We start from the raw sequence: 47,457 nt of genomic DNA, 5'->3' as shown, positions 1-47,457 counted from the left end.
GTCTGGGGCGGAGCCCCAGGAACAAGGGACGGGTAGGGGCGGAGGGGGCGAAAAACCACCCCCACCCCCCGCCCCCCGTCAGTCGACCTCGGCCACCGCCTGCGCGAACTGCGCCTTGTACAGCCGCGCATACGCCCCGTCGGACGCGAGCAGCTCCGCATGAGCGCCCTGCTCGACGATCGCCCCGTTCTCCATCACCAGAATGGTGTCCGCGTCCCGGATCGTCGACAGCCGGTGCGCGATCACGAACGACGTACGCCCATGCGCGAGCTTCGCCATCGCCTTCTGGATCAGAACCTCGGTCCGGGTGTCGACCGACGACGTCGCCTCGTCAAGCACCAGGATCACCGGATCCGACAGGAACGCCCGGGCGATGGTGATGAGCTGCTTCTCACCCGCGCTCACCCCCGTCCCCTCGTCGTCGATGACGGTGTCGTACCCGTCGGGCAGCGTACGGATGAACCGGTCGGCGTGCGCGGCCCGCGCGGCCTCCTCGATCTCCCCGCGAGTGACGGCCCGCGAGGCCCCGTACGCGATGTTCTCCGCGATGGTCCCCCCGAACAGCCAGGTGTCCTGGAGCACCATGCCGATACCGGCCCGGAGTTCGTCCCGGGACATGGCGGCGATGTCGACCCCGTCGAGGGTGATCCGCCCCCCGGTGACCTCGTAGAACCGCATGAGCAGGTTGACCAGCGTGGTCTTGCCGGCGCCCGTCGGTCCCACGATCGCGACCGTGTGACCGGGCTCCACCTTCAGCGACAGATCCTCGATGAGCGGCTTCTCGGGGTCGTAGCGGAAGGACACGTTCTCCAACGCGACCCGGCCCCGCAGCTCGGCGGGACGGATCGCAGGCACCGGATCGGCCTCCTGCTCGTCCGCGTCGAGCAGTTCGAAGATCCGCTCGGCGGAGGCGACGCCGGACTGCACCAGGTTGGCCATCGAGGCGACCTGGGTCAGCGGCATCGAGAACTGCCGGGAGTACTGGATGAAGGCCTGCACGTCACCGATGGACAGCGAGCCGGAAGCGACCCGCAGACCGCCGACCACGGCCACCAGCACATAGTTCAGGTTCGACACGAACATCATCAGCGGCTGCATGACGCCGCTGTTGAACTGCGCCTTGAACCCGGCCTCGTACAGCTTCTCGTTCTGCTCGGCGAACTGCGCCGCCGACTCCTCCTGCCGCCCGAACACCTTCACCAGGTTGTGCCCGGTGTACATCTCCTCGATGTGCGCGTTGAGCTTGCCGGTGGTCCGCCACTGCTGGACGAAGTGCGGCTGCGAGCGCTTACCGACACGGGTGGCGATGTAGAAGGACAGCGGCACGGTGACCAGCGCCACCAGGGCCAGCAGCGGCGAGACCCAGAACATCATCGCCAGTACACCGATGATGGTCAGCAGCGAGTTGATGAGCTGCCCCATCGACTGCTGGAGCGTCTGCCCGAGGTTGTCGAGGTCGTTGGTCGCCCGGCTGAGCACCTCACCGCGCTGCCGCTTGTCGAAGTACGACAGCGGAAGCCGCGACAGTTTCGCCTGCAGGTCCTCGCGCATCCGGTACACGGTCCGGTTGACCGACCGGTTGACCAGCCGCGTCGCCACCGCCATCAGCAGACCCGCCAGCAGGAACACGACGAGTGCGAGCCCGAGCACCTCGCCGACCGCGTTGAAGTCGATGCCCTTGCCGGGGGTGAAGTCGGTCCCCGAGAGCATGTCGGCCGTACCGCCGTCGCCGCGTGCCCGCATGGCCGCGAGGACCTCGGCCTTCGTTTCGCCGGCCGGGAACTCCCGTCCGATGATGCCGGAGAAGACCAGGTCGGTGGCCCGGCCCAGGATCTTCGGGCCCACCACCGTGAAGCCCACGCTCAGCACCACGGCGACGAGCATCCCGTACATGGTGGCGCGCTCGGGCTTGAACTGTGCCAGGAGCCGTTTGCCCGACCCCTTGAAATCCATCGAGCGTTGATCGGGGCCGCCCCCGGCCATCATCCGCCCCATAGGCCCGGCCATCAGGCAGCCTCCGCTTCCGTGAGCTGGGAGAGGACGATCTCCCGGTAGGTCTCGTTGCCTGCCATCAGTTCACGATGCCGCCCGGTGCCGACGACCCGGCCCTCGTCGAGGACCACGATCCGGTCGGCGTCCCGGATGGTCGACACCCGCTGGGCGACGATCACCACGGTCGCCTCGGCGGTCTCGTGGGCGAGCGCCGCGCGCAGCATGGCGTCGGTCTTGTAGTCGAGCGCCGAGAACGAGTCGTCGAAGAGGTAGATCTCCGGCCGCTGCACGAGGGTGCGGGCGATCGCGAGACGCTGGCGCTGACCCCCCGACACATTGGTGCCGCCCTGGGCGATGGGGGAGTCGAGCCCGTTCTCCAGACCCTCCACGAAGCCCTTGGCCTGCGCCACCTCCAGCGCGTGCCACAGCTCCTCGTCGGTCGCGTCCGGATTGCCGTACCGCAGGTTCGTCGCCACCGTGCCCGCGAAGAGGTACGGCTTCTGCGGCACGAGGCCGACCGTCTTGGCCAGCAGTTTCGGCTCGATGGTGGACACGTCCACGCCGTCGACGAGGACCTCGCCGTCGGTGGCGTCGAACAGCCGGGGGACGAGGCCGAGAAGCGTCGACTTGCCGCTGCCCGTCGACCCGATCACCGCGGTCGTCTCGCCCGGCCGTGCCACCAGGTCGACGGATCTCAGCACCGGCTCCTCGGCACCCGGGTAGTGGAACCCGCCGCCACGGATCTCCAGGTGGCCGTGGCGCCGCAGCTCCACGACGGGCGAGGTCGGCGGCACCACACTGCTCGCGGTGTCCAGTACCTCTTCGATGCGCTCGGCGCAGACCTCCGCGCGCGGCACCATCATGAACATGAAGGTGGCCATCATCACGGACATCACGATCTGCATGAGGTAGGCGAGGAACGCGGTCAGATCACCGATCTGCATGCCGCCGCTGTCGATCCGGTGCGCGCCGAACCACACCACGGCGATCGACGACAGGTTCACCACGGTCATGACGATCGGGAACATCAGTGCCAGCAGCCGTCCGGTGCCCAGCGACACCTCGGTCAGATCGGCGTTCGCCTTCTGGAAACGCTCCTTCTCGTAGTCGTCCCGTACGAAGGCGCGGATCACCCGGTTGCCGGTGATCTGCTCGCGCAGCACCCGGTTCACGGTGTCCAGGCGGACCTGCATGGTGCGGAACAGCGGCCGCAGCCGCCGGATGATCAGAGTCACGGAGATGCCGAGGACCGGCACCACGGCGACCAGCACCCCGGACAGCGGCACGTCCAGGCCGAGGGCCAGGATGATGCCGCCCACACACATGATCGGCGCCGACACCAGCATGGTGAACGTCATCAGGGTGAGCATCTGCACCTGTTGGACGTCATTGGTGGTGCGGGTGATCAGCGAGGGCGCCCCGAAGTGGCCGACCTCGCGCGCCGAGAAGGACTGGACGCGGTCGAAGACGGCGGCCCGGATGTCCCGGCCGACTGCCGACGCCGTACGGGCTCCGTAGTAGACGGCCCCGATGTTGCAGACGACCTGTGCCAGCGATATGGCGATCATCACGGCACCGAGGGACAGAATGTAGCCCGTGTCGCCCTTCACGACACCGTTGTCGATGATGTGCGCGTTGAGGGTGGGCAGGTAGAGCGTGGCGCAGGTCTGCAGGAACTGCAGCAGCACCAGCAGGGCGATGGGTTTCTTGTACGGACGGAGGTACGTCCGAAGCAGTCGTATGAGCACGCGGGTCTCTCGGGTCGTCGGCGGCAGGAGGATCGGCGGGCGGTCGATGGGGCGACCACTGGGCGGTCGGTGGGTGACCATAAGGACGGGCGGTGGGTGACCAGTGCGCGGTCGGTGGGTGACCAAAAGGACGGGCGGTGGTGCCCCACCCCCTATCGTCGAACACTCCCCCCGTGTTACCTCAACCGATTAACCCAAGTGCAGGCCAAAAACCGACCCAGCCTCAGACTCCGGACCTACGTCCGTGCCGCATCAGCCGGTTGTCAGGCAGGTCCTAGCCCCGGAATGCCCCCGGATGCGCCTGTTCCCGTACGGCCACGTACTGCTGTCGTACGGCCTGCCCCATGGCCAGTTCCTCGCCGGGCTCCAGCACCTGCGCGACCGGGCCCTGCCAGGCGGGCGGAGTGCGCGGGTCGAGGGTGCCCTGCGAGACGCCGAGCGCCCAGGCCGCCTGCCGGGCCGCGCCGAAGGCCGCGTAGTCCGCGGGCTGCGGCACCACGACCTGCACGCCGAACAGCGCGGGCGCCACGGCCTGTACGGCGGTGAGCTCGGCGGCCTTTCCCAGCAGGAAGATCCGGCGTACGTCGACACCCCGGCCGCGCAGCACGTCGAGCGCGTCCGCGAGCCCGCACAGCATGCCCTCGAACGCGGCCCGCGCCAGATGCTCGGGCCGCATCGACTCCCGCCGCAGCCCGGCCAGCATCCCCGCCGTGTGCGGCAGGTTCGGCGTCCGCTCGCCCTCCAGATAGGGCAGCATCACGAGCCCGTGGGAACCGGGCGTCGACTTCATCGCCAGGTCGGACAGGCTCTCCAGATCGGGCAGCCCGAGGAGTTCGGCGGCGCCGCGCAGGGCCCGTACGGCATTGAGCGTGCTGACGACCGGCAGATGCATCCCGGTCGCGTCGGCCAGCGAGGTGATCATGCCGGAGGAGTCGATCAGCGCCTCGCGGTGTACGGCCATCACGGACCCGGAGGCTCCCAGTGACACGACCGCGTCGCCGAGCCCGACGCCGAGCCCGAACGCCGCCGCCATGGTCTCTCCGGTCCCGGCGGAGATGAGGAGCCCCTCCGGGGTGGTACCCGCCGCGTCGGACGGGCCGAGCACCTCGGGCAGCCCGACCTGGTGCCCGAGCGCCAGTTCGACGAGATCCGGCCGGTAGCCGCCGGTAGCCGCCGACCAGTACCCGGTTCCGGAGGCGCCGCCCCGGTCGGTGGTCCTGCGGGCCGGCCGCCCGAGCAGCTGCCACACCAGCCAGTCGTGCGCCTGCATCAGGAACGCGGTGCGGCGCGCGGCGTCGGGTTCGGTCCTGTTCAGCCAGCGGAGCTTGGTCACCGGCTGGCCGGCCTGCGGCACACAGCCCACCGCCTGGGCCCAGGCCTCGCGCCCGCCGAGCGCGTCGACGATGTCGGCGGCCGCGACCTGCGCCCGCTTGTCACTGCCGACGAGCGCCGGCCGCACCGTGTTCCCCTGCGCGTCCAGCGGAACGAGTCCGTTCTGCTGCGCGGACACGCCGATGGCCTGCACACCTTCGAGCAGCCCGCCGCCGGCCGCCTCTCCCAGGGACAGCAGCCAGGCCTGTGGATCGACATCGGAAGGCCGCCCGCCACCCTCGGCCGGCTCGACCGGATGCGGTGCATAGCCCTGTTTGAGCACGGTGCCCGTATCCGCGTCACAGACGACGATACGAGTGAAATCGGGCGAACTGTCCAACCCGGCGACTATCCCCATGGCGCAAATTCTGCCGTACTACGAGAGAAGAGCGCGCCGGACCGGCTACGTCCGTACCCGATCGCTACGTGTTGGAGCTGCCCCAGTCGTCCTCGCCGCGGCCGTTCGTGTTCCGCTCGCGCAGGGAGCGCACCCGGTCGGTGACGGAGGTGGGGACACGGTCGCCCACCTTCTCGCTCACCGTGTGGTACGCCTTGCCGGCGAACACGCGGCCCTGCTGGGCGGCGGTCTCGGCGGTGTTGCGCACCGCCGCGTTCTGCGAGATCTGGCGGGCGGACTTCTTCAACTGCTCGTAGCGTTCGCGCCCGGCGCGTGTGCCCAGCACGTAACCTAGAGCCAGTCCGGCGACGAATGTGAGCCGGTAGCGCATGACGGCCACCCTTCCCTTGCGTCGGCATCGGTGTGGGGGCGGAACCGATTGGCGGAGCACCCCCCTGCTTGCGCTAATGTATGTGTCGCAGCGAGCGCACGCTGCCTGGCGAATACCCAGGCAGGTGCGTTCGATGCAACGAAGCGATCCCCTGTAGCTCAATTGGCAGAGCAGCCGGCTGTTAACCGGCAGGTTACTGGTTCGAGTCCAGTCGGGAGAGCAGCGGAAAAGGACCCCTCAGGGGTCCTTTTTCATGTCCGCCGGAACCGCGCGCAGCGCGCCGAAGTCCTCATGGTCATGCGTTGCCGACCATCCGAAGCAGGAGATCGTATGAGCGGCTATGCTGCGGCAGACGGCGCGCACAAATGTGCGCGACGCGCCGTAGATGGGGCGGTAGCTCAGCCGGTTAGAGCAGCGGACTCATAATCCGTCGGCCGTGGGTTCGAGTCCCACCCGCCCCACCTGTGCAGGCTTCTGACCTGCGGGAACGTTCTTTTTTGGGTGTCGGGGCGTCAACTTTGCCTGAACGGACGGAATCCGCTGCTCGTGGGTTTGGGGCCGGGGTGGTCTGTGGCGGTTGCTACTCCGCTGACCTGCATGGTTGCAACGACCGGTTGCTGGCGTGAGTCACCGCGGCTGGCCGGTCCGATGGCCGGAACGGTGAATTCGGGACGCCGGCAGGACGCGGGAACCGCGAAAGGTCGAGGACGGCCTGCCGCTGGGCCCCGCCGCGGAGTGCGCGGGTACGAAGTGAGGGCATCAGTTCCGGTCCCAGCCAGTCCCGGCGCTTCGGTGTCGTCCGTGCCATCCAGCGGTGGTGCCGTGGCGTGGGCCGTTCCGACGCCATGGCTTCTGGTTTGAGCAGTGACGAGCCGGTCCGGCGCTCTGAAGGCCCGGTCTGGGATGCGTCGGCCTGGTCACTGTCGAGGCCAGGTCCACCGGTGCGTGGCGGTAGCTGGCGGGCCGCCGCTCCACGAGCCCACATACGAGATGGCGGTCATCGTGTCAGGGGCAGAGCTTGGAGTGATCCTTGAGGTTCCTTGGAGTCGCTGTGACGGAGCGGGGAGGCGTCTGCGTTGATGTAGGTCTTGATGGCGTGGGCGACGAAGTGGCGGGTGCTGCCCGGATCGAGGGCCAGTGTCCTCAGGTGGGCGTAGGTGGTGCGGTAGTGCTCCAGGTCGGATCGTTTCTCCAGGTAGAGGTGGCTGGTGGATCCTTCCACGTACACCACTCCCGCCTCAGGACTGTCGGCGAACCTCAGGATGGAGAACTGCCCTGAAAGGCCAGGGTGGGCCCCCACGTCGTAGGGGAGGACCTGCACGGTGATGTGTGGCTCGGCGCCCAGTGCGTTCAGGTGCTCCAGTTGCTCGCGCATGATGTCGGGACCGCCCACGACGCGATGCAGTACCGATTCGTCCAGGACGACCCACAGACGCAACGGGCGGGCTGGGTGGTAGATCCGGTGCTGACGGCGCAACCGCACCCTGAGGCGCGTGGTGGCCTGGTCGACAGTTGCCGGCGGAATCGTGTTCTGGATGACCGCATGGGCGTAGGCGGGTGTCTGCAGCAGGCCCGGGATCACCGTGGGCTCGTAGGCGTGGATGCAGACGGCGTCCGTCTCCAGGCCGATATAGGTGCTGTAGGGGATGTCGCCGTAGGCGTTCCACCAGCCTTGCTGCCCGGATTCCTTGGCCATCCGCATCAGTGAGTCGACGACCTGCTGGTCCGTCACTCCGTAGATCGTGCAGAGGTCCCGCACATCACGGGGGCTGATCGCGCGCTGGCCGTTCTCCAGCCGGCTGATCTTGGGCTGGGAGACCAGGAGTCGCTCTGCCACTTGTGTACTCGTCAGGCCGCTGGCTTTCCGCAGCAGGCGGAGCTCGGCTCCCAGACGGCGTTTTCTGACGGTGGGATTGATGTTCGCCGTCACGGGCTGCGTGCCTCCGGCTTCCAGGGCCCTCTGCTGGAGGGCAGCCTGCCAAGATCAGATTGACTGAGCGCATTGTGTACTGCCCCGCCGAGGCCGTGCGCGATCGGCTGCCGGAGTTCACCTGTCCGGCCCAATTGGGGGGATGAACTCGGCTCCGCGACGGGGGTGTTGGTGGGCCAGGTCCGTTGACTGCGGTTTCTCACTCGGGCAGGTGGCCTTCTGGTGTGGCAGTCGGGCGCGTGACCGTGATGCGGGCGACCGGCCCCTCTGCCTGCACGGCATGCCCGAGGCGGAGTTCGACGCCCTGTTCACCGCCGACAGGCCCACTGTCTTCGCCTGCCACAGCGATCCGTGGCTCATCCATCTCTCACCTATCGCGGCCATGACCACGTGCATCCGCATGTGCGCGGACATATGGAGGAAGCGACCACCACGCCCTTCGGCATGGTCGTGCGCAACGGCCTCGACAGATACCGCCTCGTCATGGAGTCATGCAACGTGCACCCGGCCCCTCGTGCGTGAGGCCACCGTCCGGCAGCGGACGGACGCGGAGGAGTCCTGGGGCACGGCTTGTCGCACGACGCCTCCACAGGCGGACCGCGGTCGTGGTTCTGCTCATCACCGCGTGGCCCACGCGAAACACGCACGGCACAGCTCACGGCTGTTCCCGAGGGCACAGGTTGTCGGCCGCCATTGGAGCCCGGTCGGCAGGCCGTGCCGTAGTACTCGAAGACCGCTGGTTCCCGCTCGGTGGGCAGGAGGGTCGGCCGTGCCGATTGAAGGAGCCTTTCCCTCCTGATTTCCTGGCGTAGGAGACCTTGAGGTAGCCCGGGCCGGCGATGACTCCGGCATAAACACGCCGGAGTGACCCGTCGGGGTGAACGCGCGCGAGAGTGAATCAGCCCGAAATTCAATATTACTGGGGCGAGTTCGGCTTGGGCTTGCTCGCGCAGGGCGTTAACCCGCTTGTTTTCTGCGCCGTCCATATGCCGAATGCTTTGGCGTGACGGCGTGATCATGGCAGGTGAAGTTGTCCTGCAGCAGTCGGCCGTGCTCAAGCCACTCACGAGATCACCAAGCGGTTCACTCCTGGTGGCAGCTATGAGGCGGTCGCCCCCGCCGCCCTCGTGCAGGAGGGTTGCGTGACCTTCTTGCGGTATGCCCTCCCTTCCGTCGGCGGTGACCCGCCGACTCGCGGGGAGAGTTGCTCTCCGGCGAATTCCCAGGTGCCTGTCCGGGGCAGCGGATCGACACCATCCGGCCCATTAGGTATTCCTATGAACTTCGCCGTTGGCTCGTCTATTCCGGCGGAGTCGCTTGAGTGGATCCCGCTCCGATTTCTTTCCTGCGTAATATGCCAACGACACGAAACAGGCGATTCCCTGCGACCGAGAACCGCCGCCAATGCACTGCCCCCTCACAGGAGTTGGCCCCTCGATGACGCTGAATATTCCTGATGCGCCTCTGCGGCGCACCATGTCGGTTTGGTTCGCGGCGGTTACGGCCGTGGTGATCGCCGCCGTCGTACTCGCGATGACGCCGACACGCGCCAACGCCGTTGCCACACCCGTACCTCTGGGTACGGCGGGCAGCTTCGCCGTACTGGCCGGTTCACAAGTCACCAACACCGGGCCCTCGTCGATCACCGGGGACCTCGGAGTGCATCCGGGAACGGCCATCATCGGATTCCCGCCCGGCACGGTGTTCGGGGCCCAGCACTCCGCGGACGCTGTGGCGCTCCAGGCCAAGCGTGACCTGGTCACGGCGTACAACAACGCCGCCGGACAGGCACCGGACGTCACGTATCCCACCGCTCCCGATCCCGTGGAGCTCGGTGGCAGGACGCTGGATCCCGGTGTCTACAAGGCGCCGATCTCCGCGGGCATCACCGGCACGCTGACTCTCGACGCGTACGGCGACCCCAATGCCGTATGGGTCTTCCAGATCGGTTCGACTCTGACGACGGCATCCGGCAGCAACGTGTCTTTCGTCAACGGCGCCTCGCCGTGCAACGTGTACTGGCAGATCGGCAGCTCGGCCACCCTCGGCACCAACTCCGCTTTCGTGGGCACCATCATGGCCCAGGAGTCGATCACCGTCACCACGGGAACGACCATCGCCGGCCGGGCGCTGGCCCGCACCGGCGCCGTGACGCTCGACAACAACACGATCAACCGGGGTACATGTGCCACCGGCTCCACCGGTGGTTTGATCACGGGCGGTGTGATCGCCGGTGCCACGTCAGGTGGCACGACAGAGGGCACCACGGGCAGCACCACGGTTGGCGTCATCGGCGGTGTGCCGACAGGTGGCGGCACGGGCGGCCTTCTCGGCGGCGTCCTGACGTCGGGTGGATCCACCGGTGGTGCCCTTGGCGGCCTCGTCGCGGGGGCCACCACGAGCGGCGCCACGGGTGCCGCCACCGGCGGTGTCAACGGTGGCGGCACCAGTGGTAGCACCAGTGGTAGCACCAGTGGTAGCACCAGTGGTAGCACCGGTGGTTCGACAGGTGGAAACGGTCATGACGACCACGGTGAGAAGCCCGATGACCACAACCATGGCGGCAAGCCCGAAGAGCATGGCGAACATGACGGGTATGGCGGGCATCAAGGGAAGCCCGACAAGCCGGAGGGTCACGGCAGCGATCACGAAGGTGACCACAAGAAGTCTGCCTAGCTCCATCTGAGCGAGCAGGACGAGCGGCGCGCGACGGATCGTTGTCGATTCCGTCGCGCGCTGTTGGCGAAGTCTCAGGAGACACGGAGAGAGAAGCCAGGATGGAAAAGCCAGGTGGGGCCGTGCCCGGTGGCGTCGAAACGGTGGATGTCGACGAACCGGACCGGGTCGGCGCTGAGCCGACAGGGCAGGGGGACGGGGGTGGGAAGCCCTTGGTGTTCCAAGGGGCTTCGAAGCCTTCGCTCATCCTCCTGAAGGCGGGAGTGCGGGCCACTGTGGTCGTGTGTCTGGCGACGGCCCTGGTCCATGTGCTTCTGGTGTTTCTGCACGTGGCGCCCCCGAACCCCCTTTCTCGGCAGTACGGCCGACAAGTCAACGCATGGGTCTTCCCGCTGTTCGAGCAGAACTGGCGGCTCTTCGCGCCGGATCCCGAGTCGGTCAACCGGCAGATTTCGGCGAGGACCCTGCACACCGCCCGGGACGGCAGCACCCAGGTGAGCGGTTGGTTCGATCTGACCGCCGTCGACAACTCCGCGGTGAAGCACAACGTCTTCCCGAGTCACACAGCTCAGAACATGCTGCGGAGGGCCTGGAGTTCCTACCTCGAAACCCACGTGGGTGACGACCGGCCGCGCTCGCAGCGGGCGCTGATGATGCAGCAGTACCTGACCAACATCGCGGCGGATCGCCTTGCTGCCCGCCGGGGCGGCACCTTTGAGTCCGTCCAGCTGCGGGTGATCACAGTGCCCATCGCCGCGCCCGCCGCGGCGAACGGCGCCAACCCGGCAGCAGCCGTACCGAAGCCCGCGGATACGCGGTATCTGCCCTGGTGGAAGGTGGACTCCTATGGAAACTGAGCAGCCACTCGCACTGCGGCGGCGTACTCCCGAAGGGGTGAACGCAGGAGTGCCGCACGGGGTGCCGGAGCGGAACGGTGCGGTTCTCACCATCTTGTCCGAGCGGCCGATCTCCCTCTACGCCGCGGCGGTCCTGCGTATCGGATACGGATTCCTCTATCTCGTCTTTCTGCTGCGCGAGTTTCCGCACCGCGACGAGATCTGGGGTCCTGGTTCACCGTGGACGCCCGAGCTGGCGAGGCAACTGTTCGACCAGACGGGATGGGTCAGCATCCTGACCCTGTCCGACAACAGGGCCTATTTCGAGGCCTGTTACGCGCTGGCCCTCGTCACGTCCGTGCTGTTCCTGCTGGGCTGGCGGACCAGAGCGGTGTCCGTGCTGTTCGCGGTGGTGGTCGCGTCATTCCACGCCAGGGCGATCTTCATGACCGATGGAGGAGACAACCTCATCCTCCTCATGGCCGTGTACCTCGTGTTCACCGCATCCGGCCGCCGCTGGTCCCTGGACGCCCGCAGAGCCCGTCTCCGGGCCTCCGAGGGGAAAGCGCGGAGGCCGGTGGGTCAGGGCGCGGCCGAGCTCCGCCATTCCCGCCACATGCTGACTGCGGTACTGCACAACTGCGGCATGTTCGTCATCGCGGCCCAGGTCTGCTTCCTCTACGGATCCGCGGGTCTCTACAAGGTGCAGGGCGGCTCCTGGGGCAACGGGACCGCCCTCCACTACATCCTGAATCTCGACCTGTTCCGGCCCTGGCCCGCGCTCTCCCTCATGGCGGACGAGCACGACCTGCTGATCACCCTCGCGTGCTATCTGACGGTGCTGCTGCAGGTCGCGTTCCCCTTCGTCCTGTTCGGACGGCTCAAATACCCTGTCCTGACCATGCTGCTGGGCATGCATCTGGGCATCGCCGTACTCATGGGACTCCCGCTGTTCTCCGGCGCGATGATCATCGCGGACGCCGTGTTCCTGCCGGACCGCTTCTACCAGTCCTTGGGACGATTGTGGCGGCGCACCGGCCGAGCGACAGACGGCGGGAGGATGCGGCTTTCGACGCGCGGAGAGCCGGCACTCGTGCCACCGCAGCTCACACCGTCGAGCCGCTGAGGGGCCCTGTGGTCTGTGCGGCGGCAGCACGAGGCGGACTTTGCGGCCGGTGGTGCGGAAAGTGCCGCGTGCGCAGCAGCCGCTCCGAGGCGGAGCCTCTGCGCATGGGAAGGAGAATCCGCTGCGGGTGGGTTCGAGACCCGTTCCTGAGCTGGCGCAACCGGTTCTGCGTCGGCCAAGCCTGTCCATCCGGGACGCAAGGACAGGAAAAGGCCGACAAGGACAGAGGAGCACCAACATGGATCCTCCCTTCTGACCAGCCAAAACGTCATGGATGAGCAGTGATCGGCAAGGACCGCCAAGATCCCCAAGGGACTCATACTCCGTCGGCCGTGGGTTCGAGTCCCACCCGCCCCACCTGTACAGGCCTCTGACCTGCGGAAACCTTCTTTTTTGGGTGTCGGGGCGTCAACTTTGCCTGAACGGACTGAATCCGCTGCTTGTGGGTTTGGAGTCCGGCGGTGCTCGGGGGAGTTTTAACCCATCTGACCTGCGGCGGAGTAGGTGATCGGGGTTGTCCCTCGTCGTCTGGGCGACTGTCCTGAGGGCCGATGCCAAGACTCAGGGGCCGTACAGGGGCCGGGGTGGCGCGGCTGTGTCCAGGCGATGGTGTCTCCGGGTCGATTCGTTGTCCCATTTGCTTGTGGTGCGGGCATGGGGCTGCCATCCACAGCGCGGCCAGTCGAGTACCGGGTCGGCAGCGGAGGCGGCGCAGATGCCGGTACGTCTGGTGCGCAGGCCGGGGTAGAGCGACGCCGGCTGCTGCCTGTGCTGTGGAGGGGCTGTCGGCTTCTTGCCGTCCCGATCCTCGATCTCGTCCGGGGTTGGCGTCCTGTGTGCCGATAGCGGACCTTGAGTTGCGTGGTAGTAGGTGGCCGTTGAGAGGGCGTCCTGGCGATGGTCGGGGGCAAGGAAACGGCCCGAAGAGGAAACGGTCCTACAGGGCACACCGCCTCTTGCCTAGTTCCCCACGGTTCGGTTGGTCAGATTTCCGGGCGGTCGTCGAGGGCTGCCCGGCCGGTCATGGGCGGGGCCGGATGATGACGGCACTCCCCGGCACGACGATGCTGGGGTGACCATCTGTGCAGCCGCCTGTTGTCGGCGTGTCCGGCCCGTGCGGCAAGGCCGGGTAGTTAGGGCTTGCCGATCAATAACTCGCCGTCTTGCTCCGATTTGGGGATGCCGAGGTGTGTGGTGAAATCGTCGAGGGTGGCCAGATGCGTCTCGGCAGGTTCGAGTTGTTGTTCACGGACGTCGTACTTGCTGCCGGCTTCAGACCGATGTCACGGTCAGCCGGTCCGGGGCGCCGGACTTGGCCTGGGCGATGAGGTCCGCGAACTGCTCCTCGCTCATCTGCACCTGCTGTCCGAAGTCGTCGGTGATGCGCACCCGCTTGTCCTCGGGAGCGTCCGGGTCCACGAAGAGCCGGGGACAACCGCAGTCGCAGTCACCGCAGGTTGCCGCAGCCATGGGTGTCACCCAGGCACGCGTCTCGCGCATCGAGAAGGGCCAGCTGGAGCGCAGCGAGGTCGAGACCCTCGCTGCCTATGTCAAGGCACTCGGCGGCAAGTTGAAGATCGTCGCTGACTTCGGTGACGAGACCTACGTCCTCGGCTGACCCGATCGGCAGGCTGCTGCAGGGGTCAACGCGCACTCTGGTCGACAAGTGGTCGACAAGTGGTCGAGGTGCTGAGGGGCCGCCGTCCGAGGTCGTGAAGCCGGTGCCGGGCGCGGTGGCGGGATCGGTGGTGCCGGAGCGGGCCGAGGGCGTGGCGGCGTCGGCCCTGGCGCCGGAGTACCAGCGGATCGTGTCCGTGCTGGAGTCGGAAGTGGGCCGGGAAGGCATGCGCTGTCAGCAACTGACCGTGGCCCTGGGGCTGGAGGCGGTCCCGGCGAAGGTCGAGGGGCTGCGGTCGAAGGCGAGACGCCTGGTGGAACGGGGACGAGTGCTGCAGGTGCGGCCGGGGGTGATCACCGCGCTCGGTGTCGGCCGTCTGAAGGCACCTGAGCGGCGTCGGGTCAGGCTCATGACCATGCTCATGGGACGCCGCCTCGCCCGGCACAGCCACGCTCACGCTCACGCAGCGTCCACGCTGACCAGCCGGTCGCGGTGAACATCCCCGGTGCCGGCTAAGTCGCCCAGCGCGTTCCACCAGACGCTTCAGCTTCGAACGCAGCCCTACCACCTTCGCCTGCACCATCTCGAGCCCCAGCACGGAAGCCAGTCCATCGGCCCGCATCCCGCCGGTGTCCGCCTGCGAGGTCAGTACAGCCATGCAGCATCGCCGTCCTGATGGACGTCGAGCGTCCGTTTCCCATGGCGCAACAAACCTTGACGCGGGACACCGGCCACTGAAAACGTGAACGCATGTCGCGTTCACATTTGCAGCACGCGAGCGAGCCGGCCTGGGGCGAGATGGTCTGGCCGGTACCCGAAGGCACCGAACTGCCGGGCAGGCACGTACGACTGACTCCAGTCGACCCGGCAGTGCATGCCGGGGGGCTGTTCGCGGCGCTCGACCATCGCCAGGTGTGGCAGCACTTCGGCACACCGAGGCCATCCGACGCAGCCCAACTGGCCGCCGGGCTGGCGCACTTCGGGCAGTCGCCCGATCTGCGGCAGTGGGCGGTCGTCGCCTTACGGCCGGTTGGCGATTTCGCGTCGGGGGACGTGATCGGGGTGTCCTCGTACCTGGACGCCTCCCCGCACAACGCGCGGGTGGAGATCGGGGCCACCGCGTACAGCCCGTCGGTCTGGTCGACCGCGGTCAACCCGGAGGCCAAACTCCTGCTACTGCGGTACGCGTTCGAGACGCTGAACTGCGCGCGCGTGCAGTTCAGGACCGATGTGAGGAACGAGCGGTCGCGGCGCGCGATCCTCGGCATCGGCGCCGTTCACGAGGGAACGCTGCTGCGCTACGAGCGGCGGATCGACGGCACGATCCGCGACACCGCTCTCTACTCCGTCACGGCGGACCGCTGGCCTGACGTCGCGGACCTGCTCGCCAAACGGGTCGAGGTGTTCGGGTGACCCCGTCGGCAGCCCCACTCGCGTTCGTAGCGGTGGGCGCGGGTCCGTCGAACCTCAGTCTCGCGGCACTCGCCAAATCCCACCCGGACATCGACTTCCGGGTATTCGAGCGCAACTCCGCGATCAGCTGGCACCCGGGAATGATGGTTCGCGGCGCCCGCCTCCAGGTGGCCCCCGTCAAAGACCTGGTGACGCTGGTCGACCCTGGCAGCCCGTTCTCGTTCAATGCCTTCCTGAAGGCGAAGAACCGCTTGTACCGAGCCCTGGTCGCCCATCGCTCCGGCGTCAGCCGCCAGGAGTACGAGCAGTACTACGAGTGGGTCGCCGGGCAGATCGAGGAAATCGCACTTGGCGAAGAAGTGCACGAAATAGACTTCCGGTCCGGCGAATTCCGGATCGAGACCGCGAACGGCACCGCCTGTCAGGCCCGTAACGTCGTGGTGGGAGTGGGCCGCACACCGCATGTCCCGGAATTCGCGAAACCGCTGCTGGGCGACGGGGTTTTCCACTCGTCACGCTATCTGGACCGAAGAGCAGTCCTGCCCGGGGGGACGTCCTAGTCGTCGGGGGCGGCCAGAGCGCCGCCGAGATCGTGCTGGATCTGCTCCATTCCCCCGCCCCGCCACGCTCCCTGTCCTGGGCGACCGGCCGGTCCGGGCTCGTCCCGCTGGACGACTCACCCTTCGCCAACGAGTGGTTCAACCCGGCCTACGCCGGTCACTTCTTCACTCTGGCTGCACACCGGCGCGCCCAACTCCTGGACAGCCAGGCGTACTCCAGTGACGGCGTGACCGAACAACTGCTCCAGCAGATCTACACCCGCCTCTACGAGATCGACTACATCGAGCCCAGCGCCCCCCGGCACCGTGTGCTGCCGGGGCACCGGCTGGTCGATCTCAAGCCGATGTCCGGCGGCTACCGGGCCACGCTCTCCTGCTCGGAGTCCGGGACCACGAAGGACGACTTCCTCGACCATGTGATCCTGGCGACCGGCTACGAGAACGCCCTTCCTGAATTCCTCGGCCCCCTCACGGGCCGGCTCGGCATCGGCCGCGACGGACCCGACGTCCAGCGTGACTACGGGATCCGCTGGGACGGTCCCGCCGACCGCCGGATCTTCGTGCAGAACGCCGCCCGCAGCACACACGGTGTCGCCGACCCCAATCTGGCACTCATCTCCTGGCGCAGCGCGGAAATTCTCAACGCGATGGGCGATGACACACGCTACGAACTCCCGGTACCGGACCTCACGATTTCGATCGACTGAAGGATCACATCATGGTGGCGAGCATCACCACGCCTTGCCCGGAACGCGGTGGCGGTAGCCCCTCCGCCGGAATTCTTGAGGGAAAGCTGCTCATTCAGGACTACGAGGGGAAGTCGGCGCTGGAATACCTGCTGCCCAAGGCCCCGTTCGAGGCTTCCTGGTGGGCCGTCGAGCCGGGCTGCACCTCCTTCCCCGATCAGCACGCGGTCCAGGAGATCTGGCTGATCGCCCAGGGCGCGGGCCGCATGACGCTCGGTGAGCGGGACTTCGACGTCACGAGGGGGCAGATCGTCTTCATCCCCTCCCAGGAACCCCACCAGGTCACGGCGACCGGCGACCGGGCCCTGGTCGCGTACTCCGTGTGGTGGTGAGACCGATCGCCGTGGTGACCGATCTCGCCGTCGTGGGCGCCGGGGTGCTCGGGCTGACGGCCGCTTTGTGGGCGCGGCACCGTCATCCGGCGTGGACGGTCCTCGTGCTGGACCGGCAGCAGGTCCTGCACGGTGCGAGCGGACACTCCCTGGCCATCGCCGCACCGAGCGGCCACACCCCACGGGTACGTGAACTCGCCTTGCGCAGTGGACAGTTGTATCGCTCGGGGGTGTTCAGGGAAGCTGTACGGGACCGGGCGGGGCTGGTGGTCTGCCGGGCAGCCACCGCGAGGGCTCTGAGTCACCACCTGACGGCCCCGGTGCGCCGGCTGCCGGCCATCGAGCCGTACGAGGCCGGGCTACTCGGCGAGCTGCGGACCGACGCCGGAGACGAGGTGTACGCGGTCGGCCGTGGGTTCCTGCACGTCGAAGTGGCCGCGCTGGCGGCATGGGTCGACATCGTGCCGGACTGGCCGGTTGTTTCCTGCATACGGACGAGGAGCTGCTGGGAGCTTCGGGGCCCGGGCGGTGCCGTCCATCGCGCCCGGCGCGTGGTGGTCGCTGTCGGCCCGTGGGCCGCGCCCGAGGTCGGCGACCGCAGCGGGGCGGCGTGGGGAGCCGGGGGCGGTCGGGTCAAGCGGGTCGCCGTACTGCGCGTCCCGGCGGCCCGGGCGACCGCTTCCGACCCCCTGGTGGTGTTCCCGGAGGAGAACCTCCTCCTCGCTCCGGCGGACGGCTACGTCGAGGTCAGCTTCCTGCGCACCCGGTGGCGCGACGTTCCGCTGTCCGGCGACGGGCAGCCCGGTGCCGACCCGGCCGATCAGGGCTTGACCGACGAGGACCTGGCCGAGGGCCGGTCCGCCCTCGCCGCCCGCGGTCCGTCCCTGGCCGCCCGGGCGACGGTCGGCCGTGCCTTCTGGGACACGTACTACCCCGACGCGGAACCCCGCGTCACGTCACCGCCTGGGGACCGCTCGCTCGTCCGGCTCGACGGCGGGGCGGGCACCGGGGTCCGGCTCGCGCCCGCGCTGGCCGAAGCAGCGATCGGCGCGGTCGAGTGACCGCCCGTGAGGAGGCTCATCCCTTGAGACACACCGCACACACCGCACACACCGGCAAGAACCTGTTGGTGATCGGCGGCATCGGCTTCGGTGATCCGGGGCGCCAACTGCTGGGGCGGTTCCTCGCACAAGCCCGCGCCCGTGACTGCCGGATCCACATGACGGACCAGGAGATGTTCGTCCATACCTGTCCCGAGGAGGCGAAGCCGCACTTCACATCGCTGGACGTGCTGGACTTCACCGACCCCGCGGCGTGCGTGGCGTGGGCGCTGGCCAGGGTCGCGGACGGCACGCGGTTCGACCTGGTGGTCACCGCGAGGGACGACGCGCAGCCGGCGGCGGCGGCGGTCGCGGACGCACTGGGGCTGCCGTACAACTCCCTCCGGTCGATAGAGGTCACGCGGAACAAGGACCTGTGCCGCGCGGTACTGGCCGAGGCCGGGCTGCTTCAGCCGCAGTGGCGGCTGTGCGAAGGGGCGGAGGACGCGGGGGAGTTCACGGCCGCGACCACCGGTCCGTGGGTGGTCAAGCCCCGCGACGGCACGGGCAGCCGGGCGGTGCGGCTGATGAAGGACGCGGGCGGGCTCGCCGAGGCGATGCGTGAACTGACGGCATCGGACCGGCCGTTCGTGATCGAGGAGTTCGTGGACGGCGCCGAGTACAGCGCTGAGGGTCTGTTCCTGCACGGACAGCCGAAGGTCGTGGCACTCACCGCCAAGGAGACCACGTCGGCGCCGGCGTTCGTGGAGCTGGGCCATGTCGTCCCAGCGCCGCTGGGGCCACGGCAGGCGGCCGAGGCCCGGAAGGCCGTTGAACGGGCGGTGGCCGCGGTGGGGCTGACGTTCGGGCCGTTCCATGCCGAGTTCTGGCTGACCAGCGACGGGATCGTGCTCGGGGAGCTGCACTGTCGGCCAGGCGGCGACTACATCACGCTCCTGGTCGAGCGGGTCCATCCGGGCCTGGAGTACTTCGGCGCCTTCTTCGACGCCCTCTTCGACCCGGATTTCTCCCCCGACCTGACCGCACGCGGCGCGGCCGCGGTGTCCTTCCTCACCGCCGCGCCCGGCAAGGTCACAGAGGTCACCGGCTGGGCCGCCGCGAGCTCCGGTGTGGACGTGGTCCACGCGCACCTACTGCTCGGGCCCGGCGACACCGTGCCCGAGCTGCGCAGTTCCCTGGACCGGTGCGGGGCGGTCGTCGTCGCCGCAGACACCCCGGCGGCGGCCCGGTCCGCCGCCCATGGCCGCGCCAGGTCCGTAGGCATCGTGACCACCGGCCCTACGCGATAGGAGCACGTACGGATGCGCCTCCACGAGGAGCCTCAGCGGCGGTATCTGATCTCGGCGGGTTATCACACACCGAACGGGCCGCTGCATCTCGGCCATCTTGGTGGCCCGTTCCTGCACGGCAACGTGCTGGCCCGGCATTTGGAGAGCCTGGGCCACGAAGTGTGGCAGATCACCGGGACGGACGCTCATGAGTCGTACGTCCTGCTCAGCGCCGTCGTCGAGGGCACTGACCCGCGCAGCGTGTCGGGCCCCAACCACGCGAGCGCCGAGCAGACCCTGAACGGCTTCGGCATGGGCCAGACCGCTTTCGCCGACACCGGTGGGCAGCGGCTCGCGGCCGACTACGCCCGGCACAGCCACGACATCGCACGGTTCCTGGTCGAGCGCGGCCGGGTCGAGGTCCGGGACGTGGACATGCTGCGGTCCCGGAGCACGGGCCGGGTTGTCGTCGGGCCGTTCGCGGTCGGCGACTGCCCGGCGTGCGGCGCGGGGGCCGCCGGGACGTGCTGCGAGGAGTGCGGTGTGTGGTTCGGGCCCGAGCGGCTGCGCAACACCCGGCCCAGGCTGCCGGTGGACGACGACCTTGAGCCGATCGTTGTGCCGACGGCCTATCTGCGGCTCTCCGAGTCCTTCAACGCCAAGGAACTGGCCGGGCGCTTCCCCGAGCGCTATCTGCACCTGGCCGACGACTACCTCGCGCTCAACGGCCCCTGGGTCGCGCTCTCCCACCCGCTCGGCTGGGGCGTCCCCTGGGAGGAACTGCCCGGCCCGCCCGCCCCGGAGGCCGTGCACACCAGCTACGCGCTGGGCACCTACGCCTCCAACCGCATTTTGCGCGACCTCTTCGGCGCCGCGACAGGCCTCGGCGACCCCTTCGCCCACAACTCCGGGATCACCACCGTTCTCACCTCCGGCCTCGACGCCGTGCTGCCCTGCATGTTCCTGCACGGCCTGGCCGACCCGGACCTCGACTGGCACCCGTACGAACGGCACGTGCTCAACGAGTTCATGCTGCTGGACGGCGAGAAGTTCTCCACGACGAGGCAGCACGTCATCACCGGCGGGCACTATCTGGCGGCCGGTCTCGACCCCGGACTCTTCCGCTTCTACGCCGCCCTCGTGACCGACCCGGACCGGCCTGCGGACTTCCGGGTCGCCGACTTCGCCGCGTTCTGCCAGGAGACGGTCGTGGGGCGGCTCGATCCGCTCGTCGCGCAGTGTCTGGACCGCGATCCCGAGAACACCGGCATCGCCGACGCGGCGGCGCCCTTCGTACGGGCCCGGGCGACGGCGCTGTCGGTGGACGACCCGGACATCCGGGCCGGGGCGGAAGGAGTGCTGGGTTGGCTGCGCGCGGGTGAGGCCGGGCTCGCCGCGGAGCGGCCGTACGGGTGGCTGCGGGTGCTGGCATGGTTGGCCTGGCCGTACCTGCCCGGCCGGGCCGAAGAGCTGTGGGGCGCCTTGGGGCTGACCGGGGCGCCCAGGCTGTCCGAGCTGGAACCGGTCGGCGGGGCGGGCCCGGTGACCAGGGCGGTCCCGGGCCGCTACCGGCCGCCCGCCGTTCCGACCCAGCAGCGGATCGCGGCCCTGCTGCGGCCTGCCGATCACCTGTCATGACGCGCCGGGTCCGGCCGGCCGAGGCCATCAGCCTGCTCACCGCCGGGAACCTCGCGATCTGGGTCGCCGGCGGCGCCCGGTTCGCCCTCGGGTCGTGGCTGGCGCTGAAACTGACCGGCGAGCCCGCCGCCCCGGTGTGGTTGCTCCTCGCGGAACTGACGCCGACCCTGTGCCTGGCGCCGGTGTTCGGGCTGCTGATCGACCGGCTCGACCGCAGACGGCTGGCGTTCTGCGTCGATGTAGTGCGGGCGCTGGCGGCGGCGGGCGTGGCGGTCGCGGCGGCGGCTGGCGGGCTGGACTTCTGGATGCTGGTCGGGCTGGCGACGGTGATGGGGGCGGGCGATCAGCTCTCCACGCCGTCCCGGACCGCGCTGGTACGGCAGCTCTCCTCCGAAGGGCGGCTGCTGTCGGCCAACGCCCGGATCAGCGTCACGACGCAGCTGGGCAGCATGACCGGCGTCGCGGCGGGGGGCGTGGCGGCCGACGGGGTACCGGCGGCCGTCGCCTTCGCGGCGATCGCGGCGTGCTATCTGCTCTCCGCCTGCCTGCTGCTGGCCGTCCGCACCGGCAGCCGGGCGGCCGCCGCACAGCCGGTCGCCGTGGGCGGTTCGGTCCTGGCCGGGCTCCGGACGGTCACGGGCTATGTCCGGGCGGCGGGAGGCTGGTCGAGCCCGTTCCTGGTCGTGGTCGTGCTCGCCGCGTTCATCAAGACGTACAACTCCCTGCTCCCGGCGTTCTCACACGAGGTCATGCACTTCGGCTCGGCCCAGTTCGGCGCCCTGGACGCGGCGTACGCGGTCGGCGGCCTCGCGGCCGGGCTGGCCCTGGTCCGGCTGACGGCGGCACGCTCGGGGGCGGGGTCGGAGATGCTCCAACGCCGGGCGCACGTGGGGCTTTTGGTGTTGGCGGTGCTCACGGGGGCGTTCGCGTTCAGTGGCGGGTTCGGCACGGCCCTCGCGCTGTACTGCGGGATCGGGACGGCCTTCCAGACACTGACGGTCTACATGGTCGCCTGCCAGACCCTGGTGCCGCTCGGGGTGTACGGGCGGGTGTTCTCCGGGTTCAACTTCGTCGGAACGGTGCTGGTGCTGGTGCTGTACGGCACGGTCGCGGCCGCCCTGCACGTCGTCAGCCCAGCGCTGATCTATCTGCTGCTCGCCGCCGTCCTCGCCTGCCTGGGGATCGTCCAGGCCCGGGCGGCGGTGGCAAACGGGGGAACCAGAGTGCCGGCCCCGGTCGGCCGGCCCACGAGTGAACGTCCCACGAGCGGAGAGATGACCCCATGACATCGTCCACCCCGGCCCTGGCCGCGACTCCTGTCACGTCCACGCAGCAGTTGCAGACCCTGCTCAACTCCATTCGGGAAAGCCTTGGTTCACCGCCCTACGGCGTGCTCGACCTGGCGGCGGTGCGGGCGAACGCGCGCTATCTGGCCGAGCTGGCCAAGGGCAAGCCCATCCGGATCGCGACAAAGTCCGTCCGCTGCACCCGGGTCCTCGACGAACTCCTCCGGCTTCCGGGCTATCAGGGCCTACTGACCCTTACCCTCCCGGAGGCCCTGCGGCTGCAGGAACTGGGCTACCGGGACATCGTCGTCGGCTACCCGACCACCGACGCGGCGGCACTGCGACGGCTTGCCGCGAACGAACAGGCCTGCTCCGACATCACGACGTTGTTGTTCGACTCCGCCGAGCAGCTGGACTTCACCGACTCGGTGATCCCGCCCGGCCGCCGCCCGGTGCTGCGGGCCTGTCTGGAACTCGACGTGAGTCTGCGCGTCGGTCGCGCCGTGCACATCGGCTCGTACCGCTCCCCGCTCTTCTCCCCGCACGAGTTGCGGGACTTCGCTGCGCGGGTGGCCGCGCGGCCCGGCTACACGCCGGCGGGCATTCTCGCGTACGAGGGGCAGCTGGCGGGGGTGCACGACGGCGGCAACTCGCCGCGGGCGTGCGCCGTCCGGCTGATGAAGCAGACGTCCCGGCAGGAGCTGCTGCCCCGGCGCACGGCTGCCATCCGTGCCGCCCGCGAGATTTTCGAACCGGAGTTCGTCAACGGCGGTGGTACCGGCAGCATCCCGTACACCGTCGCGGACCCCTCGGTCACCGAGGTCGGGGCGGGGTCGGGGATCTATGCTCCCGGGCTGTTCAGCCGCTACCGGGGGCTACGGCTGCGGCCCGCCGCATACTACGCCTGCCCGGTCGTCCGCAGGCCCTGGCCGGACATCGTCACGGTGGCCGGGGCGGGCTGGGTGGCCTCCGGCGTCCCGGGCACCGACCGGCTGCCCACGGTGGCGTACCCGACCGGCCTCGACTACCTGCCGCAGGAGATGGCCGGCGAGGCCCAGACGCCGCTGAGAGGAGCCGCGACGGCCTGTCTGGCGATCGGGGACCTGGTGCTGTTCCGACACGCGAAGGCTGGCGAACTCTGCGAACGGATCAACGAGTTCGTGGTGGTCGACGGCGGTGAAGTGGTCGACCGCTGGCCCACTTACCGGGGTGAGGGAATCGTCCTGCAGTAACCGCGCAACCGAAGCGCAACGAGCCGTCACGGGGGGAATCCGATGATCGAGGACACACTGCTCGCGCTGTTCACGCCCGAGGGCCGGGAGGATCCTTATCCGCACTACGCGGCGCTGCACGCGACCGGCCCGGTGGCACCGGTCGACGGCGGGCTCGTGGTGGTGTCCGGGTACGAGGAGCTGCAACAGACCCTGCGTGAGCCGGCGTTGGAGGTGCACGACGCGACCTTTAATGCCCGCAACAGGAAGGAGATCGCCGGACTGCCGTCGATCACGGTGTTCGCGGACTCTATGCTGATGGGCCGGGCCCCCGGACACCTGCGGGTACGGCGGCTGATGGCGCAGGCCTTTACCGCCCGGCAGATGGCGAGCCTGGCCCCGACCGTGCACCGGCTGGCAGCGGACCTCGTGGAGCGGCTGGCCGGGCTGTGCGCGGACGGCGGAAGTGCGGACTTCATGGCCGAACTGGCCTACCCGCTGCCGGTTCGGGTCATCGGCGAACTACTGGGCATTCCGTCGGCGGACCTCGGGCGCTTCCCGCCCCTGGTCCACGACCTGGGCAAGGTGATGGACCCGCTGCTCACGCCGGACGCCCTCACCGCCGCGGACCGGGCTGCCGACGAACTCCTGGCGTACTTCGCCGACTTGGTCGCCGAGCGACGACGCCGCCCGCAGGACGACCTGGTCAGCGCCCTCGTGCGGGTCCGGGACGCCGACAACGGCAGGCTCAGCGACCGCGAGTTGCACGCCAACCTGATCCTGTTGTTCGTCGCCGGGTTCGAGACGACCGCGAATCTGCTCGGCAACAGCGTGGCCCTGCTGCTGGACCGGCCCGATCTGCAAGACGCGCTACGCCATGAGCCCCGTACCGCCGAAGGCTATGTCGAGGAGGTGCTGCGTTACGACTCTCCCATCCAGCTCACCGGCCGCTGGGCCGTCGGCGACGTCGTGATCGGCGGCACTGCCGTTCCCAAGGACAGCAACCTGCTGCTGCTCCTGGGCGCGGGCAACCGCGACGCCCGGCGCTACGAACGCCCTGGTGACTTCGACCCCGCCCGGCCCGGCATCAAGCCCCTCAGCTTTGGCGGCGGGCCCCACTACTGCCTCGGGGCACCGCTGGCCCGGCTGGAGGCCCGGACCACCCTGCCACTGCTGCTGGACCGCATCCCGAGGCTGCGCGCCGCCGGGGCGGCCGTCCGGGGCGACTGGATCACCGTCCGGGGGTTCGCCAGGCTGCCGGTCACCGGGGCCGCCCGCTGAACCTCCGGGGGGCGCCGGGCCACGTAAACTCTGGGCGGAGGCCATCACACATGACGCCAGCCAAGACGATCGCCGGCCTGCGCAAGGCACCGCAACAGGCCCGCAGCAAGGCCCGGGCGGAGGCGATCTTCGCAGCAGCCCGGCGGATTCTGGACGCCGAGGGGGTCGAGGCGCTCACCATGCGCCGGATCTCCACGGAGAGCGAGGTGTCGACGGGCAGCCTCTACCAGTTCTTCGAGGATAAGTCCGCCGTGCTGACCGCGGTGACGGGCCATTACATGGACACCTTCTCCGCGGCCATCGCCGGACTGGTGGAGCGCGCGAGTGAGGAGCCCTGGCCGGAGCTGATCGGCAGCGTCTTCGACGGCTATGTCGAGCTCTACCGGCAGCACCCCGGTTACCTCGCCATTCGGATCGGCCGCCACCTCACGCCTGAACTGCTGCTCGCCGACGCCGCCAACAACAACAGGGTCGCCGACGGAGTGCGCCGCATCCTGGTCGCCCGCGAGGACCTGACGGATGGCCCGGCCCTGGCCACAGCCTGCCGCGCCGGGGTGTGCGCCGCGGACGCGCTGCTTCAGCTCGCCTTCCGCACGGCCCCCGAAGGCGACCCGGCGATGCTGGCGGAGGCCAAGCGGATCGTCGGGCTCTACCTCACGGACATCGTGGCCGACCCGCGCTACCGGACCGGGTGAGCCGGGGGCGTACCGGCCTGCCACCCTCACGCATCGGCTTCCCGGATGTGCTTTGTGGTACCGGTGTGACCGGCACCACCAGCAGCGCGCCGATCTGGTTGCGGCGCCCGGCGACGGTCTCCGCCGTGAGCCGCAGCCTGTCGGGCGGGTAGGGGTACGAGGGGTCCTCGGGGAGCGGTACCACGGCCGAGGCGCCGGGGACGCGGTCGAGGATCTTGGCCGGCAGGCCGCCGACGGTCCCGACGTCCTCGTCGTCCATGTCGATGGCGTACAGCTCGCCGACGTCGCCGAGGTCGAGTTCCCCCGTTGACTTGGACAGCTTGATGCTGGGACGGATTGGTCCCGGAGGAAGCAGTCCAGACATCCGATGCGGTTGATCTGTCCAGGGTTGTGGTCCAGCCCCGGATGAGCGGCTGTTCAGCTCCGGCGGTGGTGGTCCGGCTCCGGGCCGCGGCGGTACTTCTGCGACGGGAGGAATTGTCTCGCCGGGCGCTGCGCCAGGGTCGGTGACGGACGCAACTCGCCTGGTGTAGTCCGTCACCTGTCAGTAGCCTGTCGTAGATGTCCTGGCCTGCGGCCACGGCCAAAAGGCTTCGCCCGACCAGAGGGGCGGAGCCGCTGCTCGTTGGAAGGGAAATCCGCTGTGCGAAGGCAATATCCCCTTGGCCGAACTGGGCGGACCCGGACTGCTGCGGTTGTAAGCGCCCCCTCGAACTCAAGCACGCTCAGGGGCCATTGAGGGGCCACAAGGACAGGAACAGACCGACAAGCACTGCACAGGGCTGACCCTGATCAGCACGTCTGACCTGCAAGAATGGCGTGAATCGGCAATGATCGGCAAGGGCGCCAAGATCCCCAAGGGACTCATAATCGGTCGGCCGTGGGTTCAAGTCCCACCCGCCCCACTCTCCGCTACGCGGGAAGAAACGATCTGACCAGCAACTTCGGTGGGGGTCGGGCGACTTGAAGGATCTTGGCGGTCATGCTCAATCATGGGTTGGCTACGTTGAGGCCGAAATTGAGGCCCGCGAATTCCCAGAACCGGACATGTCAGGCCATGTTGAGATTGACCCCAGGCCCGGTGCCTGTTGAGAGTGCTCCGCACGCAGTGCCTCGGTGGTGATCCTCTGGTGGATGTCGAGTGGTCGAGCCGTGCCATTTGGCGGCTATTGGGCAACGGCCTGTGCAGGGTGCGCCTGGACCTCGTCCGGTCATCTTCGGTGGGTGACCTCAACTAGTGGTGCGGTCGAATGTTGGTGATGTATCTTGATGGCATACATCATGGATGCTGGAGGTGCTCGATGTCCGTCACGCAGATTGATCTCGATGACGAAGCACTCGCCGAGGCCATGCGGCTGATGGGTGTCACGACGAAGAAGGAGACGGTCAACGCAGCCCTGCGGGACTACGTGGCACGGATCAAGCGTCTCGATGCTGCCGAAAAGCTGGCCGCGCGAGGTGCGCGTGGCGAGTTCGAGCGGGCCGCGGCGGCGCATGACGCGGGCAAGCGTGCCCGGCGCGAGGCCTTCGAGTGATCACATACCTGCTCGACACCTCCGCCCTGTGGTACTTGTTCCGCACTCCCGGTGCCTTGCCGCCGTGGGAGGGACACATCGCCGCCGGGGTGTTCCACCTCTGCGAGCCGACACGTGCCGAATTTCTCTACTCGGCAACCAGTCCGTCTCATCGGGACGAGCTCGCGGAGGAGCTGGACGCACTCTGCTTGCTCTCTCCTGTGCCGAAGAGTGCCTGGCGTTGGGTCGACACCGCCCAGTACAAGCTGACCCAGCTGGGCCAGCACCGCGCGGCAGGAGCGATCGATCTGTTGGTGTGTGCGACCGCGGTCCACCACGGTCATACCGTCCTCCACGTGGACAACGACTTCGCGACGGTGGCCGGAGTACTCAAGGAAGTTCAGCAGCGAGATGTGCGAGCCTGATCTCCTCGAGCCGGTCCATGTTTCGGCCCGTTAGCCTGTCATGGATCGACGCCCACATTACTGTCCTAGAACCATGAACCTGGTCGGTCCTCTGAGCGTATCCGTCGCACCGACCAGATCCGCGAGTCGAGCGGCAAGGGTGGCCTCCGCGAGCCGGGTTGGCAGCGCGGCGCTGAACTTGAGGCCGTTCAGCGCACGCGCATCCACTGCGGGAAGGCACAGTTGATCGGCGCCCTCCGAGACGGCCTTGCTCCATTTGGCGGGTGTCACTTCCTCGCGAAGCCGGATGCAGGTGTCTGTCGGCCTCTGGAGGGGATCGGCGATCGTGGTGAGGGTGGCGGCCAGGGTGGCGCTGGCCCGGTAGCCGGCCCAGGTCCACCAGCGCACGTTGGTGTCGCGGCTACCCCTTACGCCCTGTCCGACCGCTACGCCTCCGGCCCGGTCTGGTCCCCCGACGGGCAATGGCTCGCCGTCGTCGCCGACTCCGCCCTGTGGCTCCTGCCGGTCGCCGCGGACGGCACCCCCACCGGCGAGGCGCGCCAACTCACCACGGAAGCGGCCGACCACCCCAGCTGGTCCGGCGACTCCCGCAAGATCCTCTACCTGTCCGCCGGCACACCCCGCACGATCCCGGTCGACGGCGGCCGTCCCCACACCGTTTCCGTCTCCCTCGGCTACCGCCGCCCGCGCGCGCAGGACACCGTGCTCCACGCCGGGCGCCTCTGGGACGGCACCGGCGACACCGTGCGCGACGACGTCGACATCCTCATCCGCGACGGTCGTATCACCGCCGTCGAACCCCACCGCGCGGGCCGCCCGGCCGCCCGCCGTGTCGACGCCGCCGACAAGACCGTGATTCCGGGGCTGTGGGACTGCCACACGCACGTCACGACCAAGTACGGCGGACGCCAGGCGGCCCTCTACCTCGCCTACGGCATCGCCACCGCCGTATCCATGGGCAGCTTCGCCTACGAACAGGCGGGCGTCCGCGAGTCCATCGCCTCCGGCAACCTCACCGGCCCCCGCATACTCAGCTCCGGGGAAGTCCTCGAAGGCTCCCGCACCTACTACACCGTGAACCGCACCCACAGCACCCGGGAGGGTCTGCGGCGTTCCCTGGCTCGCGCCGAGGCGCTGGACTGGGACTTCGTCAAGACCTACGTCCGCGCCCCCAGTTGGATCATGCAGGAGGCCGCGGCCTTCGCCCGGGAGCGCCTGGGCGTCCGCAGCGGTGGTCATCTGTGCGTCCCGGGCATCCGCGTCGGCCAGGACCTGACCATCCACCTCCAGGCCACCCAGCGCCTGGAGTACGGCCACGCCACCTCGGCCACCGGCCGCGCCTATCAGGACCTCATCGAGCTGTACACCGCCGCCGGGGCGGACTTCCACATGATCGCCACCCCCTTCACCGCGGAGCCGCTCGTCGGCGAGCAGCCCTCTCTCGCGGACGATCCGCGCGTCACCACCCTCATGCCCCCATGGGATATCACCACCGTCCAGGAGTTGGCCGCGAAGCCGCCCACCGCCGACCAACTGGGCGCCCTGGACCGGGAAACGGCGGTCTACCGCCGCATCCTCGACGCCGGCGGCCTGGTCGTCCTCGGCACCGACCAGCCGGTCACCGTCACCGGCCTTCACCTCCACATGGCCCTGCGGGCCTCCATCGCGCGGGCTTGTCGGTGGCCGACACCCTCCGCTTGGCAACAGTCCTGCCGGCCCGCGTCTTCGGTGCCGACGACCTCGGCACCCTCACGGAGGGCAAGCTCGCGGACGCGGTGATCGTGGACGGCGACCCCTTCACCGGCTTCGACACCCTCGTCCGTACGGACTCCGTCCTGCGCGGCGGCGTGCCCTTCGACCAGTCCGACCTGATCCACGCCTTCGATGGGGAGGCTGCCGGTGCGCGACTCGCCGCGCGGGACCAGGACCGCTGGCAGGAGGTCAGCCGACAGCTGCGCGAAGGGGGCTGCTGCGGATAGCGCGTTCCTGGGTCGGCCGTGTTGCCGCATCGGGGCCTGCCTCGATGCGGCGGCGGGTGGTCTCCTCGCGGGTGGCTCGATGACCTCCGGCGAGGAGTTCAGCCGCTGCTCAGACGAGAGGCCTCCGTTGTCCAGGGTGATCAGGCTCACCGTGGACCTGACTGGCGGTCGACTCGCCCAGTTTCAGCTTCTGCTGACCGGCTATCGGGCGCGTCCCGCCGGATGCGAGGTGGCGGCGGAGGCTGTCATCCGCACTGAGTCCACAGACACCCGGCGTTGCGTCTACTCCCGTACAGCCAGTGTCTGGAGGCGGAAGTCCTTGGGTGGGAGCCCGTAGGAGGCGCGGAAGGCGCGGCTGAAGTCGGAGGGGCGGAGGCCCCAGCGGGTGGCGATGGTGTGGATCGGGGTGGCGTGGAGCGCGGGGTTCGTCAAGTCGCGGCGGGCGCCCTCCAGTCGCTGGCTGCGGATCCAGGCCGCGACCGTTTCGCCCCGTGCCTCTTCCTGGAAGAGGCGGTGCAGGTAGCTGAGGGAGATGTGGTGCGCGGCGGCGATGGTGGGTGGTGTCAGCTCGGGGTCGTGCAGGTTCTGGCGGATGAACGCCCGTATGTGCTCGGTCATGGCCCGGTGGCGGGTCTCCGGCGGCAGGGCGGCCTCGGTGTCGAGTACCTGGGCGAACCAGGCCGACAGCAGGTCCAGTAGGACCGTACCCAGGCGTGGCCCGTCGGACGGCTGGAGTGAGTTGGACTGCCGGTCCAGGCCGGTGAGGAACCCGGTCAGCAGGGCGCCCGTTCCTTCCCGTCCCGACAGCCGCACTCCCAACAGCTCCCGTACCCGGTTCGGTGACAAGGGCAGCAGCACCTTGGGGAACTCCACACCCACCCCGGTGATCATGCGGCAGTCCGGATCGTCCGGCGGCCGCGCGTCGTAGGGCAGAGAGGTGTCGACCACATACAGATCGTGCGGGCCGTGCATGGCGGTCTGCCCGGCGTGGTCGACACCCAAGCCGCCGCCGAGCACCAGCGACAAGTGGTACAGCTCCGGGTCGGATTGCCGCACCATCCGCGCGGTCCGCCGGAACCGTGCCGGCCGGAACGAAGCCGGCCACACGGTCACCGGCCCCAGCTCAAGTAACCGCTGCTCGGCCCAGAATTCGGCGGCGTACTCACTGGTCATGTCACTGGGCGCGTGCGTCCGGCCGATCAGCTCGCGCCAGTGATCGAACCTGTCTTCCACCGGCAGGTCCTCGCTCCGGAACACCGTCCCGAGTGGATGGCCCGGGCCACCGCCACGCTCTGCAATTTTGGAATCGGTCGTCTCTGGCTGATCGCTCGACCGATTTTCTGCGCGGGGGCGCTGGAGACCTGTGGACGGTTCAGGCATGACACGCCTCTCACTCCCCAACCCAGTTGGAGGCTGCAGGCTATCGCCGTGATGGGCGGCCGATCCACCCGATCCTTGGTGCATCGACCGACGATGACTCCACCCCGCCCGTTCCAGCGCCGCACGGCGTTGGTTCGCCGAGGGGCGGAGCCGCCTCCGCGCATCCGGCGACCACTTCGTAGACTCCGAGCCGTACGTGTGAGGCAGGGTGCCCCAGGCGTTCCTTCAACTGACCGGAAGAAGCAGGCGACTGACGATGACTGTGCGGCGCCGTACCGGCTCGGTGGTGCTGGGCCTGTTGGTGGCCCTGGCCACGGTGTTGGGTGTGGCGTGCCTGTGTACGCATGGGCCCGCCGTGCAGCCCGTCGCCGCCATGTCGTCCGCGTACCAGGGGCCGGACGGCGCCGACCGCGAGCACGTCTGTGCAGCCCCCGCCCAGAACCGGTGCGGCGCCCAGTGGGTGCTGGACACCCCCACGACCGGCCCCGGCCCGCACCCGCAGCCTCAAAGCGTGCCCGTCCAGGTGGACATCTTGCCGGCCCGCGTCCCGGCACGGACCACGGTGTACGGGGCCGCCCCGCGCCCGCCGAACCTGCACGTCCTTCAAGTCCTGCGGACCTAGACCGGATGCCCGTTCCACCCCATTCACCGGCATCCGTCAACTTCCGCTGTACGAAAAGGACTTCACCATGGGTTCCGCCAACTCCCGGACCAAGGCTGCCGACCGCCGCGCCCGAATAGAAGAACAGCGCCGCGCCGAAAGAGCCCGCGAGCGCCGCAACCGGATCATCACGATCGTCGCCTCCACAGCCATCCTCGTCGGCGTGCTGGGCGGTGGCTGGTACCTGGTCGATGCCGCCAACGAGAAGGAGCAGGTCAAGGCCGCGCCCGTCTCCGGCGAGAAGACCTGGTCGAAGCTGACCCGCAACCACGTCGACAAGGACGTGACCTACCCCATGACACCGCCCGTCGGCGGCGACCACGACCCCGTCTGGCAGAACTGCAACGGCGACGTCTACACCGGCGAACTGCGCGACGAGAACGCCGTGCACTCCCTGGAGCACGGCGCCGTCTGGGTCACCTACAACGACAAGGCAGCCGACGCCGACGTCGAGGCGCTCGCCGCCAAGGTGGACAGGACGCCGTACACGCTGATGAGCCCCTACAAGGCGCAGTCCTCGCCGATCTCGCTGACGGCCTGGGGCCACCAGCTGAACGTGACGAAGGAGTCCGACGCGCGGGTCGCCGAGTTCCTCGAGAAGTACGTGCAGGGCGCGCAGACCCCGGAGCCGGGTGCCACCTGCACGGGTGGGAAGTCCTCGTGAGTGACGACGAGACGCGGGAGTACGCGGAGGACACCGGTGACCGGCATGTCAGGAGGCTGTCGCGGCTGTCGCGGCTGTTGACCGGCGGGTCGCTCGCCGCCGTGCTCGCGGCCGTCACGGTGTTCGCGGTGCTGGTGTGGCCGACGAGCGGCAGCGCCGCGGCCGTACCACGCAAGGACTCGGTGGACGCGGGCTTCGCACGGGACATGGCGGTGCATCACCAGTTGGCCGACCCCGCCCTTCGGGTCGGCCTCGCGCCCTGGACGGGCGGCAACCGGCAGGTGACAGCTGTCCTGGAGGTTCCTCAAACTCCCCTTCCGCAGCATCCACCGGAAGCAATAGCTGCCCCGGAGACCGGGTTCCTGACCGCTGCCTCGACGTCCGCCAGCATCCTCTGCCGCGCCTGCGGGGAGATCACCCGGCCGCGGGTGACGACCGAATGGATCCGCCGGGTGTTGCGGATGTCGTTCAGCGGGTCGGCGTCCAGGACCACCAGATCGGCGATCCTGCGTGGTTCGACCGAGCCCAGGACATCGCCGAGGCCGAGGAATCGTGCGGGTTCCACGGTCGCCGCCTTCAGGGCCTGCTGGGGCGTCGCGCCGGCTCCGACGAGCAGCTCCAACTCGTCGTGCAGGGCGAACCCCTGCACGGAGTACGGCGTACCGGTGTCGGTTCCGGCCAGGATCGGCACGTCATGGGCGAACAGTTCACGGACGAAGCGCTGCCGGTACTCCCACATCTGGTGCTGGCGGGCGATCTCCTCAGCCGGACGGTTGGCCTTGCAGAGGTTTTCCACCACGTAGTCGTAGATGCCGAGCGAGTCCTCCCTGAGGTACTTCAGCGTCGCCGGATCCGGCGCGGTGTAGTCAGGCATGTCCAGCACGCGGTGCATCGCCAGAGTGGGCGTGACCCGGGTGTTCCGGTGCCTCAGCCGACCCAGGACATCGGCCGCGCGGGCGCTGCTGAAGGTGCCGGCCGCGAGCCATTCGATCGGATGCAGTTGCCGGAGCCAGCCGTTGTAGTCGCCCGTCCTGAGGCTGATGGCCCGCAGCTGACGGCGGACCTCTGCCTCCTGGCTGGACACGGACAGGGCGACGGCATGGATGTGCTCGATGCTGCGCTGCCCGCCCGCGGCGACGGCAGGGATCGAAACCTGGTCGGGCGCGTGCCCGGCGACCGTCAGCCCCTGCCGCCGCGCCTCGTCGAGGATCGCCTCGTACGCCGTCGGGCCGAGGCGCGAGTAGACCTTCACGAAGTCGGCGCCCTCGGCCTTGACCTGCCGTACGGCGGCCCGGGCGGTGGCCTCGTCCCGCACCACCAGGACGGACAGCAGGTTCGGGTCCCACAGGGTCGGGTCGCCGTCGATGATCTGACTGGCGACGACCATCCGCGGTCCGAGCAGGGTGCCGGCGTCGATCCGGTCACGCCAGTCGTAGGTCATCGGGTCGCCGGACATGACCCGGACGGTGGTGACGCCGTTCGCCAGGTGCAGTGGCGGGTCGACCTCGTCGGTGTCGAGGGCGTGCACATGCATGTCGGCCAGGCCCGGGATGACGAACTTGCCGGGCAGGTCGATGGTGGTCGCGCCGCGGGGGACCGGCAGGTTCCGGCCGACGGCGACGATCCGGTCACCGTGGATCAGCACCGTCTGCCGGCTGTTCCGGCGGCCGGTCGCGACATCGATCACGGTGACGTTGGTGAGGGCGGTGGTCCGGGTGGTCCCGGTGGCGTCCCCGGACGGGGGATCGACCAGTGCGGAGGCCGGGCCGGCGGCGAAGGAGCCACCGGCGACCACTGCGGCGCCGACGGCCGTACGGGTCAGGAACTGACGTCGTGAGGTGTCCATGCCTCGAAGCTAGGCGGCGGGCACGGCCCGGTCAGTGGTGGCAGCAGCCCTCTTCCAGGTGGAGATAGGTCCACCCCGCCACTCGGTCCGCCTGCTGCCCAGGAGCGGGTGCAGCGGCCCGTCGGTGCGCCGGCCGGTGGATGGCACGGGAGGTCGTGGGCGGCCGAACTCTTGAGCTGACGGGTTCGCAGCTGACGGGTTCGGAGAAGAGCGGGGCGATCCAGCGGCCCGGTGCGGATTCGCTCGACGTGGCCGACGGGGTGGGGGAGCGGTTGCCGCCGGTTCCACCGTGGAGGTCCCGCTCGCCGGTGAGCCCGGAGCGGTGCGCCTGTTGCGGGAGGGGTCCAAGTGGCTTGATATGAGGCGGCGTTGACCTGCGGATTCGTTTCGTGCCGGGGGCGCGCGGGCAGGATTCGGGCAGCGTTTGTCCCGGTCCGTCAGGACCGAGGGAGGGGGGAGCGCGGTGCATGACCATGTGCGGACGCCGGACGGCCGGCTTCTGCGGGTCGAGATCTCGGGCGATCCGCGTGGGCGCCCGGTGTTCCTGCTGCATGGCATGCCCGGCAGCCGGGTCGGACCCCGGCCGCGGTCCATGTTCCTCTACCAGTGCGGCACGCGGCTGATCAGCTACGACCGTCCCGGATACGGCGGTTCCGACCGCAAGCCGGGGCGTCGCGTCGCCGATGTCGCACAGGACGTGGCCACCGTCGCCGACGCGCTCGGCCTCGACCGGTTCGCGGTGGCCGGCCGCTCCGGGGGTGCTCCGCACGCCTTGGCCTGCGCCGCTCTGATGCCGGAGCGGGTGACCCGGGCCGCCGCGCTGGTCGGACTGGCGCCGCGGGACGCGGAGGGGCTGGACTGGTTCGCCGGGATGGCGCCGTCGAACGTGAACGAGTTCAAGACCGCGTTCACCGATCCCGAGCGGTTCGTGGCCCGGCTGATTCCGCGATCCGCGGCGATTCGGAATGATCCGGCGTGGCTCCTTGAGGAGCTGCGGCGGGAGCTCACCGACGACGACCGGCGGATCGTCTCGGACAACACCATCCGGTCGATGTTGCTGCGCAACTACATCGAGGCGTTGCGGCAGTCGCCGTACGGGTGGATCGACGACGCGCTCGCGCTGACCGGGGACTGGGGGTTCGATCCGGCGGACATCGAGGTGCCGGTGATGCTGTGGCACGGGGCGAAGGACGTCTTCTCACCGGCGTCCCACGCGTCCTGGCTGGCCGCGCGGATTCCCCGGGCGACGGCGGTTCTCGAACCGACCGCCGCCCACTTCGCCGCGCTGCGGGCCCTGCCGAAGGTGTTTCGCTGGCTGCTCGCGGACCCGCCCGACTGAGCGAAGCCGCCACCAAAGGCGCCTTTGCCGGGGCTGGAAGCCACCACCAAGGCGCCGGGTTCCAGCCCCGGCAAGCCCCAACCGAGGGGCTGGCCGGGTTCCAGTCCCAGCAAGCCCCAACCGAGGGGCTGAGAAACGGCCGTCACACCGCCAACGGCTCCAGATCCCGGTAGATGCGTCGTCCGGCGGTCGCGATCCGCGTCATCCCGTTCTCGTCGCCCAGAAGCGTGCGCAGTTCGCCGAGCGCTTCCTCGCCCAGACGGCGCGCCTCGTCCTTGCGGCCCAGCGCGGAGAGTGTCAGGGCGGAGTTGCTGACGATGGCCAGGGTCTCGGGGTGATGCGGGCCGAGCACGGAACCGAGGATGTCCACCGCCTTCTGCTCCAGCTCCCGGGCCTCCTCGAAGCGCCCCTGGTCGGCGAGGACGTTGGCGTAGTTGATGCCCGTGAAGAGGGTGTGCGGGTGCTGCTCGCCGAGCACCTCACCCATGCGGCGCAGGACCTGACGGAAGACCGCTTCCGCCTCCTCCGCGTCTCCGCAGCCCCAGTGGAAGATCCCGAGGTTGTTGAGCGCGGCCTGGGTGTACGGGTGGGCCTCGCCCGGGACCTTCATGTACTCGGCGAGCGCCTCCTTGGCCACCTCGCGAGCGGCCTCCCGCTCATCGGCGGCGAACAGATCGGCGGCCATGTTCAGGTCGCAGGCGAGGGAGTCGGGCGTGTGCGCGTCGTACTGGGCCCGGTACTGCGCGCGCGTCGCCGTCGTGAGCCGGCGGGCGTCCTCGAACTGGCCCGCCCTGCGCAGCGACACCGCGAGCGACTTGGCGCAGCTCAGCGTGCCGGGGAACTCCTTGCCGAGGATGCGCTTGTGGGACTCGTACGCGCGTGACAGGAGTGACACGGACTCCGTGTACCGGCCGACCTCCCGCAGGTCGCGGCCCAGGTGCCCCGCCGAGGACAGCGTGTACGGATGGTCGCTGCCCAGGACCTCCGTACGCCGGTCGAAGGTCTCCTGGTCGAGGACGCGTGCCTCGCCGTAGCGGCCCACCATGCGCAGCGCGAGCGCGAGGTTGTTGGCCGCGCTCAGCGTCCGGCGATGGGACTCGTGGAAGATCTGACTGAAACCCTGGTGTGCCTCGCGGGCGAACTCCACGGCCGACCCGTACACGCCGAGGGCCGCCAGGTCGCTGGCGAGGCTGGACATGGTGACGTACGTGTGCGGGTGCGAGCGTCCGAGCACCCTCTGCTGGCGATCGAGGAGTTCGGTGTTGATCTCGCGGGACTCGACGTAAAGCCCCTGGGAGCGCAGGATGTTGCCGAGCTGGGAGCGCAGATACAGGTACTGCACGTCGTCCTCGCCGAGGATCGGCTTCCAGTCCGCGAGGAGCGCCTCGGCGCGCTGCTGGGCACCGGGGAAATCGCCGCGCTTCCAGAAGTAGCGGACGCGGTCGATGAGGAGGCGGCGGGTGCCGGCATCCGTGCAGTTGCGGGCGTCGGAGGCCGTCAGGTGCGGCCAGATGACCGCGAACCTCGGCCAGTTCTCCGGGTCGTCGATGGGCTCGTCGCCGTCCGGCCGGCAACCCGCGAGCACCGTGTGCACCACGTGCCGGGCCTCCCGCTGTTCCTCCTCGGTCAGCTGCGAGCGGATCACGGCCTGCACCAGGCGGTGGACCTGGATGCTGTTGCTGACCTGGTCGACCTTGGCGAGCGCGAACCGGCCGATCTCCCGGATCACCCGGCCGAGCAGCAGACTCTCCTGGAGGGCGGGGTCGTACGGCCTGAGGGCGTCGATCATCTCCTTGCTGTAGAGCAGGGTCGAGGAGATCGGCTCCGCGGCCAGGAACGCGCACAACTGCAGCAGTCGTACGGAGGCCGGGGAACGTTCCTTCAACCGCGCTATGGAGATGTTCCAGGTCGCGGCCACCGTCTTGGGGTAGTCCGGGGGCTGGTTGAGGTCCAGTACCTCGGTGGTCTGCTCGGCGAGCTGCCGCAGATAGTCCTTGATGGGTGTCGCCGTCTCGGCCAGCCACGCCGCCGCCTGCTCCACCGCGAGCGGCAGATCGCCGACCGCGCTCGCCACCTGGTCGGCCTCCTCGGCGCTGAGCCCCGAGGCGCGCCCGGTGAGGTGCTCCACGCTCTCCTCGCGCAGGAACACGTCGACGGGCAGCGACACCCCCTGTTGCGCCCAGGCCTGGTTGCGCGAGGTGACCAGGATGTGGCCGCCGCCTCCCTTGGGGAAGTAGCGGGTGAGCTCCGACGGGTCGTCGGCGTTGTCGAAGACCAGGATCCAGCGCTTGGTGGGAGCCCCGCGCGCCAGCATCTGGACGGCTTCCTGGCCGGCCAGGTTGATGTCGTCGCGGCTGGGTGCGCCGATGCGGGCCCCGAGGTCGGCGAGCGAGGCGACGACGTTGCCGGTGTCCTCGGCGGAGATCCACCACACCAGGTCGTAGTCGGCCATGAACCGGTGGACGTACTCCAGCGCCACCTGCGTCTTGCCGACGCCACCGAGCCCGAACAGGGCCTGCGGCTGCGGCAGCACGATGGACATGCCGCCGCCGATCTGGTCGCGGACCCGGTCCAGGATGGCGTTGCGGCCGGTGAAGGTGTTGTTGCGCTGGGGTGCGTTCCAGATCGCCGGGGCGATACCCGGGAAGCGGGGTCCCGACTCGCCGTCGTCGGTGAGCAGTCCCGCCAGTTCCAGGGCGCTCAGCAGCGCGCTGACGCACTGGGTCTCGTCGAGTCGGTGCAGGTCGACCGGGTTGTGGTCGAGGTAGGTCTCGGGCAGCCGGATCTCGTCCACCCGCAGCGGGACCAGCTGGGCTCCCGGCACCCCGGGGGCGCCTCCGCCGGACTCTATGAGCGCGCGCCAGACGGTGTCGGCGTACCGGGACTTCCTGAAGGCGTTCGACAGCAGCACGAGGGTGCGCGTGGCCGTGTCCAGGTGCTCGACGGGCCCGGCGGCGATGTCGTGCGGGGTGACGTGGCAGCCGGCGCGCACCAGGAGCGACTCGACCCAGTCGGCCCACATGCGGTTCTCCGCCGCGTAGGCGATGACGACATCGGTGGCCGTCGTCAGCGGCCGACGCCGCAGGAACGCGTCGCGGCAGCGCAGCCGCACCGGCTCCGGCACCGGCGGCAGCGAGGTGACCTCGCCGTCCGAGATGACCGCGGTGAGCCGTTCGAAGGCGGACAGCAGCGAGTTGGCGAGCCCGCTCTCGTCGCCGACGGTGGCGAGGGTCTCCTCGTACGCGTAGTACGGGCGGTAGGGGATCTCGACGTTGCCCCAGTACGCGGTCAGATCCTCGGAGTCGAGCTCCTCGCCGCCGAGTCCCTTGGGCAGGCCGTCGAACTTCAGCCGGGCAAGGGCCCGTCCGGCGTCGACCTTCTCCTTCTCGCCCTCGTCGATGCGCATCGGCACGGGCAGCACCCGGATCCTGCGCTTGCCGTATCCGGCCTCGACGCTGCGGGCCACGGCCGCCGCACCGTCCAGCGACTGGTCGCTGAGCGTGAAGCAGTCCACGAGCACGTCCGGCATCTGGATGGTGCAGATGTCGGCGCTGTCCGAAAGACCGGTACGCGAGTCGATCAGGACATAGTCGTACGACGCCTTCATGTCGTCGCGCAGCGCGTCGAAGAACAGTCCGCCGCCCAGGCGTTCGTAGAAGTTGTCCCACTCGAAGGACGACACCGTCGCGGAGTACGAGCGGTCCTGGCGTCCGGCGGAGAGGAAGTCGAGCGAGCCGCCGTCCGGGAAGCGCAGCCCGAGCCGCTCGGGGGTCAGCGAGATGGCGTGCTGTTCCACGTGTGCGTAGTCCAGGTGCCAGGGGCCGGAGCGCTGGATCCGGGTGGTCGCGGCCCAGGCGTACTCACTGATGATGTCGATGACGCCGGTGGTCGCCGCGAGCGCGTTGGGGAGGAAGGGATGGAAGAAGCGGTGCAGCCCCGGAGCCTCCAGGTCCCAGTCGACGGTCAGGACGCGTTTGCCGTTGGCGGCGAGGATCCACGCGGTGTTGGCCAGGGCCATCGTGCGGCCCGTGCCCCCCTTGTACGAGTAGAAGGTGATGATGCGTCCGTCCTGCACGGCCGTCATGCTTCTCCTCCGTGATCGGATCCGCTGTCGAACCGCAGCGGGTGGGTGGGGCCCGTCAGGCGGGGCCTGCGGAGCGGCGGGCCCGGCGGCGGATGGGCCTCGGCGTGCTTGAGGTACTGCCGGGTCGCGTGCGCGACGACGGCCGGCAGCACGTCGGTGAAGGACTTGAGCGTCGGTACGCCGTTGACGGCAATCCGGGAGGCGGTGCGCCGGCCCCGGTCCAGGATCACCGGCAGCGTCCGCTCCAGCTCCTCCGCCAGCTGCCGGCCCTCCTCGCCGTGGCACTGGATGTCGGCCCGGTTCCAGGGGACGATCACACTGACCCAGGGGCGGGCGTTCGCGTCGAACGCCTTGAGCCTGCGCCGCCGTTCCTCGTCGCTGAGCGCCCAGCGATCGATGAGCAGGATCCCGGGGTGGCTCGGCGCCGTCTTGTCGGGGTCGCTCGCCACCGGGTCCTCGCCGGGGTCCTCGTCGTCGAAGGACGACACCGTGATCCGGTAGTCGAGCGAGCGGATCAGCTCCTCGGCGAGCGCGGGCAGCGGCCGGGTCGACTCCGAGTGGTACGGGTTCCAGTCCTGGGCGTCCTCGCCGTACGGGCGGGTGTCGCGGTTCTCGGGGATGCTGTGCCGGGTGGGCGCCGCCACGGTCAGATGGATGTGCCGGGGCCCCTCGCCGCGCGGTTTGAACGCGCTCGGCGTCCGCTCGTAGGGGCGTGGCCTGCTGGGCGGCAACGGGGACTCGTGGGCGACCCGCACGATCCGCTGGGCCAGCCCCAGCACGGTCTCCTCGTACTCGTCGCGCAGCCGGTTGAGCTTGATCAGCCCGTAGATCCCGTTGGCCGCGTACCGGTCTCCGAACTGGGTGTGATCCACATGTATATGCCGTACGGAATCCGGGAGTTGGCCGTAGTCGATATACGTCCACAGCGCGGGCACGATGGTGGGGAGGGCACCGGAACCGGTGGCCCGCGCCCGCAGAATTCGTTCGTTGAACGCGAACCATTCCCGTCCGCAACTCTCGCTCGTGAAGTACCGCGGCGAGAACAGTGGTACGAACACCCGGCAGTTCGCGAGATTCTCACTGAGTTTTTCCGGCCATCCGTCCCCCGAGCGCATCTCCCGGTCCATGAATCCGGCGGGCGCGCCGGCCGGAAGGTCCGTGAGCGCCATGATGTGGTCGCAGAGATCCGTGTAGAGCACCTGCACCCAGTGATCGGGGTCGCCGCCGCCCGGCCCCCAGGGCGGTGTGTGGGCGTAACTCAGGAAGAAATAGGGCCTGTTGTCCGAAACCCGTTCCCGTCCCAGATCCCGATCAGGTATCTCCACGCGCCCCCCTGACTGTGGACGGGCGGCTCTACGGGACGTCGGCCGACCGGAGCCCATAATCTTCCCGACCGTCGGCCTGTACGGGTCGACTCTTTCACGTCAATCCCTTGCGATATCCAGACATCTGGACCATTGCCCGGTCGGCAGTGTCCCCCGTGTACCGAAGTGCAGCACCGCTTTCCCCGCCATTTCCCGTTCCGTCGCGAGATCACGCGGCAGCGGGGCTCCGATCAGCTTCGGCGCACGGCCTGCCCGGCCCACTCGGCCTGTAGCTCGTCCGCCAACGCCCGGCCGGTTTCGGTGAGTTCACGCTCTGGGAGGGTGGCCAGCCGATCCAGGGCGCGGCCCGCCCGTGCCAGCGCGGCGTCCCGCGCCGCCGGCTCGCCCTGGTGACAGGTGGCGTCGCCGAGCCCATGGCTCGCCTCGTCGAGCAGCCGTCCGGCCTGGTTGCCCGGCACGTTCAGATCGGCTGTCTCGCGCAGCGCGGTGAGCCTGGCCAGCCGCCCGGTGCGCGGCAGTTCACGGACGAACTCCTCGGGCTCGAAGTCGACGGCGACCCCCAGTGCGCCCAGGCCATGGGCACCCAGCCGCACCCCCGAGCCCGCCGCGAGCGGGGTGACCGTGGTGATGAGAAGAGCGTTGATGTCATCGCGCCAGCCGGGCTGACGCGCGTCCATCAACTCGTGTGCCGTCCCCAGACGTTCGCAGAACCGGGCGAGAGCGCCGGGGCTCAGCGGAGCGGCGACAGGGACGGGGTAGCAGTCGCGGAGGGGGTCGGCGTCGTCGAGGAGCAGGGGAGCGTCGGCACCGAGGTGCACGGATCGCAGCGGGCGCCAGGTGGCCGGGGCCTCCTCGGGCGAGTACTCCGTGCCGTCCTCGGTACGCACGTGCAGACGGCCCGAGTTGACCGTGACCTCGACCCGGCCGGGCCTCGGGAGCGTCAGGGTGCCCAGGGTCGGGAGGTGCAGTGCGGGGTCGCTCTGGTCCCAGGCGAGCTTGACGTCGGCCCCCGCGCGGACGGCGACTGCGGTGATCGCCGAGCCGAGCGGCGCCGGGGTGGTGACGCGGTCGTGCAGACAGTTCTTCAGCGTGGTGTACAGGTAGGGATGGGCGAGGATCTCGTCGACGTACGGCGTGACATCCGCCATGCCGTCCAGGTCCAGGAAGGCCCGCCACACCTCGTCCCAGTCCGGCTCGCCCGCATGCCGGGCCGCGACGCGGACGAGCAGACGCCGGACCGACTCGCCCTGGGCGAACCGGAGTTCCTCGTCACTGCGGACGGCCGGGCTGAGTGTGTGCTCGGTGATCCGCTCGGCGACGCCGTCGACGAAGGCCCGCAGGTCCGAGCAGAAGACGGACGGGTTGTCGAAGCCGTGGCCACCGCTGTACCGGTGCGCGTAGAGCCCTCCGCCGCACGACTCGATCACCGGGCAGCTGCGGCAGGTCTCGCTGACACCCGCGAGGCCCAACTGGCGTGCGCGTACGCCGGGATGCTGCCCGAACTCCTCGAAGCTGTGCCGGAAGGCGTCGTAACCGGTCGCGGGTGCTCCGTCGTACGCCGTCTTCAGTGAGTCGGCCTGCTCGAAGGTGCCGTCGGTCTCCACGACCGCGAGATCGCTCGGCGCGAGCCCCATCGCCTCCGTCAGGCTCGGTCCGCCCCGCAGGGTGCTCAGGACCGACTCGAAGGTCCGCACCGAGACGGTACGGCCCTGCCGGTCCCACCGGTCGAAGATCTTGAGCAACCAGTCCGCATACGCGGCGGGTGAGTCGGCGGGCCTCGGTGGTGGGCTGTCCCAGGTGGAGTGCGGGAGCAGATAGTCGATGCGAGGCGGACGCAGGGACACGAGGGCGTCGTGCACCGCGACGGGATCGTTGGCCACGTCCACCGTGCACAGCAGTCCGCTGTAGAGGTGCCGGTACTCGGGGGTGCGCAACAGGTTGATCGCGCGCACCACCCGGTCGTAGCTGCTGCGCCGCCTGCGGTCGCGCCGGTGCCGGTCGTTGGCGACGCGGTCGCCGTCGAGCGAGATGCTGACCTTGACGCCGAATTCCTTGAACACTTCGAGATGGCGGGTGTTGAGCTGTACCGCATTGGTGTGGATATGAAGATTCAGCCGGGTGACCGGGGTGATGACGCGGGTGAGTTCCGCGCAGATGCTTCTCATACGGACGGGACCCACGAGAAGGGGTTCACCACCGTGAAGGATCACGGAAACAGAAGGCAGTTCATGTGATTCGGCATATGCCGCGAATCGCTGGGCGACTTTCCCGAGCGTTTCCTCGGAAATGACGGTGGGGCGCCCTTGCCAGCTCTGATCGGCATGCTCGTACACATAGCAGTGATCGCAGGCGAGGTCGCATCTGCTATGGATCTTGAGGACGAGTTGCTGCAGCTTCACCCGGGGAACGATAGTGGCGCAGCGGGGTGGTGCGTACCATGAACTCCGCTACAGCTCAAGGTCGTTGAAGGCTCCGGTGCGTGACAAAGGCGCACCGGGCGGGTTCGTGAACCGCCGGATGCGCCTGTGTCGAATTCTGTGTGCCCTAGAGCGCCGAGTTGAAAGTGTTCGGCCCGACCGGACGTCGTCCGGGGATGTCCGTCACTCGTCCGGCAGACCTCACGGCGGCGGTCCCCAGCGGGTCGATGGCCGACAGGGGAGTGTGCGACCGGCGCATGGACCGAGGGGCGGCGGAGTGCTGCGCCGCCGGCGTCACCGAGAGGTTCATTTGATGGCTTTCGTTGGTGGGGAAGCTCAGAGGAAGCCGAGACTAGCAGTTGATCTATGCATGGGTTGCCACTTCCTGGAATTCAGGTTTGGCCTGTTTCGGGGCATTCGCCAGCGGAGCGCCGCCAACAGGCTGAATCCGTTTCCCGCGCCTTCCTGCGCCTTGCCTTCCTGCGCCTTCCTGCGCCCCGTACGGCGGCTCGGTCGGGCAGACGTGAGTTCGCCGGGTGCCACTCGCTCACAGCGGTGACCGCCAGGTGACTGTCGTACCGGTGCCCTCCCCGTCATCCCTGATGCCGTCGTCGTACACCGTCAGGCGGAGGCCGGAGCGCCCGTCCGGCAGGGTGGCCGTCGCGTCCACCGTGACCTCGATGCGGGAGACCCCGGCGCGGTGTGCGGCGGCGGTCAGCTTGCGGTGCAGAGCGGTGAGCAGGTGACCGGCGACGGGCTCGGTGACGCGGTTCTCCACGGGGCCGGTGAAGTGGACGGACGGCTGGAAGCCCAGGGCGGCCGCCGTGCCCGCCGTCTCGCGCAGCACCTTGCCGCGGAAGGTGGTGGGGGCGTCGGCGGGCGGCTGCTGGAGGGCGAAGATCGCGGTGCGGACCTCCTGGATCGTGGACTGCAGTTCGTCCACCGCGCGGCCGAGGATGGCGTGCACATCGGCGCCCTCGTCGGCCGCGCCGCCGGTGCTGCGGCGCTGGGTGGACTCCAGCATCATGCCGGTGGCGAAGAGCCGCTGGACGACCAGGTCGTGCAGGTCGCGGGCGATCCGGTCGCGGTCCTCGTAGACCGCGAGCCGCTCGCGGCGGTGCTGGGCGTCCGCGAGGAGCAGCGCCAGCGCGGCCTGCGAGGCGAACTGCGTGGCCAGCAGCTGTTCCACCGGGGTGTACGGCCGGTCGCCGCGCCGGCGGGGGAGGGCGAGCGTGCCGATGAGGCGGCCGTCGGCCTGGAGGGGGAGCATCATGCTCGGCCCGAACCGGGACCGTACGTGCGTGGTCATCCTCGGGTCGGTCGCCGAGTCGTCGATGAACACCGGCTCCCCGCCGAGGAGTTGTACGAGGACGGGGCTGCCCGGCTCGATGACCGTACCGACGAGGCCCCCCGGGTCGTCGAGGGTGGACGCGGTCACGATCTCCATACCGCCCTCCGGTGTGGCCTGGAGGATGACACCCGCGGCCGCGTCGGCGAGGACCCGGGCCCGCTCGGCGACCGTCATCAGCGCCTCGGCGGCACTCTCCCCCGTGAGCAGCGCGGTCGTGACGGCCGCCGCGCCCTCGATCCAGCGCTCGCGCTGCCGGGCCGTCTCGTACAGCCGGGAGTTGCCGATCGCGATGCCGGCCTGGGTGGCCAGCAGACGCAGCAGTTGCTCGTCCTCGGCGGTGAACGGCCCGCTCTCCTTGTCTGCGACACGAAGAGTCCCGAGCACTTCGTCGTCGACGCGGACGGGTACGCCGAGAGAGGTGTCGGACCGCCCCGTCCCGCCGGTGGACCGGCCGGCCGCACGGATCTCCGCGAGTCCGTCGTGCCCCGGGTCGGCCATGTCAAGGACCGCGTACCGGGCGCCTGTCAGCTCGGCGGCACCGTCCACGATGTGCTGCAGCGTGACCTGCGGTTCGAGGTCGGTGCCGACGCTCAGGACGGCTTCCAGGAGGGGTGGGAGGCGGGGGAGGGGAGCGGTCATACGGGGGCCTCGGGGCCTTGGACGGCGGGGGCGGGCTCGGTCATGCGGGGGCTTGGGTGCCCCGGCGACACGGGGTCGCCCATGCGGGGCGCTGGGGTGCCGGCAGCACGGGATCGGCCGTGCGGGGCCTTCGACGAAGGCCCCTCCGGCGCCTGGCCGTCAGTCCGCCAGCGGGTCCAGGACCAGGGGCTCGATCCTGCCCTCCAGCATGTAGCCGAGGCCCTGGACGGCACAGACGTCGGGGCGTTCCGCGATGTGCACCGGCATGCCCGTCGCCTGCCGCAGCATCTGGTCGAGCCCGGGGAGCAGGGCGCTCCCGCCGACCATCATGATCCCGCGGTCGGCGAGGTCGGCCACCAGATCGGGCGGGCAGGCGCGCAGCACCTTGCCGATGCCGTCGAGTACGGCGGTCAGCGGGGTCTGGATGGCATCGCGTACGGCGGCGGTGTCGACCTGCACGGAACGCGCGAGGCCGGTCGCCACGTCCCGCCCGTGGATCTCCGTCGACGCCGGGCCGTGCGGAGTGAGCCCGTTTCCGGAGAGGGCGAGCTGCAGGGGTCGTACGGCCTGACTCGGCAGCATCAGCTCGTGCTGGTGGCGCAGGTGCTGCACGATCGCGTGGTCGACGGCCTCACCGCCCACCGGGATGCGCTCGGCGGTGACGATCGAGCCCAGTGACAACACGGCGAGCTGGGTCGCGGCGGCCCCGCACACCATGATCATGGTGGCCTCGGGCCGCTCCACGGGCAGCCCGCAGCCGACAGCGGCGGCGATCAGCGTGTCGACGAGCTCGACCCGGCGCGCGCCCAGACCCACGAGCGTCTCGATCGCGGCACGCTGGGCCAGCGGGTCCGCGTCGTGCGGGGTGCAGGCCGCTGCCCGCAGCCGGGGCTTGCGGCGCAGTGTGCGGCGGACCTTGTCGCCGAGCAGCTGACGCAGCATCCGCTGCGCCATCTCGATGTCGACGACCGTGCCGCCGGACACCGGCCGTACGACACGGATGTAGTCGGGCGTACGTCCCGTCATCTTCTCCGCGAACTCGCCGACCGCGATCAGCGCGCCCGTCTTCGTGTTGATCGCGGCGACACTCGGCTGGTCGACGACCACCCCCGCGCCCTTCACATACACACGGGTCCTCGCCGCGCCCAGATCGACCGCGAAGTGGCAGCGGCGCAACTGCTCCAGACTGTCGGTCATGGCAGATCCTCCCGAGAGCGCAGACCGTGGGGCTCCGCCGGGCGGCGGTCCTCTCTCGCATCGTGCGGTCGCTGACGGAGTGTCGCCTTTTGTGGGGGGCCGGGTGGGGTGCCGCTGGACGGGTGGTCTTGTTGGGGGAGCGGTCAGAGGTCGGCCGCGGCGTGAGCCGACCACCGGGTGGTGCCGGTCGTCGTACGCGGACACCTCGACCGGGGTAAGGGGTCACCGGAACCGCTGGGCGTGATCTCCACGAGGACCGAGAACCGAGGACAGCGGTGGGGGGACGACGTCAAAGGCGCCGTCCCCCCACTCCGCCGGTGACGCCACACCACGATGAATCCGTGAGTGACCGCCAACTCCCACCGGGACAGATCCGCGGGTACGAGTGCGGCGGCCGGACTCGGAGTTCAGCGCCTGTAGCGCACTTGCTGCCACACCGCGTGTATGACGTCGATCTCGCGTGCGACATCCACATGGCGGTCGTCGACGTACGTCAGTTGGACCCGGTCGCCGTACCGGCCGTATGCGTAGGCAATGACGGTCGGCGTCCCGCTCTGCATGTACCCGACAATATTGGGCTCGGCCCGGATGTCCTGGACCTCCGCCCAGTCCAGCCGCCTCCGTCGGCGAAGGCACGTACCTGGGTGCCGCGAACGTCGACGACCGTCCCGTACCGCTTGACCGCCAGGTACAACCAGCCGAAGAAGGGGACGACGACGGCCCAGATCAGCACCTTCCCCACCCCGGTAGGTCCTCGTCCATCACGGGCAGGAGCGGGGCGACAACCCCCAGGAACCCCGTTCCGACGATGAAGCCCGCCGGTAGTCCGGATCTTCGGTACACGCGCCGCAGCTGTTCGTTGCTCATACGCACTCCCCTCGTCCAGCGACTCCGTCGGCTCCGGCTCCCCGCCCGGCACAGGAGCCTAGGTGTCGGGCCGAATGCCGAACAGAGGTGCTTGAGCACGTATACCGGTGCGGCCAGTCAATCTCCGTTTTCTTAAGCGAGACGGAGAGGAAGGTGGACGAGCCCTCAGCCGAGTCGATCCAGTAGTCGGCTAGTCGGCTAGTAGGACTCCGTTAGGTCTTTCTGTCGGTGGTGTTCAGCGGCATGGTGGGTG

At 69.3% G+C, this 47,457-nt stretch carries 35 protein-coding genes, 2 tRNA genes and 3 pseudogenes; 25 read left to right on the top strand and 15 right to left on the bottom strand.

Going from position 1 to position 47,457, the window contains the following annotated elements:
* Positions 1–78: 78 nt before the first annotated feature.
* The 4 genes from ACFWP7_RS36295 to ACFWP7_RS36280 all read right to left on the bottom strand — a co-directional run bounded on the left by ACFWP7_RS36295 (position 79) and on the right by ACFWP7_RS36280 (position 5,839).
* Positions 79–2,007 carry an ABC transporter ATP-binding protein gene (locus ACFWP7_RS36295; protein WP_384390746.1) on the bottom strand — a complete coding sequence of 643 codons (1,929 nt, stop codon included), beginning with the start codon at positions 2,005–2,007 and terminating at the stop codon, positions 79–81.
* Positions 2,007–3,740 (bottom strand): ABC transporter ATP-binding protein, encoded by a 1,734-nt coding sequence (locus ACFWP7_RS36290; RefSeq protein ID WP_384390743.1) that lies wholly within the window; start codon positions 3,738–3,740, stop codon positions 2,007–2,009. Before ACFWP7_RS36290 ends, ACFWP7_RS36295 begins: the two co-directional genes overlap by 1 nt.
* Before the next feature lie 274 nt (positions 3,741–4,014).
* Positions 4,015–5,469: an FGGY family carbohydrate kinase gene (locus tag ACFWP7_RS36285; protein ID WP_384390740.1), complete on the bottom strand. Its 1,455-nt coding sequence runs from the start codon at positions 5,467–5,469 to the stop codon at positions 4,015–4,017.
* 64 nt (positions 5,470–5,533) lie between these two features.
* Entirely contained in the window at positions 5,534–5,839 is a 306-nt protein-coding gene (locus ACFWP7_RS36280; protein ID WP_384390737.1) for a YtxH domain-containing protein, read from the bottom strand.
* 147 nt (positions 5,840–5,986) lie between these two features.
* On the opposite strand from ACFWP7_RS36280, the gene ACFWP7_RS36275 reads away from it, so the two are divergent.
* Positions 5,987–6,059: transfer RNA gene (locus ACFWP7_RS36275), tRNA-Asn, on the top strand.
* Between the two features lie 167 nt (positions 6,060–6,226).
* A tRNA-Ile gene (locus tag ACFWP7_RS36270) sits at positions 6,227–6,300 on the top strand.
* A gap of 536 nt (positions 6,301–6,836) precedes the next feature.
* On the opposite strand, the gene ACFWP7_RS36265 is transcribed toward ACFWP7_RS36270, so the two are convergent.
* Complete coding sequence (locus ACFWP7_RS36265) at positions 6,837–7,769, bottom strand: helix-turn-helix domain-containing protein (protein ID WP_384390735.1); 933 nt, start codon at positions 7,767–7,769, stop codon at positions 6,837–6,839.
* Positions 7,770–8,043: 274 nt separating this feature from the next.
* Here ACFWP7_RS36265 and ACFWP7_RS36260 point away from each other — a divergent pair.
* From ACFWP7_RS36260 to ACFWP7_RS36245, 4 genes and pseudogenes are all read left to right on the top strand, one after another.
* A pseudogene (locus tag ACFWP7_RS36260) lies at positions 8,044–8,258 on the top strand (hypothetical protein); the annotation flags it as partial.
* 948 nt (positions 8,259–9,206) lie between these two features.
* Entirely contained in the window at positions 9,207–10,445 is a 1,239-nt protein-coding gene (locus ACFWP7_RS36255; RefSeq protein ID WP_384390732.1) for an ice-binding family protein, read from the top strand.
* Positions 10,446–10,546: 101 nt separating this feature from the next.
* Positions 10,547–11,302: a DUF5819 family protein gene (locus tag ACFWP7_RS36250; RefSeq protein ID WP_384390729.1), complete on the top strand. Its 756-nt coding sequence runs from the start codon at positions 10,547–10,549 to the stop codon at positions 11,300–11,302.
* A complete protein-coding gene (locus ACFWP7_RS36245) occupies positions 11,292–12,407 on the top strand; it encodes an HTTM domain-containing protein (RefSeq protein ID WP_384390726.1) in 1,116 nt (371 codons plus the stop codon). Before ACFWP7_RS36250 ends, ACFWP7_RS36245 begins: the two co-directional genes overlap by 11 nt.
* A 1,272-nt stretch (positions 12,408–13,679) precedes the next feature.
* Here ACFWP7_RS36245 and ACFWP7_RS36240 read toward each other — a convergent pair.
* Complete coding sequence (locus tag ACFWP7_RS36240) at positions 13,680–13,877, bottom strand: hypothetical protein (RefSeq protein WP_384390723.1); 198 nt, start codon at positions 13,875–13,877, stop codon at positions 13,680–13,682.
* Between ACFWP7_RS36240 and ACFWP7_RS36235 the strand changes: the two are divergent.
* The 13 genes and pseudogenes from ACFWP7_RS36235 to ACFWP7_RS36175 form a co-directional block, all read left to right on the top strand.
* A pseudogene (locus ACFWP7_RS36235) lies at positions 13,861–14,025 on the top strand (XRE family transcriptional regulator); the annotation flags it as partial. The gene ACFWP7_RS36240 and the pseudogene ACFWP7_RS36235 sit on opposite strands and share 17 nt — an antisense overlap.
* 94 nt (positions 14,026–14,119) lie before the next feature.
* A complete protein-coding gene (locus tag ACFWP7_RS36230; RefSeq protein WP_384390720.1) occupies positions 14,120–14,521 on the top strand; it encodes a hypothetical protein in 402 nt (133 codons plus the stop codon).
* A 254-nt stretch (positions 14,522–14,775) separates the two neighbouring features.
* Positions 14,776–15,438, top strand: coding sequence for a GNAT family N-acetyltransferase (locus ACFWP7_RS36225; RefSeq protein ID WP_384390717.1), 663 nt, complete (start codon positions 14,776–14,778; stop codon positions 15,436–15,438).
* Positions 15,435–15,998, top strand: coding sequence for a SidA/IucD/PvdA family monooxygenase (locus ACFWP7_RS36220; protein WP_384390714.1), 564 nt, complete (start codon positions 15,435–15,437; stop codon positions 15,996–15,998). Before ACFWP7_RS36225 ends, ACFWP7_RS36220 begins: the two co-directional genes overlap by 4 nt.
* Positions 15,999–16,030: 32 nt before the next feature.
* Positions 16,031–16,705, top strand: coding sequence for a SidA/IucD/PvdA family monooxygenase (locus ACFWP7_RS36215; protein WP_384390711.1), 675 nt, complete (start codon positions 16,031–16,033; stop codon positions 16,703–16,705).
* Between the two features lie 11 nt (positions 16,706–16,716).
* Entirely contained in the window at positions 16,717–17,076 is a 360-nt protein-coding gene (locus ACFWP7_RS36210) for a cupin domain-containing protein (protein ID WP_384390709.1), read from the top strand.
* Positions 17,067–18,137, top strand: coding sequence for an FAD-dependent oxidoreductase (locus ACFWP7_RS36205; RefSeq protein WP_384390706.1), 1,071 nt, complete (start codon positions 17,067–17,069; stop codon positions 18,135–18,137). Before ACFWP7_RS36210 ends, ACFWP7_RS36205 begins: the two co-directional genes overlap by 10 nt.
* 23 nt (positions 18,138–18,160) lie before the next feature.
* Positions 18,161–19,426, top strand: a complete 1,266-nt coding sequence (locus ACFWP7_RS36200) for an ATP-grasp domain-containing protein (protein ID WP_384390703.1) — start codon at positions 18,161–18,163, stop codon at positions 19,424–19,426.
* A gap of 12 nt (positions 19,427–19,438) precedes the next feature.
* Positions 19,439–21,043, top strand: coding sequence for a class I tRNA ligase family protein (locus tag ACFWP7_RS36195; protein WP_384390699.1), 1,605 nt, complete (start codon positions 19,439–19,441; stop codon positions 21,041–21,043).
* Positions 21,040–22,329, top strand: coding sequence for an MFS transporter (locus ACFWP7_RS36190; RefSeq protein ID WP_384390696.1), 1,290 nt, complete (start codon positions 21,040–21,042; stop codon positions 22,327–22,329). The genes ACFWP7_RS36195 and ACFWP7_RS36190 overlap by 4 nt, the downstream gene beginning before the upstream one ends.
* Positions 22,326–23,561, top strand: a complete 1,236-nt coding sequence (locus ACFWP7_RS36185) for an alanine racemase (protein WP_384390693.1) — start codon at positions 22,326–22,328, stop codon at positions 23,559–23,561. The genes ACFWP7_RS36190 and ACFWP7_RS36185 overlap by 4 nt, the downstream gene beginning before the upstream one ends.
* A gap of 42 nt (positions 23,562–23,603) precedes the next feature.
* Positions 23,604–24,821: a cytochrome P450 gene (locus ACFWP7_RS36180; RefSeq protein WP_384390690.1), complete on the top strand. Its 1,218-nt coding sequence runs from the start codon at positions 23,604–23,606 to the stop codon at positions 24,819–24,821.
* 50 nt (positions 24,822–24,871) lie between these two features.
* A complete protein-coding gene (locus ACFWP7_RS36175) occupies positions 24,872–25,516 on the top strand; it encodes a TetR family transcriptional regulator (RefSeq protein WP_384390687.1) in 645 nt (214 codons plus the stop codon).
* Here ACFWP7_RS36175 and ACFWP7_RS36170 read toward each other — a convergent pair.
* Entirely contained in the window at positions 25,476–25,880 is a 405-nt protein-coding gene (locus ACFWP7_RS36170; protein ID WP_384390685.1) for a hypothetical protein, read from the bottom strand. The two genes, ACFWP7_RS36175 and ACFWP7_RS36170, sit on opposite strands and share 41 nt — an antisense overlap.
* Positions 25,881–26,817: 937 nt before the next feature.
* On the opposite strand from ACFWP7_RS36170, the gene ACFWP7_RS36165 reads away from it, so the two are divergent.
* From ACFWP7_RS36165 to ACFWP7_RS36155, 3 genes and pseudogenes are all read left to right on the top strand, one after another.
* Positions 26,818–27,051 carry a type II toxin-antitoxin system VapB family antitoxin gene (locus tag ACFWP7_RS36165; protein ID WP_384390681.1) on the top strand — a complete coding sequence of 78 codons (234 nt, stop codon included), beginning with the start codon at positions 26,818–26,820 and terminating at the stop codon, positions 27,049–27,051.
* A complete protein-coding gene (locus ACFWP7_RS36160) occupies positions 27,048–27,455 on the top strand; it encodes a PIN domain nuclease (RefSeq protein ID WP_384390678.1) in 408 nt (135 codons plus the stop codon). Before ACFWP7_RS36165 ends, ACFWP7_RS36160 begins: the two co-directional genes overlap by 4 nt.
* A gap of 396 nt (positions 27,456–27,851) precedes the next feature.
* Positions 27,852–29,434, top strand: a pseudogene (locus ACFWP7_RS36155) (amidohydrolase family protein); the annotation flags it as partial.
* Between the two features lie 282 nt (positions 29,435–29,716).
* On the opposite strand, the gene ACFWP7_RS36150 reads toward ACFWP7_RS36155, so the two are convergent.
* Positions 29,717–30,667 (bottom strand): AraC family transcriptional regulator, encoded by a 951-nt coding sequence (locus ACFWP7_RS36150; protein WP_384390676.1) that lies wholly within the window; start codon positions 30,665–30,667, stop codon positions 29,717–29,719.
* A gap of 403 nt (positions 30,668–31,070) precedes the next feature.
* On the opposite strand from ACFWP7_RS36150, the gene ACFWP7_RS36145 reads away from it, so the two are divergent.
* Entirely contained in the window at positions 31,071–31,436 is a 366-nt protein-coding gene (locus tag ACFWP7_RS36145; RefSeq protein WP_384390673.1) for a hypothetical protein, read from the top strand.
* A gap of 67 nt (positions 31,437–31,503) precedes the next feature.
* Positions 31,504–32,139 (top strand): DUF3105 domain-containing protein, encoded by a 636-nt coding sequence (locus tag ACFWP7_RS36140; RefSeq protein WP_384390670.1) that lies wholly within the window; start codon positions 31,504–31,506, stop codon positions 32,137–32,139.
* Between the two features lie 304 nt (positions 32,140–32,443).
* Here ACFWP7_RS36140 and ACFWP7_RS36135 read toward each other — a convergent pair whose 3' ends face one another.
* Positions 32,444–33,985, bottom strand: coding sequence for an amidohydrolase family protein (locus ACFWP7_RS36135; protein WP_384390667.1), 1,542 nt, complete (start codon positions 33,983–33,985; stop codon positions 32,444–32,446).
* A gap of 463 nt (positions 33,986–34,448) precedes the next feature.
* On the opposite strand from ACFWP7_RS36135, the gene ACFWP7_RS36130 reads away from it, so the two are divergent.
* A complete protein-coding gene (locus ACFWP7_RS36130; RefSeq protein WP_384390664.1) occupies positions 34,449–35,324 on the top strand; it encodes an alpha/beta fold hydrolase in 876 nt (291 codons plus the stop codon).
* Between the two features lie 142 nt (positions 35,325–35,466).
* Here ACFWP7_RS36130 and fxsT read toward each other — a convergent pair whose 3' ends face one another.
* The 6 genes from fxsT to ACFWP7_RS36100 all read right to left on the bottom strand — a co-directional run bounded on the left by fxsT (position 35,467) and on the right by ACFWP7_RS36100 (position 46,897).
* The gene (gene fxsT, locus ACFWP7_RS36125) at positions 35,467–39,408 is read right to left on the bottom strand and encodes an FxSxx-COOH system tetratricopeptide repeat protein (RefSeq protein ID WP_384390661.1); all 3,942 of its coding nucleotides are present in this window, start codon (positions 39,406–39,408) and stop codon (positions 35,467–35,469) included.
* On the bottom strand, positions 39,405–40,733 hold the full coding sequence (locus ACFWP7_RS36120) for a TIR-like protein FxsC (RefSeq protein ID WP_384390658.1): 1,329 nt from the start codon (positions 40,731–40,733) through the stop codon (positions 39,405–39,407). Before ACFWP7_RS36120 ends, fxsT begins: the two co-directional genes overlap by 4 nt.
* Positions 40,734–40,963: 230 nt before the next feature.
* On the bottom strand, positions 40,964–43,132 hold the full coding sequence (fxsBH, locus tag ACFWP7_RS36115; RefSeq protein ID WP_384390656.1) for a radical SAM/SPASM protein FxsBH, inactivated beta-hydroxylase extension form: 2,169 nt from the start codon (positions 43,130–43,132) through the stop codon (positions 40,964–40,966).
* 565 nt (positions 43,133–43,697) lie between these two features.
* Positions 43,698–45,140 carry a GAF domain-containing sensor histidine kinase gene (locus tag ACFWP7_RS36110; protein ID WP_384390652.1) on the bottom strand — a complete coding sequence of 481 codons (1,443 nt, stop codon included), beginning with the start codon at positions 45,138–45,140 and terminating at the stop codon, positions 43,698–43,700.
* Positions 45,141–45,299: 159 nt separating this feature from the next.
* On the bottom strand, positions 45,300–46,337 hold the full coding sequence (locus ACFWP7_RS36105) for a rod shape-determining protein (protein WP_384390649.1): 1,038 nt from the start codon (positions 46,335–46,337) through the stop codon (positions 45,300–45,302).
* Between the two features lie 407 nt (positions 46,338–46,744).
* Positions 46,745–46,897, bottom strand: coding sequence for a hypothetical protein (locus tag ACFWP7_RS36100; protein ID WP_384390646.1), 153 nt, complete (start codon positions 46,895–46,897; stop codon positions 46,745–46,747).
* Positions 46,898–47,457: the final 560 nt, after the last annotated feature.

Source organism: Streptomyces sp. NPDC058470 (assembly GCF_042721055.1).
Taxonomy (GTDB): Bacteria; Actinomycetota; Actinomycetes; order Streptomycetales; family Streptomycetaceae; genus Streptomyces.
Note: the sequence above shows the minus strand (reverse complement) of the source record. Positions and strands in the feature narration are given on the sequence as shown.

Coding starts and splice junctions, on each gene's coding strand:
- ACFWP7_RS36295 (WP_384390746.1), bottom strand. CDS start 2,007: ATGGCCGGGCCTATGGGGCGGATGATGGCCGGGGGCGGCCCCGATCAA.
- ACFWP7_RS36285 (WP_384390740.1), bottom strand. CDS start 5,469: ATGGGGATAGTCGCCGGGTTGGACAGTTCGCCCGATTTCACTCGTATC.
- ACFWP7_RS36280 (WP_384390737.1), bottom strand. CDS start 5,839: ATGCGCTACCGGCTCACATTCGTCGCCGGACTGGCTCTAGGTTACGTG.
- ACFWP7_RS36255 (WP_384390732.1), top strand. CDS start 9,207: ATGACGCTGAATATTCCTGATGCGCCTCTGCGGCGCACCATGTCGGTT.
- ACFWP7_RS36250 (WP_384390729.1), top strand. CDS start 10,547: ATGGAAAAGCCAGGTGGGGCCGTGCCCGGTGGCGTCGAAACGGTGGAT.
- ACFWP7_RS36245 (WP_384390726.1), top strand. CDS start 11,292: ATGGAAACTGAGCAGCCACTCGCACTGCGGCGGCGTACTCCCGAAGGG.
- ACFWP7_RS36240 (WP_384390723.1), bottom strand. CDS start 13,877: ATGGCTGCGGCAACCTGCGGTGACTGCGACTGCGGTTGTCCCCGGCTC.
- ACFWP7_RS36225 (WP_384390717.1), top strand. CDS start 14,776: ATGTCGCGTTCACATTTGCAGCACGCGAGCGAGCCGGCCTGGGGCGAG.
- ACFWP7_RS36210 (WP_384390709.1), top strand. CDS start 16,717: ATGGTGGCGAGCATCACCACGCCTTGCCCGGAACGCGGTGGCGGTAGC.
- ACFWP7_RS36195 (WP_384390699.1), top strand. CDS start 19,439: ATGCGCCTCCACGAGGAGCCTCAGCGGCGGTATCTGATCTCGGCGGGT.
- ACFWP7_RS36190 (WP_384390696.1), top strand. CDS start 21,040: ATGACGCGCCGGGTCCGGCCGGCCGAGGCCATCAGCCTGCTCACCGCC.
- ACFWP7_RS36185 (WP_384390693.1), top strand. CDS start 22,326: ATGACATCGTCCACCCCGGCCCTGGCCGCGACTCCTGTCACGTCCACG.
- ACFWP7_RS36180 (WP_384390690.1), top strand. CDS start 23,604: ATGATCGAGGACACACTGCTCGCGCTGTTCACGCCCGAGGGCCGGGAG.
- ACFWP7_RS36175 (WP_384390687.1), top strand. CDS start 24,872: ATGACGCCAGCCAAGACGATCGCCGGCCTGCGCAAGGCACCGCAACAG.
- ACFWP7_RS36170 (WP_384390685.1), bottom strand. CDS start 25,880: ATGTCTGGACTGCTTCCTCCGGGACCAATCCGTCCCAGCATCAAGCTG.
- ACFWP7_RS36165 (WP_384390681.1), top strand. CDS start 26,818: ATGTCCGTCACGCAGATTGATCTCGATGACGAAGCACTCGCCGAGGCC.
- ACFWP7_RS36145 (WP_384390673.1), top strand. CDS start 31,071: ATGACTGTGCGGCGCCGTACCGGCTCGGTGGTGCTGGGCCTGTTGGTG.
- ACFWP7_RS36140 (WP_384390670.1), top strand. CDS start 31,504: ATGGGTTCCGCCAACTCCCGGACCAAGGCTGCCGACCGCCGCGCCCGA.
- ACFWP7_RS36135 (WP_384390667.1), bottom strand. CDS start 33,985: ATGGACACCTCACGACGTCAGTTCCTGACCCGTACGGCCGTCGGCGCC.
- fxsT (WP_384390661.1), bottom strand. CDS start 39,408: ATGACGGCCGTGCAGGACGGACGCATCATCACCTTCTACTCGTACAAG.
- ACFWP7_RS36110 (WP_384390652.1), bottom strand. CDS start 45,140: ATGACCGCTCCCCTCCCCCGCCTCCCACCCCTCCTGGAAGCCGTCCTG.
- ACFWP7_RS36105 (WP_384390649.1), bottom strand. CDS start 46,337: ATGACCGACAGTCTGGAGCAGTTGCGCCGCTGCCACTTCGCGGTCGAT.
- ACFWP7_RS36100 (WP_384390646.1), bottom strand. CDS start 46,897: ATGCAGAGCGGGACGCCGACCGTCATTGCCTACGCATACGGCCGGTAC.